Below are 55,037 nucleotides of genomic sequence, written 5' to 3'. Positions count from 1 at the left end.
ACCTGCTCACCGAGAGCGAGACCCTCGGGCTCAACCTGGACCTGCCCCGCTACGTGAAGTCGGTCGCCGACCGTGGCGCGGCGGACGGCAAGGGCCAGCAGGGGTACGCCGTACTGGTCGAGCAGTTCGCAAACCCGGCCTAGCGCCGGCGCGGCGGGGCGGCCAGCCGTTCGACGCCGGCCAGCAGCAGGGACAGCCCGAACTCGTCGTAGGCCTCCGGGTCGTCGCAGCGGCTGAGCGGCCCGGCGGCCTCGACGATCCGCGGGAATCGGTCCGGCGGCAGCGCGGCGAGCCTGGCCTGCACCCGCCGCTGCTCCTCGGCCGAGGCGACGCCGGCGCGGGTCCGGCCGGGCTCGGAGCGGACCATGCCGAGGATCGCCGTCAGCGCATGGCCGGACACGTTCGCCGCCTGCTCCGGGGTCAGCCCGGCCTGCCGGAGCACCTCGAGGGCGCACTCCTGCACCGCCAGTTGATGATCACCGAACCCACTCGACCCGGCCAGCAGCTCGGCCGCCGCCGGATGATCACGGACGACCGCCAGGACGGCCCGGAGCAGCCGCTCGAACCTGGTCCGCCAGCCGCCGCGGCCAAGATCACGATCGACGTCGGCGAAGATCCGGTCGGCGACGGCGTCGAGCAGGTCCTCCTTGGTCTTGAAGTGCCAGTAGAGCGCCATCGGGGTGACGTCCAGCTCGCGGGCCAGTCGCCGCATCCCGACCGCGCGAGCACCCTCGGCGTCGGCCAGCCGCAACGCGTGATCGACGATCAGGGCTGGGGTCAGCCGCGACTGCGGTGGGGTGGTCGGCACGCCGACAGCCTACGACTCGCCGAAGTTCCAGCGGACCGCGTCGGAGGGGAAGTGGTTCAGGGTCCAGGTGTGGGCCAGGCGCGGTGTCAGTCGATAGATCATCCGGTCCAGCTCGACCCCTTCGCTCGCCACCGCACCCTCGGCGGCGTACTTCGCCAGCCAGGCACCGAAGAAGTCGCCGACCGACTCGGCCGACAGCTCCACGACCGAGCCCTCCATGATCAACACCTGCTCGGCACTCTCCAGATGCACCGTGGCAAAGGGATTCTCGGCGAGATTCCGTGCCGTACGGGTCGATCGCAGCACCGTGAACACCAGTGCGCCGTCGACCCAGAGTCCCCACAGCGGCCGCGGGCACGGCCGGCCGTCGGCAGCCGCCGTCACCACCCAGTAGTTCTTGGCCGCGGCGAGCCGCGCCGCAACGTCGTCCCAGGCAGGGACGGCGGGAGCCGTGCTGCTCACGCCGTCCCGCCCCTGGTACCCGGCATCGATTCCGGCCCGGTCGGCCGTCGGTGTCTTCGCGATCATGCTCTACACCGTACATGTACAACGTAAAGGACCCAACCAGCCCGAGCGCGTCGAGTGTGGACTTAACGACCTGGATCGCGAGATTTCAGGTCCCTAACCTCACAGTCGATTCGATGAAGTGTGGTCGGGTACGCGGTGGTACGGGGAATGGTCGGGTACTCGGTGATCGTCGAGTTGGGCAGGAGTCCGGGGGCGGTGATCGGGTTGCGCGTAATCGTCACCGCCTCACCCACCCATGGGTCCCCGGTCCAGTCAGGCCGTTCCGGCGTGCGCCACCAGTCGTGCCGGGGTGTCGTCGTCGAAGCCGGCGAAGAAGCCGCACACCTCCTGGACCAGGCCCTCCATCGAGGGCGCGGCGAACAGGGTGTCCTGGTAGTGGGTGATGTCGTAGTCGATCGTGCCCATCGCGTGGAAGTCCAACGGCCGGATGGTCATGGAGCGGAACTCCTCGATCTCGCCGTAGCTGGACAGGATCCCGGCACCGTAGGCACGCAGCTCGTCGCCCTCGTACACGACGCCGAACTCGATCGTGAACCAGAAGACGTCGGCGACGAACTGCACGCCAGCGTCGGTCTCGGACCGCCGGGCCGCCTCACCGGCCAGTCGGTTGATCTCCGCGAACTGCGGGTCGGCCAGCAGATTGGCGTGGCCGATCACCTCGTGGATCAGATCCGGCTCCGGGGTGTACAGCGGCGCGGAAGCGTGCCGGATGTATTGCGTGGAATGGAATTCGCGATCGGCCAGCGCACCGTAGAACTCCTTCACCGGGACGATGCCGGCGGCCGGAACGTAGCGGAACCCGGTCAGCGGCTGCAGCGCCACGGTGACCTCGGACAACTGCGGGATCCGGTCCTTCGGCAGGTTCAGCCGATGGGCGGCGTCGCGGAACGCGCGACACGCGTACTTCTCGTGCTTGATCGCCAGTTCCCGCTGGACCGTACGCCAGACCTCCTGCTCCGACTCCAGGTAGTCGATGACCGGCGGATTCGTGCCGGCCGTCCACGTCAAGGCCTGGGCCGCGATCGCGTTGCGACGCTCCCGGTATGCGGGATCGTTGCGGCCAGGATGGTCAGCGGAAAGGTGGACCGTGACCGTACCGTCCTCCCCGGTGGTGACCGGGGAGTACAACTGTGCTTCCTCGAACATGTTGCCCTCCTTCGCCACCCACGTTGCCACCGGCGAAGGCGTCTCGCAATCCGAAACGTCCCCCGTCAGGCCGCGATTTTGGCCAGCACACGGTTTCCGGCGCGAAGTCCGGCCCGGGCCGGGTTCGTCGGCGGCTGCACGGTCCGCCACCAGGCCGCGGACAGCACCGGCAGGGTGGTCGACGGCTCCGCCAGGATCGCGGTACGGATCCGGTCACTCACCTGGTCCGGCAGTCGGCGACTGCGGCCCCACTCCGTGAGAAGTTGATCAAGCTCAGCCATGGGTACGCTCCAGTTCTGATTCCAAGATCATTCTGAGGGTACGTCGAGCCTCCGACAACCGGTAGCGGACGGTCCCGGCGGGGAGCTCCAGTGCCTCGGCGACGTCGACCGCGCGCAGACCGCCGACGGCGATCATGCTCAGCACCACTCGCTGGGTCTCCGGCAGCGTCGAGATCGCCCGGTCCACCGCGGCCAGGCGTTCCCGGTCGATCGCAACCTCGGCGACGTCGGTCGCGGCCTCGTCCCCGGCGGCTCTCGGCCGCAGGTCGTCGGCCACCTGGCGGACCGCCGTGCGCGCCGCGGCGGCGGTCCGGTAGGCATCGATGCTGAGGTTGCGGGCGACCCGGAAGATCCAGCCCCGTTGGGAATCCGGGCCGAGCGGCGCGACCGCGTCGATCCGCCGCCAGAGCCGCAGGAACGTCTCCTGGGTCAGCTCCTCGGCCACCGTCCGGTCGCCGTGCCGGCCCAGAAACAGCGCCCAGACGCCCTGCCGATGATCATCGTAGAGCCGCTCGAACGCCTGCCGGGTCTCGGCCGGAACGATCACCCCGGTGCGTCCCCGGTGATCACGATGGTGCCACCGCCGTCCCGGTTCAGCAGCCGGACCGCGGCCTGCCCGGCCGGTGGCACGGTGATCGTCCCGATCAGCACGATGTCGGCCACGGCCTTCTTGATCAACTCGTTGGTCACGTCGTCGGCGAAGGTGAGCTTGCCCGTCACGATCAGACTCAACGGTTCGTCGACCAGGGACAGGAAGTCGGCGTCGTAGGTCTCGTCGCCGCCGACGACGCGTGGATTCGCACCGCGATACCAGAAGCCCTGCCCAGCCAGCTCAAGCTTCGAGCCGAACCGGTCCCGACTCTCCCGCGGCGCGATCAGTTGGCCGGAGACGATGACCTGTTGATAACCGACCGTCTCGACCGGCTCGTCGATCAGCACTTCGCCCGAGGCGAGCAGGACGTCCTTCGGGTTCCCGTCCTCGTTGGCGATCATCGCCGCCGACAGCGTCGCATCGCCGGCCACCGACCGCACCTGCGTCCCCTCCTCGTACTCGTAGGTCCGGGCGCCGCCGATCAGGTGGGTCAGGCGCCCGCCGAGCGACTCGGAGCCCCTCGGGATCAGGATCATCCCGACCACGGAGATCTGCCGATAGGTCACCTGGCGGACCGGCTCGGTGACGATCAGCCCGCCGACCACCACCAACGCGGTGTTCGGCCCTTCCTCCGGGGCGAACGCGTCGCCGCCCAGCGTCGCCATGCCGGCCTGGATCCGTACCGCGACGTCGTCCGGCACGGTGATGGTGGCGCCGACATTGGCCGGGATCTCGGCGGCCGCGACGGCCAGCGACTCGCGGACCACGATGCACCCCGCGTTGATCTGGCTGATGTGCGCGAGCTCCTCGGCGGTGCGATAGGCGGTCAGGTCCGCGACCGGCCCGGAGATCTCCCGCCCCGGCGTCTCGGTCTGTTGTGCGGTCATCGGTTGCCTCCTGGTTGCGATGTCACCAAGGAAGACGGACCGGCATCGCAAACGTTGGGTCGGCGCCGGTGCCCCGTGGCAGACCAAGGTTGCCAGGTGATGTCGCGATTTCTCTTGGCATCGACCGAGACCGGCCGGTACAACGTTGCACTGTCTGATGCGAAGGGGAATCGCGACATGCCCCGACCTCCGCATCCGCGACTCGGCCCAGCTGTTCAGTTCGGGGTGTCCGGCTCAGGAAACGTGTCCGGCGCCGGAGCCGGAACCCTCGGGTCGGCGGCGGAGTTCGGGGAGCCAGCCGACTAAAGCGAGCAGGAGTAGGGCGATCACCCAGATGGTGCGCGAGGCCGGACCGACCGCCGACTCAACTTCCGGGACCGGGTCGGCGACGAGCGGGCGGACGCCCTTGGCCCAGGCGACGAAGGTGTCGCCGATCGGCAGCAGGCCGGCCGCGTACCGTTTGCCGCCGGGCAGGTCCAGCGGCAGCCCGATCAGCTCGCCGGCCGTGCCGATCTCGGCCGCCAGGGCCCGATCGCCGTTGTTCTGCGCCGCACCCAGGGCGACCACGGTCGCGGACAGGCTGACGCCGCCGATCAGCGGTCCGGAGTCGACGTCGCCCGCCCCCGAGGTTCCACGCGGGAACTCACGGACCGCCGGGATGCCGAGCGGGGTGATCAAGAACGTGTCCCGGAACCGTCGATACGCCTCGGCCGCGAAGCCGGGATCGACGTCGGGCAGGAAGACCAGCGCCACCGTCAGCGAGGTCGCCCGGGCACCCTCCAGCGGTCGGCCGGTCTCGGGGTCGGCCCGGTGCGGCAGCAGTCCGGTGGCGGGGTCGAGGTGGTCCCGGGAAGCGGCGAGCCAGCGGTCGACGACGGCGGTCACGGACACCTCGCCGGTGAGTTCGCGGTAGAGCGCGAGCGAGGCGACACCGACCACCGAGTCGCACGGCCAGGCCTGCCCCGGATAGGAGGTCAGGTACGGCGACGGCGCCGCGACGAAAGCGGCAGCGATGGCCCGCGCCTGCTCGGTGAACTCGGCCAGCAACTCCGGGTCGCGCGGCTCCTGCTGCTGCAACAGGGCGCCGCGCAGCCAGTTGGTCCAGCCCGCGTAGAAGATCCCGTACGGCAGCGGCTGATCGGCCCCGAACCGCTCCCGTACCGCGGGCGCCGTGGCCAGGTCCAACGCCCGCCGCGCCTCCGCGAGGCCGGCCGGATCGCCGCCGCGGGCGACCTCGTCGACGCGGGCGAGCCCGTACAGGATGAAGGTGAAGAACTCGCCCTCCGGGAACAGGGCCTGCGCCTCGCGCGCCGAGCCGTCGGTGAGCCGGGTCTTGAGGTGATCGAGCTGGCTCGCGACACCCGGAGCCCGGGCGTCAGGGGTATCCAGCACGGACGGAAGGATCAACCGGAGCAGCCCGGCGATGGCCAGCAGCGACAGCAGCGTCGCGAACCCGCGCCGCAGCACGGGCGGCCGGCGGTCAGCCGGCGACGTCGTAGGAGCGACGCAGATAGGCGTCGACGTCGGCCTCGGAGACCCGGAAACTGCGGCCGAAGCGGGCCGCCTCGAGCTGCCCGTTGTGGATCAACCGGTAGACCGACATCTTCGACACCCGCATGATGGCGGCCACCTCGGCGACGGTCATGAACTTGACCCCCGACAGATCGGACGGCGCCGACCTGCCTTTCCCCGGATGCGCGGCTTCAGCCATCGTTCCTCAACCCCAATCTGGTAGGGCTCCGCTGAGACACGGGCCCGCGCCGGCTTCCCCTCCGGCGCACGACTAGTTCTTCCTGTGAGAGTAGTGGCAACTGAGGCAGTTGGGAAAGTAGTCAGCGCAAATTCAGCGGCGACACGCCGACGATATCGTTGACGAGTCGCCCTTCGAAGCTCAGAATTCGGGGTCCAGTCCGAGGTCCGGGAAAACGGCCCGGCGAGTCGCCAGGATCGCCCGGTCCAGCGCGCTGGCCGGATCGTAGCCGTGCTCGAACCGGGAGAACGACACCTCGGCGCCGTCACTCATCGACTTCGGCCCCACCTGGTCGGCCTCGTCCAGCCAGGCCTGCGGCAGCGGAGTGTCCGGCGGCACCGGCTCACCGGACACGATCGCCAGCAGATGGGTCCAGGCCCGCGGCACCACCGAGGCACTCGCATAGCCGCCGCCGCCGGTGGAGATCCAGCGCCCGTCGCACAGTTCCGCGGCCAGCTCGGCCAGCGCCAGGTAGGACGCCCGCTGCCCGTCGACGCTCAGGTCGAGGTCGGCCAGCGGATCGCTGCGGTGGGTGTCGCAGCCGTGCTGGGTGAGCAGCACCTGCGGCTCGAACGCGCGCAGCACGTCCGGCGCCACGGCGTGGAACGCGCGCAGCCAGTCCCGGTCGTCGGTGCCCGGCGGCAACGCCACGTTGACCGCCGAGCCGGGAGCGTCCGGGCCACCGGTCTCGGTCGGGAAGCCGGTGCCAGGAAACAGGCAGGTCGGGCTCTGGTGCAGGCTGATCGTGGTCACCCGCGGGTCGTCGTAGAAGATCGTCTGGACGCCGTCGCCGTGGTGGACGTCGACGTCGACGTACCCGACCCGTTCGCAGCCCTGGTCGAGCAGCCAGTGGATCGCGGCGGCGACGTCGTTGTAGACGCAGAAGCCGCTGGCGCTGGCCGGCATCGCATGGTGCAGGCCGCCACTGATGTTGCAGGCTCGGCGGGCGGCCCCGGTCCAGACCGCCTCGGCCGCCGTGACGCTCGCGGTCAGCACCAGGCCGGCGATGTCGTGCATCTGCGGGAAGATCGGGTTGTCCGTGGTACCGAGCCCGTACTGGGCGTCCGGGCGGCCGGACTTCACCGCCTCGACGTAGTCAGGGGTGTGGACGGTCGTGATCAGCGACTCGTCCAGGGGAGGCGGCGGGACCACCTCCAGCCGATCGAGGACTCCGAGCTGACGGGCCAGTGAGATGGCTCCGCGGACCCGGCCGGGCCCCATCGGATGGTGCGGCCCGAAATCGTACCGGGTCAGCTCTTCGCCGTAGATCAGCCGTGCACTCACCCAGTACCCCCATGATCATTCCCGCTCTGATGATCTTGTACGGCAGCGGCCCGGGCTGCGGCAGCAAGATCACGACTGCGATCCCGGGCGGCCTCCATCGCGCCCATGAACGCGGCCCGCACCCGGTGTTGTTCCAGCTCGCGGATCGCCGCGGCCGTGGTCCCGCCCGGCGAGGTGACCCGTTCCCGGAGCACCGTCGGGTGCTCGCCGGTCTCCCGAAGCAGCTTCGCCGAGCCGAGCATCGTCTGCACCACCAGCTCGGTCGCGGTGTCCCGCGGCAACCCGAGGTGGACGCCGGCCTCGATCATCGCCTCGACCACGAAGAACAGGTAGGCCGGGCCGGTGCCGGAGATCGCGGTGACGGCGTCCTGATACTTCTCCGGTACGACGAGCACCCGGCCCGTCGCCGCCAGGATCGCGCTGACCCGCTGCACATGATCATCACCGGCGTGCCGGCCGGCGGAGATCGTCGCCATCCCCTCGTCCACCTGGGCCGGCGTGTTCGGCATCACCCGGACCACCGGCACCCCGGCCGGCAGCAGGTCCTCGATCAAGATCGTTTCGACGCCGGCGGCGAGCGAGACGATCAAGGTGTCCGGGCGGACCGACGGGCCGATCTCGGTCAGCAGGTCCCGCATGTCCTGCGGCTTCACCACCATCAGCACGGTGTCCGCCTCGGCGACCGCGTCGAGGTTGGTCAGCATCCGTACCCCGTACCGATCCTTCAGCTCGGCCTCCCGGGCCGGCCGCCGGTCGGTGGCCACGATCCGGCCCACATCCCAGCCGGCGCGGAGCAGCCCGGAGAGTACGGTCTCCCCCATCACCCCCGCGCCGAGAATGGCGAGCCGATCATGATCAGCCATGGACCAGTTGTTTCTGGACGAGTTCGGCGATCTGGACCGCGTTCAGCGCGGCGCCCTTGCGCAGGTTGTCGTTGCTGACGAAGAAGATCAGGCCCTTGCCGGCCGGGGCGGACTGGTCGGCGCGGATCCGGCCGACGTAGCTCGGGTCCTGCCCGGCCGCATCCAGCGGAGTCGGTACGTCGAGCAGCGAGACGCCGGGCGCCTCCGCGAGCAGCGCCGTGGCCTGCTCCGGCGACAGGTCTTGCGAGAACTCGGCGTGGATGGCCAACGAGTGACCGGTGAACACCGGCACGCGGACGCAGGTGCCGGCCACGAGCAGGTCCGGCAGGTGCAGGATCTTCCGCGACTCGTTGCGCAGCTTCTGTTCCTCGTCGGTCTCGCCCGAGCCGTCGTCGACCAGCGAGCCGGCCAGCGGCAGCACGTTGAACGCGATCGGCTTGGCGTACACCTCGGGCGCGGGCAGTTCGACCGCGCGGCCGTCGAAGGCGAGCGCCGCGGCCCGGTCGGCCACCGCCCGGACCTGCCGGTCGAGCTCGGCCACCCCGGCGCCGCCGGAACCCGACGTCGCCTGGTAGGTGGTGACCTGCAGCCGGACCAATCCGGCCGCGCGGTTCAGCGGCGCCAGTACCGGCATCGCGGCCATCGTGGTGCAGTTCGGGTTGGCGATGATGCCCAACGGAGGCTTCCGCGCGTCCTCCGGGTTGACCTCGGCGACGACCAGCGGCACCTCGGGATCCATCCGCCAGGCCGACGAATTGTCGATCACGATCGCGCCGGCCGCGGCGACCTTCGGCGCGACGGCCTTGGAGGCGTGCTTGCCGGCGGAGAACAGCGCCAGGTCGAGCCCGGCGAAGTCGGCGGTCTCGGTGTCCTCGACCACCACCTCACCGTCACCCCAGGGCAGCTTGGTCCCGGCCGAACGGGCCGAGGCGAAGAACCGGATCTCCGAGACGTCGAACCGGCGCTCGGCGAGCAGCGTGCGCATCACGCCGCCCACCTGTCCGGTCGCTCCGAATACACCAACACGCATGCCGACAGCCTACGGGCGGGCGCCCCGGTCGAGAAAAGTCTGTCCGCATCGAGGAAGGGCCGGTCGGGCAAGATGGACCCCGTGACCGTGCCCACCTCCGAGCCCGCCCTGGCCGGACTGGTTCCGACGCGCCGGTACGGCCTCGAGATCATCCTGCTGCTGGCGCTGTCGCTGGGCCGCTCGGCGATCTATTCGATCTTGGCCATCGCGGACCGGCTGACCCGGCCGGAGGCGCTGAACCAGCAGACCTCGACGCTGAACCCGTCGATCGTGCCGGACCGGCCCTGGCTGGACCTGACCTACCAGCTGGCCGCGGTCGGATTCGGCGTGGTGCCGGCCCTGCTGGCGCTGTACCTGCTGAACCGCGACCCGGGTGACGGCCCGCGCACGATCGGTTTCGATCATCGGCGGCCGGGCTTCGACGCCTGGTTCGGCACCGTGATCGCCGCCGGGATCGGCATCCCCGGCCTCGGCCTGTATCTCGCCGCCCGGGCGCTCGGGATCAACACCCAGGTGCAGGCGTCCGCGTTGACCGACCAGTGGTGGACGATCCCGATCTTGATCCTGTCCGCGGCCGAGAACTCGATCGTGGAGGAGGTGATCATGATCGGCTACCTGTTCACCCGGTTCCGCCAGCTCAACTGGCCGGTGGTCGCGATCTTGTTCACCAGTGCCGTCATGCGCGGCTCGTACCATCTCTATCAGGGGTTCGGCGGCTTCATCGGCAACCTGATCATGGGCTTGGTGTTCGGGTTGATCTATCTGAAATGGAAGCGGGTCGCCCCGCTCGTCGTCGCCCATCTGCTGCTCGACATCGTGGCGTTCGTCGGTTATTCCCTGGTGGCGCCGCACGTCGACTGGTTGTGATCATGGTCGGCGATCGATTGATCAACAAGCAGCTGGGGATCCGTGGTGTAGGCTGGTGGTAACCGCGGTGACGATTCCTCGTGCTCCGACAGCCGATGACTCCCCGTCGCCGCTCACCGCTGGCAGCCGCCTGCAGGACCGCCGCTTGGACGCGGACCCGACGCGACCCAGTCCGACGCCTCTGGCGAGACGCGGCGAAGCTCGTAAGGCCCTCCGACCCCCTCCGGGGAAACAGCGGCCGAGCTACCCGTCCGCCGGCCAGGGGTTCCGGCTTCTCGAGGCGGAGTCGGGAATTTTGGGGCTCGGCGCCTAGGCTGGGGGCAACACCGGTTCGGCGCCACCGCCGAACGTAGCCGTTGAAGGGCATCCCGGGACGCCTGGTCTCGCCTTGATCACGCGGGTGCAGTTTCCGACCTCGAGCAAGGACCGATGACCACAACCACACACACCGTCACCGATCGCCCGGAGAGCTCCCATCACTCGCTGATTCAGGCGGTCCAGGAGGCGGGTCTGCTGAAACGGACCCCAGGTTTCTACATCACGCTGCTCGCTGTCCTGGTCGGCTGCACCGCGGTCGCCGTGACGGGTGGCGCACTGCTCGGTTCGTCCTGGTTCCAGCTGCTGATCGCGGCCGGGCTCGGCGTGATCTTCACCCAGTTCGCGTTCTTCGCCCACGAGGCCGCTCACAAGCAGGTGTTCGCCTCCGCCCGTAAGAATGATCTTGCGGGTCTGTTGATCGGCTCCGGCGTGGTCGGCCTCAGCTATTCCTGGTGGCAGTCGAAGCACAGCCGGCACCATGCCAATCCGAACAAGATCGGTCGCGACCCCGACATCGACATCGACATCCTCTCCTTCGACGAGGAGCACGCCCGGGCCAAGCGCGGCATCTGGGCCGCGATCACCCGCAAGCAGGGCTACCTGTTCTTCCCGCTGCTGCTGCTCACCGGCCTCGGCCTGCATGTCGACTCCGTGAAGAGCGTGTTCAGCCGCTCCGGACGCGCGACGACACTCGAGCGGGTCCTGCTCGTCCTTCGGCTGACACTCTTCCCGACCGTCGTGATCCTGTTGCTCGGGCCCGGCATGGGTGCCGCGTTCCTGGGCGTCCAGGTGGCGGTGTTCGGGTTCTACATGGGCATGTCGTTCGCCCCGAACCACAAGGGGATGCCGATCATCTCGGCCAAGAGCAAGCTGGACTTCGTCCGCAAGCAGGTGCTCACCTCGCGCAACATCCGCGGCTTCGGGACCACGACGCTGATGGGCGGGCTCAACTACCAGATCGAGCACCACCTCTTCCCGAGCATGCCGCGGCCGCACCTGCGTCGCGCGGCGGCCATCGTCCGGGAACACTGCCAGCGGGTCAAGATCCCCTACATCGAGACGAGCCTGCCCGCGTCGTACGCGCGGATCGTGAGCTATCTCAACCGGGTCGGCCTGCACGCCCGCGATCCGTTCGACTGCCCGGCCGCCCGCAACCTCGCCTGACCGCGGGGCCTAGAATCCGGGCCATGGCCCAAGTCGTCGTGTACGGACATCGGGAGCCACTCACCCGGCGCCGTGCCGCGCTGTCGGACGCGATCCACGGTGCCGTCATGGTGGCGCTGGACTATCCGGCCGAGAAACGGTTCCACCGCTTCGTCGGATTGGCCGCCGAGGACTTCGTCCATCCCGCCGATCGCGGCGAGGACTACACGATCATCGAGATCTCCCTGTTCTCCGGCCGCTCCGACGACGCCAAGCGGCGGCTGATCGCCGAGTTGTTCGCGCGGATCGAGCGCGACGCCGGCATCGCCCCGCACAGTGTCGAGATCACACTGACCGAGACGCCGAAGGTCAACTGGGGCATCCGCGGCCGGAACGCCGCCGACCTCGACCTCGGCTACCGGGTCGAGGTCTGAGCCGGGTCGCCCGAGGACTGGAGCTGGAGCGAAAGGTGGGCCGCGACCGCCTCCAGAGTGCGCTCCAGGACGCCGAGCGAGGCGCGCCAGTCGGTGCCATGGTGCAGGGCGTGGTCGGCGCCCTCGAGTTCCAGCACGGTGCCGCGCAGGTCGCGGACGGCGGCCGCGTCCCAGAGCTTGTCGGCCGTCCCGCCGACCGCGAGCGAGGGCGGGCCGGGGATCGTCAGGCTTCGGCGTACCGCCGGATCGGTGAGCAGCGGGGTCAGCCAGACGCCGGCATAACCCTTCCGCGTCGCCCAGGGCGCGGCGAGAGTGCCCAGCGACTTGGCGATCACCATGGTCCGCGGTGCCAGCGGTGCGGTCGCGTCGAGCAGGTCCGCGCCCTGCTCGACGAAGCCGACCCGCTCCGCCGCGGTCACGCCCTCGGTCTGCCAGCGCATCGTGGTCACCTGCCAGCCGGCGGAGGCCGCGACCTGGCAGGCCCCAGTACAGGATCGGCGCGTCCGCGGTGTAGTTGCCGCCGGGCAGCACCAGGGCGCGGCCGATCGGCTCGGTCTCGGTGTCCCAGACGGTGACCTGGTACGGGTCCACGGCGACCTCCTCAGTTCTTGCTGACCAGACTCCGGGCGAAGAAGCTCACGTTGGCCGGGCGTTCGGCGAGGCGGCGGACCAGGTAGCCGTACCAGTCGTTGCCGTACGGGAGGTAGACCCGGACCTGGTGGCCCAGATTGACCAGCCGCTGCTGCTCGGTCGGCCGGATCCCGTACAGCATCTGCAACTCGTAGCTGTCCACCGGCCGTACGTTGTCCCGGGCCAGCTTCAGCGCGATCTCGATCAGCCGCGGGTCGTGCGTCGCGAGCATCGGGTAGCCGGGCCCGGCGAGCAGGATCTTCAGGCACCGGACGTAGGCCCGGTCCACCTCATGCTGATCGGTGAACGCGACGCTCTCCGGCTCGTTATAGGCGCCCTTGCAGAGCCGGACCCGGGAACCCTCGACGGCGAGGTCGCGACAGTCGCCCTCGGTCCGGTACAGATACGCCTGCAGCACCGCCCCCGTACGCGGAAAGTCCCGGCGCAGTTCGCGCAGCACCGACAACGTGGAGTCGGTGGTCGTGTGGTCCTCGGCGTCCAGCGTGACGGTCGTGCCCGCCGTCTCGGCCGCGGCGCAGATGGTGTGCGCGTGCTCGAGCGCGATCTTCTCCCCGTCCGGCAGCTGCTGCCCGAGGGCGGACAGTTTCACCGACACCTCGGCGGCGCCGGTCAGCTCGGCCTCGCGGAGCCGGCCCAGCAGGTCGACGTACGCCAGCGCGACGGCATCGGCCTGGGCCCGCGAGGTGGTGTCCTCACCGAGATGGTCGATCGTGATCTTGAGCCCCGCGCCGGCCAGTTGACGGGTCGCGGCGACGGCCTGGTCGACCGTCTCCCCGGCCACGAACCTGGCCACCACGTCGGAGGTCACCGGAAGCCGGGTGAGGAGATTCTTGATCCCCTGGCTGCGAGACATTCCGAGCAGGGCGCGACGCAGCATCCCGACCTCCATCCATGATCACGTACCCCGCCGGACTGACGAACCGGCGCGCTCGGCAGCCTAATGCCGCAGCCCCGCGCCCGTGAAAATTCCGCCGACCAGTCACAAACGCAGCCGTTTTTGCGGCGTGTCGCTGCAGAAGTGACCGGTCGATGCGGAGGCGCGCTCAGCCGACGTTCGCGATGCCGCCGCTGTTGACCACGAAGTCGGCCGGACGGGTCAGGTGACTGCGGGCGAACGCCAGGGACTCGGCCAGGTCGATCTCCCGCTTGGCCCGGGTCTCGCTCTTCCGGGAGTTGATCTCCAGCACGACGTGGCCGTCGAAGCCCCGGCGGGCCAGGTGGTTCAGCACCTCGGCGGCGCGCTGGTCGCCGCGGCCCGGGACCAGGTGCTCGTCCTTCATCGACCCGTTGCCGTCGGTCAGGTGGACGTGCCGGAGCCGGTCGCCCCAGGCCTCGACCAGGTCCACCGACTGCTGGCCCGCGGTCGACGCGTGGGACAGGTCGAGGGTGAGGTGCTCGTAGTCGAAGTTCGTCGGGTCCCAGCCCGGCAGGTACGCCTTCAGTTCACCGCCAGGCGTCCGCCAGGGATACATGTTCTCGACGCAGAACTTGATCCCGGTCGCGTCGTTCAGCCGCTGGATGCCCTCGGCGAAGTTCCGCCCGTACTCCCGCTGCCAGCGAAACGGCGGATGCACCACGACCACGTCGGCGTCCAGCCGGTGCGCGGCCTCGGCGGACCGCTCCAGCTTGGCCCAGGGATCGGTGCCCCAGACCCGTTGGGTGATCAACAGGCACGGTGCGTGGATCGCCAGCACCGGCACCCCGTGGTAGTCGCGCAGCTTCTCCACGGCGTCGATGTCGGCGGCGACCGGGTCGATGCCGACCATCACCTCGACGCCGTCGTACCCCAGCCGGTGGGCCAGTTCGAAGGCGCTCGAGGTGGTCTCGGGATAGACCGAAGCGGTCGACAAGGCGACCTTCGCGGTCGTGGCCCGGGCCGCAGTCCCCGGGGCGCTCTCGATATCCGGCACGACTCTCAGCGTACGCGATCTTGACCTCACTGCGCGCCTGCTCGTTCGAGCCCTGGTCAGCCGGGCGTAGGCTGCCGCCGTGCCGGAAGTTCTGCTCCCCTTTCCTCGTGCATTCGCCGAGTTCACCAACCCCGACGACGCCGACGAGGTGTTCCGCTGCGACCTGACCTGGTTGACGTCGCGCTACACCTGCATCTTCGGGCGCGGCTGCAAGGGGATCTACGCCGACCGGCCGAACGACGGCTGCTGCACGCTGGGCGCTCATTTCGCCGATGCCGACGACGAGAAGCGGGTACGGAAAGCGGTCAAGCAACTGACTCCGGAGCTCTGGCAGAACCACAAGGAGGGCCGCAAACGCGGCTGGGTCGAACTGGAGGACGAGGACACGGTCGCCCCGGGCGAGAAGCCGGGACGCAAGACCCGCGTCTTCAACGGCGGCTGCATCTTCCTCAACGAGCCCGGCTTCCCGGGCGGCGAGGGCTGCGCGCTGCACCACCTCGCGGTCGGCCAGGGCCGGGACTTCCTGGAGACCAAGCCCGACGTCTGCTGGCAGCTGCCGATCCGGCGCCAGTTCCGTACCGTGCAGCGGGCCGACGACACCAGCTATACCGAGATCTCGATCGGCGAATACAGCCGCGACGGCTGGGGGCCGGGCGGGCATGACCTGGACTGGTACTGCACCGCCAACACCGAGGCGCACGTCGGCAAGGAGCCGGTCTACCGGTCCAACCGGCCGGAACTGGTCGCGCTGATGGGCCAGGCCGCCTACGACGTGCTGGTCGAGCTGTGTGCGGACTTCGAGGACCGGCCGGGGCGGGCGCTGCGGCACGCTGCGGACCCTGCCGCGAAGGCTCCGCGCTCCCGGTCCTGACCCCGGTCCCCGGCCGGCCGGACGGCATGGCCAGAATGGCCCCTATGCGTCTGGATCATCTCTCGTTCGCCGCCGGGCCCGACGGACTCATGGGAACGACGGAGCAGTTGAGCCGGCAACTCGGTGCCGACTTCCACGACGGTGGTTTCCACCCCCGGTTCGGCACCCGCAACCAGATCCTGCCGCTGGCCGGCGGGCTCTACCTCGAGGTGGTCGAGGCCCTGGAGCACCCGGCGGCCGAGAAGGCGCCGTTCGGCCAGGCCGTCCGGGCCCGGTCCGAGATGGGCGGCGGCTGGCTCGGCTGGGTGGTCGCGGTCGAGGACCTGGCGCCGATCGAGGCCCGCCTCGGACGGAAGGCGGTGCCCGGCAACCGGCGCCTGCCCGAGGGCGAGGAACTGCAGTGGCAGCAGATCGGGATCAAGGGCCTGCAGGCCGACCCGCAGCTGCCGTTCTTCATCAAGTGGCTGAGCGACGCCGAGTCGCACCCGTCGGTCGGCGGCGGCGACATCCGGTTGGCCAAGCTGGAGATCGCCGGCGACCCGCACCGGGTGGACGAGTGGCTCGGCGGCAAGGCCGACCACGTCGTCGACGGACTGGAGATCGCCTGGAACGCGCCCAACGGGCAGCCGGGGATCGACGCGGTCACGTTCCACACCCCGGCCGGACCGGTCCGGATCTGATCATGGTCGGTTCCCGGTGCTGAGCCGGTTCCTCCGGCCGGAGCTGGCGGCGCTGCCGGCGTACGTGCCCGGCCGGCCGGCGCCGGTCGGGCCCGGCGGCGTCTCGTACAAGCTGTCCAGCAACGAGAATCCCTATCCGCCGCTGCCGGGCGTGCTGGCCGCGGTCGAGCACGCGTGTGCCGGGATGAACCGGTATCCGGACATGGGCAACACCGCGGTGATCGCGGCGACCGCGGCCCGGCTCGGCGTCGACCATGATCAACTCGCGTTCGGGACCGGCTCGTCCGGCGTGCTGTACCACCTGCTGCAGGCGACCTGTACGGCCGGCGACGAGGTGATCATCGCCTGGCGCAGCTTCGAGGCGTACCCGATCGCGATCAAGCTGGCCGGCGCCGTTCCGATCATGGTCCCGCTCGGCCCGGGTGCGGTTCATGATCTTGACGCGATGCTCGCCGCGATCACGCCGCGGACGAAGATGATCATCCTCTGTACGCCGAACAACCCGACCGGTCCGGCGATCTCCCACGACGACCTGGTCGCCTTCGTCGAGACGGTCGACGGGCGAGCCCTCGTGGTGGTGGACGAGGCGTACGTCGAGTTCGCCGACGCTCCGCCCCGCACGATCGAGTTGATCAAGAACGGGACGCCGGTCGTCTCACTGCGCACCTTCTCCAAGGCGTACGGCCTGGCCGGGTTCCGAGTCGGCTACGGCATCGCCGACCCCGAGATCGCCGTCGCCGTCCGCAAGACCGCGATCCCGTTCGGCGTCTCGCTACCCGCCCAGGCCGCCGTGATCGCCTCGCTGGAGGCGGAGAAGGAACTGCTGGACCGGGTCCGCCTGATCGTCGAACGTCGCGACGTCCTGCTGGCCCGCCTCCGCGAGGTCGGCCACCAGGTCCCGGACAGCCAGGCCAACTTCGCCTGGCTCCCCCTCGGCGCCCGCACCGGAACTGCCGTCGAGACCTTCAGCGCCGCGGGCCTGATGGTCCGAGGCTACGGCGACGACGGCCTGCGGATCACCGTCGGCGAACCAGAGGCCTGCGAGCTGGCCGTCGAGGTCGCCGCCACCCTGCTCTGACCAGGCGGCCCGCCGCGTGTCACAAATCTGCAATGCAACGGCCCGGATTTCGCCGGTATTGGCTTGGCGGAGGCGTTGCGTTGCAGATTTGTGACAGGGCCAGCATGATCAGCGGATGCCGGTACGGAATCCATTCGATGCCCTGCTCAGCCAGGATGGCGGCGTCATCGCTCTGCGCCGATATCCCGACCACCGGCGCGCCCTGCACCGACTCGTCGAACGCGGCCAGCTGGCCACTGTGCTGCCCGGCGTGTTCGCCCCACCCGAAGCGGTCGACCGGCTCGACGTCCGGCTCCGCGCCCTGGCCTGTTGGGACGACGACCTCGTCCTGACCCGCTGGGCCGCCGCCCGACTGACGTTCTGGCCCGACCTCCCCGTCCCGATGATCACGGCCGCCCTCCCGCGGAAACGCACCGCACCGCCAGGCTTCGAGCTCGTGCAGGAGACGATCCCGCGCCCGCTGATCCGCTCGGTCGACGGGATCCGGGTCACCGCACCGGAACTGACCGCCCTCGACCTTGCCCTCACCGACCACGGCGCGGCGATCGAACGGGTCCTGCGTACCCGCCTCCTCACCGTCGACAGCCTTGACGACGCGCTCGCCCAGACAGCGCGCCGCCGCAACAACGAGCTACGCCGCCGCTGGCTCGACAGGTCCCGCCGTCGGCCTTGGTCGACAGCGGAACGCACCCTGCACGAGTTGTTGCGGGGTGCTCGGATCGATGGCTGGGTTGGGAACGCCACGATCCGGGCCGGCGAGGTGCGCTACGTGGTCGACCTTGTGTTCCGTGAGGCGCGGGTCGTGATCGAGGTCGACGGGTATGAGTTCCATCGGTCCGAGGAACAGTTCCATCGCGACCGGCGCAAGTGGACCGATCTCGCGGCCGCCGGCTGGACCGTGCTGCACTTCACCTGGCCGCAGCTCACCGAGGACCCCGACTGGGTCCTCCGATCGATCCGCCGCATTCTCACCAGACACCGCCGCAGTGCTTGACCACACCTGTCACAAATCTGCAATGCAACGCCTCGCCAACGCCGATCTCGGCAAAATCCAGACCGTTGCATTGCAGATTTGTGACACTTCCTACCCGAGAACGCGGGCGCAGTGGTCGGCGACCTCGGCGAGCGGGGGGTCCAGCGGGTCGGCGTCGGGCTCGGCGGCGCTGGTCAGGCAGCTGATCAGGACCGGGTCGCCGGAGGGGGTCCAGGCGACGCCGACGTCGTTGCGGGTGCCGTGGTCGCCGGTGCCGGTCTTGGAGGCGAGGCGCCAGCCGGGCGGCAGGCCCTTGCGGAGCGTGTTGTCGCCGGTCCGGTTGCCCAGCATCCAGTCGACCAGCCGACGCCGCTCGGTGGTACGGAGTCCGTCGCCGACCAGCAGCTTCGCGTAGGTTCGGCCGATCGACCACGGGGTCGTGGTGTCGATCAGCTGGCCGGGCTGCCAGGCGTTCAGGTCCGGCTCCCACCGGGTCAGGTTGCTCGTCTCGTCGCCGAGGCAACGGGCCAGCCGCGTGATCGCGGTGGGGCCGCCGATCAGCTGGAGCAGCCAGTTGGCGCCCGCGTTGTCGCTGTCACGGAGGGTCACCTCGCAGATCTCGGCCTGGGTCGGCGCGTAGCCCTGGTCCTGCCACTCCTGCAGCCGGGGCGCGTACCCGGCTCCGGCGACCAGCGACGGCGGATAGTGGGCCCGCCGATCCAGCACCTTCCGGTCCGGAGTGACCAGATCGCCGCGGAGTACGGCGGCGACCGCAAGGGTCTTGAACGTCGAGCACATCACGAACCGCTCCCCCGCTCGATGGGCCAGCCGGCGCCCGGTGCGCAGATTCGTTGCATACAAGCCGATCCGGCGGTCATGGGCGGCTTCGATCCGGGCCAGCGGACCGGAGTCGGCGTGGGCGGTGCCGGCGACCGCGCCGAACGCCAGCGCCGCTCCGCCGGCCAGCGCGACGCGTCGGGTCAGTCGGGTGTTCTCCATGATCACTCCTCAGCCGAGTCGCTCGATGCAGTGGACGAAGGCCTCGGTCAGCGGCTCGTCCTTCCGGGTCGCTTCCGGGTCGTCGGCCCGGGTCAGGCAGCTGACCAGGATCGGGTCCTGGCGTTCGTTCCAGGCGATCCCGACGTCGTTGCGGGTCGCGTAGCTGCCCGACCCGGTCTTGTCGGCGAGCGTCCAACCGGCCGGCAAGCCCTTGCGGAACGGCGGATTCGCACGGTTGCCGAGCAGCCAGCCGGTGATCGTCTCGCGCTCCCGGTGCTGCAGCGCACGACCGAGAATGATCTTGGTGTAGCTGGTGCCGAGCGCTCGCGGGGTGGAGGTGTCCACGACCTGTCCCGGCACGTATTCGCTCAGGTCCGGCTCCCAGCGGTTCAGCCAGGTCACTCGGTCACCAAGATCACGAACGAAGTCGGTCACCGCCGCCGGGCCGCCGATCGCCTGGACGACGAGGTTGGCGGCGCCGTTGTCGCTGTCCCGGACGGCCACTTCGCAGACCTCGGCGAACGTCGGTACGTAGCCCTCGGCGAACCACTTCCGGGTGTACGGAGCCCAGACGTCGCCCGCGACCAGCGACGGCGGATAGTGCACCGGGCGCTGCTGCGCCTGCCGGTCCGGGGTGACCAGCCGGCCGTCCAGCGCGGCCGCGACCGCGAGGGTCTTGAACGTCGAGCAGAGCGCGAACCGTTCGTCCGGCCGGTGGGTAAGTTCCTGGCCGGTGCGCAGGTTCTTGGCGTAGAGGCCGATCCGCCGGTCGTGCTTGGCCTCGAGCGCCTCGATCGCCCCGGCTGCCTCGCCGGGCTGGTCCGCGCGAGCGGTCCGGGGCAGCGCGACGGTGGCGGCGAGAGCGGCGGCACCGGCCAGGACGGTCCGGCGGGCGATCGGCTTGCTGGGTGCTGATGCGTTCAGGTCCATGGCGGCCAGGGTTCCCGCGAGCCGGCCGGGACACCAAGACACCACGAGGCCGATCGATACGGAATGCGTATGGTTGCCCGCATGGATCTGCTGGAGGGGCTGCGCTGCTTCGCGGCCGTCGCCGCCGAACGCAGCTTTACCCGCGGCGCGGCGCGCTGCGGCCAGCCGCAGCCGGTGGCGAGCCGGCGGATCTCCGCGCTCGAGCAGCGGCTGGGCGCGACGCTGCTGCTGCGCACCTCGCGCCGGGTCGAGCTGAGCCCGGAGGGCGAGCGGCTGCTGCCGCTGGCCGGCGAACTGCTGGCCCGGGCCGACCGGATCGACAGCCTGTTCACCGCGCCGGAGCGGAGCCTGCTGATCGCGGTCCCGACCGGCCTGACCGCGGCGGCGCGGGCCGCGATCCGGCGCGGGCTGCCGGACCGGACCGTCGGGTTCGTCGACGAGGAACCGCCGGACCGGGAGGAGTTGCTGCGGGCCGGGCTGGCGCAGCTGGCCGTCCTGCCGACCTCGCCGCAGCAGGCCGAGTTCACCGTCCCGCTCGGCATCGCGCACCATGATCACGCCCCGGCGGCGCGGTTCCACCTTGATCAACTCCGGCGCCCGGTCCGGGAGCGGGACCTGCCGCCGCGCGCGGTCCACCTGCTGGCCGAGGACGACGTGCCGACCGTCCGGGACCCGGTCACCGAAGCCTGCTACGGATTCGGGCTGCGGGCCGATCAGCTGGTCGTCGGCACCCCGGAGACCGAGGCCTGGACCCGGGTGCACGAACGCGGCGATGTGCTGCTCGCCTCGGCGGAGCAGGCCCGCCGCGAGGACCTGGCCTGGTCCCCCTTGGCCCGTCCGGTGGTCCGCCGGAGTTATCGACTTGCCGGTTCGGCCGACCTCGATGATCATGACCAGGTGGATCTGATCACCCGACTGGCGACGGGACTGGGCGGCGGCCGAGGACGTACTCCATGATCACGAACCGGACCGCCTTGATCGACGACGTGCAACGGGACTGGCGGGCCGCCGGCCTGCAGGGTTCCCTGTTGGCCCGCAATCTGATCACCGGCGCCGAATTCGGGTTCGACACCGGGCTGGTCTGGCCGCTGGCCTCGGTGATCAAGCTGCCGATCGCGCTGGTGATCTTCGACGCCTTCGAGCGCGGCGAACTCGACGCTGCGGAACCGTTCGAAATCGCGCCGCAGCACGCCACCAGCGGGCCGACCGGGGTGTCGCTGTTCCGGCACCCGAGCCGGGTCGCCGCCGAGGACCTGCTCCAGCTCAGCCTGGCGGTCAGCGACAACGCCGCGACCGACCTGCTGCTGGACCGGTTCGGCCTCGAGCAGGCGAACGCGCGGCTGACCGAGCTGGGTTGTCCGGAGTTGATCATCCGGCACTCGATGGCGGCGATCTACGGTACGGCAGCCGCCGTCACCAAGATCGGCGCCGGCCTGGCGCGGGCCGGCCAGACCCGGGACGGCCATCTGATCGAGGAACTCGACCCGAACCGGGCCAATGCCGGCACCGCCCGCGCCCTGGTCGATCTGCTGGACCGGGTCTGGACGGACCGGATCGCGAGCCCGGCCGCCTGTGCCCGGCTGCGCGGCGCCCTCGGCCGGCAGCTGGTGCTGCACCGGCTGGCCGTCGAGCTGGCCGCCGACGACGTGGGGATCTTCACCAAGACCGGCACCTTCCTCGACCTGCGGCACGAGGTCGGCGTGGTGCAGCTCGGCGACGACCGGATCGCCGTCGCCGCCCTGACCCGGTCCGACGTCGCCGCGTTCGTCCAGCTGGAAGCGGATTTCGCGATCGGCCACGCGGCCCGGCTGGCCGTCGACGCGGTCCGGAGTTGATCATGAGTCGGGGCATCGTCCTGCTCTGCGGCCGTGCGTTCTCCGGCAAGAGCACTGTCGCCGGGCAGCTCGCCAATGGGTTGCCGGGCATGATCATCAGCCTGGACGCGATCAATGCCGAGCGCGGGCTGTGGGGCGGCGACGGCATCCCGATCGCGGAGTGGGCCCGCACGCTGGATCTCGCGCACGACCGGGTGACCGAGGCCGTCGGCGACGGGACGACGGTGATCATCGACGACACCAGTTCCCCGGCCTTCCTGCGGGACCGCTGGCGGGAGCGGGCCGCGGCGCTCGCCGTACCGCTGGTGCTGGTGTACGTCGAGGTCGACGAGGCGACCCTGCGCGAGCGCGTACAGCGAAACCGGGCCGACCGACGCCGCGGCGACGTGACCGACGCCGTGCTGGCCGAGCATCTGGCGTCCTTCGAGCCGCCGACCGAGGCGGAGGCAGCCCTGGTCGTCGACGGGGCGACGCCCGCCGCCAAGGTGGTCGCCGCCGTACGGAAGGTCCTGACGGCGCCTCGCTGACGGTCAGGGCACCAGGACGTCGAGATCGGCCAGCCGGCCGAAGTGGCGCAGCTTGTCGTGGTTGATCACCGAACGGAACGCGACGATCCGGCCGTCGTCGGCGATGTCCAGCGCGATCACGTTCACCAGGGCGCCGTCCTCGGTCCGGACCAGGACGCCCGGCGAGCCGTTGATCTCCGCCGGCTCGAGGTGGCCCTGCAGCCGGACCAGCTGGCGCAGCAGCCCGCCGAGGAACCGGGTCACCTGCAGCCTGCCGACCACCGGGTGCTTGATGCCCCAGCCGTTGCCGCCGCCGTCGCCGTGGAACACCACGTCGTCGGCGAGCAGCTGGACCAGCCCCGCGGTCTCGCCGCTCTCGAAGACCCGGAAGAACTCCGCGGCGACCTCGGCCCGGCGCTGCGGCGAAACCTCGAACCGCGGTCGGTTGGCCTGGACGTGCTTGCGCGCACGGGACAGCAGCTGCCGGCAGGTCGCCTCGGACTTGTCGATGATCTTGGAAATCTCCGGGTACGGGAAGTCCAGCACCTCGCGCAGCACGAAGACCGCGCGTTCGGCCTCGGACAGCTGCTCCAGCAGGGTCAGTACGGCCAGCGACAGCGCGTCCTTGGTCTCGGCGTGCCAGGCGCCGTCCTCGGTCAGCAACGGCTCGGGGATCCACTCGCCGAAGTACCGTTCCCGCCGCACCCGGGCCGACTTCAGCTGGTCGATCGCGATCCGGGTGGCGACCGTGGTCAGGAACGCCTTCGGATGCCGTACGTCCTCGGCCTGCAGTGCGCGCAGGAACGTCTCCTGGACCACGTCCTCGGCATCCGCGGCGCTGCCGAGCATGTGGTAGGCGATCGAGAAGACCAAGGGCCGGTACTCGGAGTAGAGATCCTGATCCATGTTTCTTCTCCTGACCTGTCACAGCCAAACCTGGTCCCTCGTCTCAGAGGGCGATCCAGAGTCTAGGGAGGAACGAACATGAAGGTTCTCGTGGCAGGGGCGACGGGTGTGGTCGGGCGGCGGTTGGTGCCGATGCTGCTCGAGCAGGGACATCAGGTGGTGGGCATGATCCGGAGCAGCAGGGCCGACGATCTTGCCGCCCTCGGTGCCGAGATCGTCAGCGTCGACGCGTTGGACGCCTCGGCCGTGCTGGAGGCCGTACGCAAGGCCGAGCCGGAGGCGATCGTCCATCAGTTGACCGCGCTCAGCGGGGCCTCGATGCGCAACTTCGACCGCGGGTTCGCCCGGACCAACGAACTCCGGACCACGGGCACCGACAACCTGCTCGCCGCGGCGAAGGCGGTCGGCGTCGGCCGGTTCGTCGCGCAGTCGTACACCAACTGGACCAACGACCCGAACGGGCCGGCGGTGCAGGACGAGACGGCCGGGCTCGACCCGAACCCGATCCCGACCCAGCGGCAGACGCTGGCCGGGATCGCGTACCTGGAACGGGTGGTCCCCGAGGCCGGCGGGGTGGTGCTGCGGTACGGCAACTTCTACGGGCCGGGCACGCATTTCAGCCCCGGGGCCGAGTACGAGAAGCTGATCCGCTCCGGCGGGTTCCCGATTATCGGCGGCGGCACCGGTATCTGGTCCTTCATCCACGTCGACGACGCCGCCACTGCTGCGATCGCCGCGCTCGACCACCGGGCGCCCGGGATCTACAACGTCGTCGACGACGAGCCCGCACCGGTCGCCGAGTGGCTGCCCGAGCTGGCCCGCGAGCTCGGCGCGAAGCCGCCGCGCCGGGTGCCGACCTGGCTGGGCCGGCTGCTGGCCGGGCCGGCCGTGGCGCATCTGTCGACGCGGGTCCGCGGATCGTCGAACGCGAAGGCGAAGGCCGAGCTGGGCTGGACGCCGCGGTACGCCAGCTGGCGGGACGGGTTCCGGCACGGCCGCGGCTGATCCGGCTTCTTGTCAGTGCGGGGATCTAGGTTGTCGGTCATGGCGAAGTCAACCTCCCGTCCGGCGTACCGCTGCACCGAGTGCGGCTGGACCACGGTGCGTTGGGTCGGCCGCTGCGGCGAGTGCCAGGTCTGGGGCAGTGTCGTCGAGGACGGTGCGCCGAAGGTGACCAAGGTCGCCACCTCGCGGCCGACCGCGAAGGCGATCCCGATCTCGGAGGTCAACGCCGACGCGGCGACCCGGATGCTGACCGGCGTCGGCGAACTGGACCGGGTGCTCGGCGACGGGCTGGTGCCCGGCGCCGTGGTGCTGCTGGCCGGCGAGCCCGGCGTCGGCAAGTCGACGCTGCTGCTCGAGGTCGCCGCCCGCTGGGCGAAGGCCGGGCGGCGCACCTTGTACGTCACCGGCGAGGAGTCGGCCGCCCAGGTCCGGCTGCGGGCCGGCCGGACCGACGCGCTCGCCGACGAACTATTCCTGGCCGCGGAGAACGACCTCGGCACCGTGCTCGGCCACATCGAGGAGGTCGGGCCGTCGCTGCTGGTGCTGGACTCGGTGCAGACCATCGGCATGGCCGAGGCCGACGGCTCCCCCGGCGGCGTCAGCCAGGTGCGCGAGGTGACCGGCGCCCTGGTCCGGGTCGCGAAGCGGCGCGACATGGCGGTGATCATCGTCGGGCACGTGACCAAGGACGGCGCCATCGCCGGGCCGCGGCTGCTGGAGCACCTGGTCGACGTCGTGCTGGCGTTCGACGGCGACCGGCACTCCGGCTTCCGGATGGTCCGGGCCACCAAGAACCGGTTCGGCCCGGCCGACGAGGTCGGCTGCTTCGAGATGAGCGAGAGCGGGATCGTCGAGGTGTCGGACCCGTCCGGGCTGTTCACGTCCCGGCACGACGAGCCGGTGCCCGGCACCTGCATCACCGTCACGATGGAGGGCCGCCGGCCGCTGCTCGCCGAGTTGCAGGCCCTGGTCGCCCCGTCCTCGCTGCAGGTGCCCAGGCGCACCATGCACGGTGTCGACTCCGGTCGGCTGGCGATGGTGCTGGCCGTGCTGGAGCGGCGGGCCGGGCTCAGCCTGGCCCAGCGGGACGTCTACGTGTCCACCGTCGGCGGCGCCCGGGTGACCGATCCGTCGGCCGATCTGGCCGCGGCCATCGCGGTCGCGTCGGCGGCGATCAACACCCAGGCGGCCGTCGGCACCGACACCGCCCCGCGCTACGTCGCGATCGGCGAGCTCGGGCTGGCCGGCGAGCTGCGCCGGGTGCCGGGTACGGATCGCCGGCTGGCCGAAGCGGCCCGGCTCGGGTTCTCCGACGCCATCGTCCCGGCGCAGAGCCGGCGCGCGGCGGACCGGATGCCGAAGCTCGTCTCGGGGCTGCGGGTGCACACCGCGTCGACGATCGGCCAGGCGTTGCAGGCCCTCGACCTGGTCCGGCGGCCCCGGTCCGTCGAGCCCGTACCGGATCGTCCGGGTCCCGTGCTGCTCAGATGAGTGTCCGGGCCCGAGGCCGTACGGGTTCGATCATCGGGGCAAGCCCGCCATTACTATGGGCGCCAGCCTTGGCCTGCCGGGATGCGGGTAACGGAAGACAAAGCAGACGGACGGGGATCGAAAAGTGTCGGATTCGCACGACCCGCAATGCCGCCTGTCGGCATACCAGGCGGAGTTGGCGCCGGGGACGCCGTTGCGGGAAGGGCTGGAGCGCATCCTGCGCGGGCGGACCGGTGCGCTGGTCGTGCTCGGCGTCGGCCGGGATGTCGACAGGATCTCCACCGGCGGATTCGACCTCGATGTCGCCTTCACGCCGACGGCGCTGCGTGAACTGGCCAAGATGGACGGCGCGATCATCTACGACCCGGACAGCAAGCGGATCGTCCGGGCCGGCGTCCACCTGATGCCCGATCCGGCCATCGAGACGGTCGAGACCGGCACCCGGCACCGGACCGCCGAGCGGGTGGCCCGGCAGACCGGCTGCGCTGTGCTCTCGGTGTCGGCATCGATGGCGACGATCACGCTGTATCTCGACTCGCACCGGCATCTGGTCGAGCGGTCCGAGCAGATCCTGTCCCGGGCCAACCAGGCGCTGCAGACCCTGGAGCGGTACAAGGCTCGGCTCTGGGAGGTGACCAGCAGGCTGTCCGCGCTCGAGGTGCAGGACCAGGTCACCGTGCGCGACTTCGCCCTGGTCGCGCAGCGGCTGGAGATGATCCGCCGGCTCAGACTGGAACTGGACCGGTACGCAATCGAGCTCGGCACCGACGGCCGCATGCTGACCCTGCAGCTGCACGAACTCGGCGGCGGGGTCGAGGACCTGCGGCTACTGCTGGAGCAGGACTACCGCCCGGCCGGCAGCGACGACTGGGCCGGCCTGGACGGGCTGACCGCGCTCGGCACCGCCGAACTGCTGGAGCCGCTGGCCGTCGCCCGCGCCGTCGGGTTCACGGCGCATGAGCACCTGGACACCAAGATCAGCCCGCGCGGCTACCGTCAGGTCGCCCAGATCCACCGGCTGCCGACCGCCTTCGGGCACCGGCTGATCGAACACTTCGGCAGCCTGCAGGCCCTGTTCGCCGCGAGCACGGCCGACCTGCAGGAGATCGACGGCGTCGGCGAAAGCCGGGCCCGGGTGATCCGGGACGGCCTGGTCCGGCTCGCCGAATCCGCTTACACGGAACGGATGGACTGACCTTCGTCCGGTCCGGTCGGGCTCGCACCGGCGACGACCAGGTCGAACAACCGGTCAGCCTCGCCCGCGGGATCCGGATGGTGCGCGGTGGCCAGCGCGATGCCGACGATCAGCGTGATCAGGTCTGCCAGGGTGACGCCGGGCGCCACGAAGCCGTCCGCTCGGGCCGACTCGAGCAACGGCGCGCCCGCCTCGAGCAGGACACCGGTGCAGGAGTTCTCGTACACGGGATCGTGGTCGAGCCCGCCGTACGACAGCGCCGCGGCCAAGCCGCGCGCGGTCACGCAGTAGGCCACGACCTCCCGGAGCCAGGTCAGCAGCACGGACCGGCTGTCCGCGGTGCCGGTCAGGTCACGGGCGCGGTCGGCGAGATCGTCGATCCGTTGCCGGGACACGGCCTCGAGCAACGCCTGCCGGGTCGGGAAGTGGCGCCGCACGGTGGCCGAGCCGACCCCCGCCGTACGGGCGATCTGCTCCAGTGACGCGTCGGCGCCGCGCGCCGAGACCTCCTCCTCCGCGACCGCCAGGATCAGGGCGTAGTTGCGCCGGGCATCGGCACGCCGATGGTCGGGCACCGCGATCACCTCCGAACTTTGCTAAATGGCGGACCCCGCCATATTGTAGCGAGACAGGAAACGGCGGGCCCCGCCGTTTTAAGTCGAAGCTCTCGGAGGAAACCCGTGTCCACACCTTCCGCACCCGTCCTGGTCACCGGCGCGACCGGTCGCCAGGGCGGCGCCACCGCCCGCGCCCTCCTCGCCGCCGGGGTCCCGGTCCGGGCCCTGGTCCGCGATCCCGCCCGCGCCGGGGCCATCGAGTCGCAGGGCGCCGAGCTGATCACAGGCGACCTGCACGACCGCGCTTCCCTGGACCGGGCCGTGCAGGGGGTCCGGGCCGTGTTCTCGGTCCAGATGCCGGCCATGAACGAGCAGGGCGTCGACTTCGCGGGCGAGGTGACCCAGGGCGTCAACCTGATCGAGGCCGCGCGGGCCGCGGAGGTGCCGCAGTTCGTCCACACCTCAGTGAGCGGCGCCGGGCAACACAGAACGACCCCGGGCTGGGCCGAGGACCGCTGGGGAATGCTGGGCCCGAGCCTGAACGCGAAGGCCGCGATCCAGACCAGGCTGCGCTCGGCCGACTTCGAGCAGTGGACGCTGCTGAAGCCGGGCTTCTTCATGGACAACTTCCTGCCCTCGATGCGGTACCTGTTCCCGCTCGGGGTCGAGGGTGGCTTGGTCAGCGTGATCAAACCTGACACTCGGCTGTCCCTGGTCGCGACCGCCGACATCGGCGCCGCCGCGGCCGCCGCGATCTTGAACCCGGGACGTTTCGATCGGGTCGAACTCGAGTTGGCGAGCGACTACCAGCCGATGTCCCGGATCGCCGAGATCCTGTCCGGCGTGCTCGGCCGCCCGCTCACCGCGCCGGACCTGACCGAGGCCGAGGCCGTCGCCGCCGGCATGCCGCCGATGGGCGCGTCGCTGGAGTGGATGAACGTGGCCGGTCAGCCGGCCCGGCCCGAGTTCGCTCGCGATCTCGGCATTCCGGTCACGTCCTTCGAGACCTGGGCCGGCACGGAGTTCGGCGCCGACCGCTGACGGTCAGCCGGTGACGGTCATCCGCCAGCGCACGGGCTCGACGCCCTCGACCGTCGCGGTGGCCCAGTAGATGCCCGGCCGCGGCGTCTCGGAACTGATCTTGCAGTCCTCGCGGGAGCGCTCGCCGTCCCAGGTCATCTTCCAGGGCAGGGATTCCTGGCTGTCCAGGGTCTTGCTGACCGGCTTCAGCGAACGCTCGCAATGATCACTCGACCAGATCGGATCCGTACCCGACGTGATCTTGAACTGGAACGAGTCCAGATCGATGGTGATCTTGCACGGCGCGGCTCCGCCGTTGATCACCGACAGGTCGTACGTCGAATCCTGCCGGGCCCGCACCGTGCGCTTCCCGATCAAGGTCACCCGGAGATCGTCCGGCTCGCAGGCCGCTACCTCGGCCGGCTTGGTCGGCGTCGGGGACGGGGCGCTCGGGTCGGCGCTGCTGCTGGGTGACGGCGCGGGGCTCGTCGGCGGCTTCGGCGTGGCTGATCCGGACGGGGTGGAGCTGGGTGTCGCGCTCGGCTTCGGTTCGGGGGTCGAACTCGGTTCCGGACCTGTCGAGGGGGTCGGACTGTCCGCCGGCGGTACGGCGCTCGTCGGCTCCGGCCGGGTCAGCGTCTGGACGGCCAGGATGACGATCAGGGCGAGCGCGACCACGGTCCCGATCACCAGTGCCCGCCGTATCCAGTACGTACGCGCCGGCTCGGGCCCTACCGGCCGCAGCACGCCGCTCATGTCATCGAGCGTAGGGATCACCGTCCCCGGCTGGGGCGAGGCACGCCGGACGGGGGTCCGAGTCTGCCTCCGCTGGGCACAGGAAAGACTGGTCCGGTGACTATTCGACTGATCCATGTTGGCCTCGGCGGCTTCGGCCAGGACTGGGAACGGCGCCGGTTGCCCCAGGTGCCCGAGGTGGAGCGGGTCGCCTGCGTCGACCCCGAACCGGCCATGCTGGCCCGGGCCCAGCAACGGCTCGGGGTGCCGGCCGAGGACTGCTTCGGCTCGCTGGCCGAGGCGCTCGAGGCCCGGGAGGCGGACGCGGTGTTGATCACGACGCCGGTCGACGGGCACGCGCCGCTGGCCATCGAGGCGATGCGGGCCGGCAAGCACGTGATCACCGAGAAGCCGTTCGCGGCCAGCCTGGACGACGCCCGGGAGGCGATCAAGGTCGCCGACGAGACCGGGCGGATCCTGCTGGTCAGCCAGAACTACCGCTACCAGCCGGCCGCGCGGACCGCCGCCAAGCTGATCGCCGAGGAGGCGCTCGGCCCGCTCGGCGGCGTCCGGGTCGACTTCCGGAAGTGGGCCAACGACAAGGAGCCGGGCACCAACAAGCACTACCGGCTGCACCATCCGCTGCTGTTCGACATGGCGATCCACCACTTCGACCTGATGCGGTTCATCCTCGGCCGCGAGGCGAAGTCGGTGTTCACCCAGGTCACCGACCCGCCGTGGAGCCGGTTCGTCGAGGAGGCGTCCGCGACCGTCACCGTGACGTTCGAGGACGACCTCGTGGTCAGCTACCGGGGCAGCTGGGTCAGCCCGGGCGAGCCGACCACCTGGAGCGGCGACTGGCACCTGGAGTGCGAGCAGGGCGAGATCTTCTGGACCGGCCGGTCGGGCGACGACGACGCCCCGCACGAAGTGGTACGGCTTCGCCACCGCGCCGAGCGGGGCACCGACGACGTCGAGTTGATCAAGCTGGACCGGCTGGGCCGGGCCGGTTCGCTGACCGCGCTGGTCGAGGCGATCGAGACCGGCGAGGAGCCGGAGACCTCGGGCCGGCGCAACCTCGGCACCCTCGCCCTGATGGAGGCCGCGGCCCGGTCGGCCGTGTCGGGCCAGGTCGAACAGGTCTGACCGCTGTGAACTCGGCGGTGGTGTCGGCGGTGCTGCGCTGGTACGGGTCCGAGGCCCGCGACCTGCCCTGGCGCCGGCCCGGCACCACCCCGTGGCAGATCATGATCAGCGAGTTCATGCTGCAGCAGACCCCGGTGGCCCGGGTGCTGGAGCCGTGGCAGCGCTGGGTCGACCGGTGGCCGGTGCCGGCCGCGCTGGCCGCCGAACCGTCCGGCGAGGCGGTCCGGGCCTGGGGCCGGCTGGGCTACCCGCGCCGGGCGCTGCGGCTGCACCGGGCCGCCGTCGCGATCGACCAAGATCACGACGGGGAGGTGCCGGCCGACCTGGCCGCGCTGCGCGCGCTACCCGGCGTCGGCGACTACACCGCAGCGGCCGTGGCCGGCTTCGGGTTCGGGCAGCGGCACCTGGTGCTGGACACCAACGTGCGCCGGGTGATCACCCGGATCGGCGCCGGTGTGCAGTATCCGGCCACCTCGCTGAGCGCCGCCGAACGGGCGCTGGCCGAGACGTTCCTGCCTCGGCAGGCACCGCGCGCCGCCCGCTGGGCCGCCGCCTCGATGGAACTCGGCGCCGTCGTCTGCACGGCCCGCTCGCCCCGCTGCGACGACTGCCCGGTCCGGTCCCGCTGCGCCTGGCGGGCCGCCGGCTATCCGGCCTGGGCCGGTCCGCCGCGCCTCGGCCAGACCTACACCGGCACCGACCGGCAGTGCCGCGGCGCCGTCCTCGCCGTACTCCGGGAGCGCGACGAGCCCGTACCCTCCGAAGAGCTCGCGACGGCCTGGCCCGACCATGATCAATTCGAGCGGGCCCTGGCCGGGCTGCTCGCCGACGGCCTGATCAGCGAGGGCCCGGCCGGCTACGCGCTGCCGATCTAGCGGGCGGACTCAGGCCATGATCATCGGCCGCTGTCGAGGTCGGTCCGCTGCCTGCCGAGCCGCAGCTCGGAGCCGACGAAGTCGATCTCGTAGATCTTCCCGCGCGCATTGGTGAACGGCCGGTGCAAGATCAACAGCGGGCGGCTGTCCGGGCCGAGGGTCGTGAAGATCATTCCGTGCCCGCTGTCCTGGCGCACCAAGGGCCGGTGTTGGAACCAGGGTCCGGCCAGTTCGCCCGAGTTCGCCACGGCATAGGTCTGCACATAACGGCCGCCGACCTGCTCACCGTTCGTGTTCTTCTCGTAGGTGGACCAGAGCATGATCAAGGCTCCGCTCGGCGCCCGGTAGAGCTGCGGCCCGTCGGTGACGTACGGAGCGAGCTGGCCCGTCGACGGCGCCGGCAGCTCCTCGCCGATCCAGGTCGCGTCGGATCCCTTGAAGAGGTGGATCGGGTCGCCGGCGGCCCGGCTGAGGTCTGCCTCGAGCGGTACCGCCTCGATCGTGCCGTCGATCTTCTGCAGCCATTCGTGCGCGTACACCATCCAGGGCCGGCCGCTCGGATCGACGTAGAGCGTCCCGTCCAGGTGCATGAAGTTCTCGGGTCCGGCCGGGCGGTCCTGGAGCGGCCGGAACGGTCCGAGCAGGCTGTCCGAGACGGCGATGATCGTGCCGCGTTGGTAGTTCTCCAGTTGGACCGGCATCCCGTACGGGCCCGGCGGCGGCACCGGGAGCGGCTTGTCCCGGTTGTGCAGCGTGGTGAAGAGGTAGTAGCGGCCGCCGTACTCGTGGACCTCCGGGGCCCACGCGCCGTCGGTCGCCCACATGCCCGGTTCGGTCCGGAACACGACGGCCGGCTCGGTCCAGTCCCGCAGGTTGCGGCTGCGATAGACCATCGTGCCGGTGCCGTCCTCGCCGGTCAGCGACGAGACGTTCGCGGTGTACAGGTGGTAATGCTCGGTCTTCTGGTCGACCACGACGCACGGATCGTGGAGCGGCATCTCGGGCAGCCGCAGCGGATAGCCGGGCTCGGCGGACGGTGACATGCGTGATCACGACTCCTCGGTGCGGTCATGCGATCCGGCGGGGAAGCGAGACGGTTGATCCTTACAGCTCTGAGCGTAGGTTCCGAGATCTTGATCGAACTTCGGGCGCCCGGCCGGCGATCTGCGCGACAGGCGCGTCTGGCCCCGAGCACGCGCGCCGAGGCCCAACGTCCGACCGGCGTTCCCGCGGGAACGCCCGGTCCAGCAGATCGGCACGGCGACTGCACCGGGACGCGGGGCCGCCTCAGCCCGGGCGGTCCGCCACTCACGTCGAGCGCTCCTGGTGCGAGTCCCGCAAGGTTCGTACCGGGGTAGGCGACTCCGGCGCCCGGCACGGGCACTGGGCAGGGGAGCGGATCGGCTTCAGGGTTGCGGTTACGTCAAGGGGAGGCGGACCCGGAACGTGGCGCCGCCGTCGGCGTTGTTCTCCGCGGTCACGGTGCCGCCGTGGGCCTGGGTGACCGCGGCGACGATCGAGAGGCCGAGCCCGGCCCCGCCGTGATGCCGTACCCGCGACTCCTCGGTCCGGTAGAACCGCTCGAAGATGTGCTGGCGCTCCTCCTCGGGCAGCCCCGGGCCGCTGTCCGACACCTCGATCACCGCGTCGCCGGCGTCGCGGCGGACCCGGACCACGGCCGGGGTGTCCGGCGGGGTGTGCTGGATGACGTTGGAGAGCAGGTTGCCGAGCACCTGGCGGAGCCGGTGCGGGTCGCCCTGGACGACGACCGGCTCCTGGCCGGCGCCGGTGTCCGGGGCGTCCAGCCGGATGCTCCGGCCCGGATCGGTGACGACGGCGTCGGCGACCGCGTCCGAGGCCAGGTCGGTCAGGTCGACCGGCTCCCGTTCCAGCGGCCGGCCCTGGTCCAGCCGGGCCAGCAACAGCAGCTCGTCGACCAGCAGGCCCATCCGGTGCGCCTCCGACTCGATCCGGCGGAGGATCTTCGCCAGGTCGTCCGGCCGGGCCGCGGCGCCGCGGCGGAACAGCTCGGCGTGGCCGCGGATCGTCGCGATCGGGGTCCGCAGCTCGTGCGAGGCGTCGGCCACGAACCGGCGCAGTTGCTGTTCCGAGGCGGCCCGTTCGGCGAAGGCCCGCTCGATCTGGCCGAGCATCGCGTTGAGCGCCGCGGACAGCCGGCCGATCTCGGTACTCGGCCGGGACGGCGGCACCCGGCGGGTCAGGTCGCCGGAGCCGATCTCGCGGGCCACCTCGGCGATGTCGTTCAGCGGCCGGAGGCCGCGCCGGACCACCGACAGCGACAGCAGCGCGACCGCGATCAGGGCGACCAGCCCGGACACGGTCGCGGCACTGGCCACCCGGCTCATCAGTTCGTCGGTCGCCTGGGTCCGCATCCCGACGATCAGCTGCTCGCCGCCGTCGCCGACCCGGCTGGACCGGATCAGCCAGCCCGGATCGTCGGCGCTGCCGTCGGACCGCATCGTCTCGGCTTCGCCGAACGCCTCGCCGTCCGGGTTCTCCGCCGTCGCCTCGACCGGCCAGTACGCCTTCGGCAGCGGCTCGGGCAGGTCCGGCGCCGACCCGTACACCACGGTCTGGAGCACCATCCCGTCCGCCGACCGTAGCTGGAAGAACGACGGCACCTCGCCGTCCTGGGAGGCCAGCGTCGACCAGGTCCGCCAGACGTCGTCCTCGGCGCCGGCGTCGCGCAGCCGCAGCCGGGGCTCCGGCCGGGCGGCGAGCTCGGTGCCGAGCTGCCGGCCGACCGAGGTCAGCACGTCGTCGTTGCGGTCGGTCTGCCAGTCCTGCAGCGCGCCGGCGGTGGCCCCGAGCGCCACCCCGCAGCCGAGGACGAGCAGGCTGAGGACGGTCAGCACCAGGCGGGTGCGCAGCGACATGTCAGTTCCCGGCGCCGCGCCTGCGGACCGAGCTGTCCCCCTCCGGGAGCCGGACGATGTAGCCGATCCACGGGATGGTGTGGATCAGCGGCGGGTCGTAGGCGTCGATCTTGCGGCGCAGGTACGAGATGTAGGTCTGCACCACGCCGTCGTTGCCGGCGAAGTCGTACTCCCAGACGTGGTCCAGAATTTGCCGTTTGGACAGCACCTTGCCGGCGTGTGCGACCAGGTAGCGGAGCAGCTTGAACTCGGTGGGAGTCAGCTCGATCGGCTCGCCGTGCCGCCGTACCTCGTGCGCGTCGTCGTTGATCTCCAGGTCCGCGAAGCCGATCCGGTTGCTGCCCGCGTCCGGCTTGGACCGGCGCAGCACCGCCTGGACCCGCAGCATCAGCTCGTCCAGGCTGAACGGTTTGGTGACGTAGTCGTCGCCGCCGACGGTGAGGCCGGCGATCTTGTCCTCGGTCGCGTCGCGCGCGGTGAGGAAGACGACGGGCGCGTTCTTGCCGTTGGCCCGCAGGGTCCGGCAGGTGTCCAGGCCGGAGCCGTCCGGCAGCATGACGTCGAGCACGATCAGGTCCGGATCGAACGTGGACACCTGTTCGATCGCCTCCCGGCCCGTCCCCGCGACGGACGTCTCGAACCCCTCGTACCGCAGCGCGGTCGCGATCAAGTCAGCCAGATACTGCTCGTCGTCGACCACGAGGACTCGTGTTGTTGATCCGCTCACGGGGTCCAGTCTGACGGGTCGGTGGCCGGAGAGTTCATAGAGAACTCTGTGACAGCGACCTCTCAGACCGATCGCACGCCGATCGAAGATCAATTTGATGGTCTGGTGCCGTGGAAACCTTGTCGCGCTTCGTCCTGGCCCGTGGTCGGCTGATCACGCTGCTCACCGTCATCGCCGTCGCCCTCGGCGGCGGCGCGCTCGCCGTCGTCATGGCGACTGTATCCGAGAAGAACGAGTATCCCGGTCTGCCCGGCTACGAGGCCAATCAGCAGATCCTGCAGACCTACGGCACCGGCGGGTACGAACGCCCGTACCTGCCCGTGATCACGCTGCCGGAGGGCATGACCGCCGACAGCCCGGAGGGCCGCGAGGTGCTGACGGCCGCGTTCGCCGCAGCCGACCGGGCGACCGGTGGCCGGGTCGTCTCCTACGTCGACACGGGTGACCCGAGGTTCCTCGGCGCCGACGGCCGGACGACGTTCGGCCTGATCTTCGGCGGGCCGGTCGAGCAGGGCGGGATCCCCGGCAGCGCCCTCGGCGAGGGCAGCACGCTGAACCTCACCATCGAGGAGGCGATGCGGCCGGTGCTGCCGCCGGGCACGACGCTGTTCGTCACCGGGCTCGATCCGCTGGCCACCGGGGCGGACGCCGGCGGGCTCAACGTACCGGTGAAGTTGTTGATCACGCTCGCCGCGGCGATGGTCGTGCTGGCCTGGGTGTTCCGCTCGGCGCTGGCCGTGGTACCGCTGCTGACCGCGCTGATCGCGCTGCCGGTCTCGTTCATCGGGCTGCTCGGAGCCGGTCTGATCATCGACGTGCACGAGACGACGATGACCATGATCCCGTTGCTCGGGCTGGGCATCGCGATCGACTACGCGTTGATCCTGGTCACCCGTTGGCGCGAGGAACGGGCCGCCGGGCGGGTCGGCGACGAGGCCGTCCACCGGGCGATGGCGACCGCCGGGCACGCGATCGTCTTCTCCAGCGTCGCGGTGGCGATCGGGCTGTTGGCCATGATCGTCCTGCCGATCCCGATCATGCGCAGCCTCGGCGTCGGCGGGACGCTGGTCACCGCCACCAGCGCCGTGGTGTCGCTCACCGTCCTGCCGTTGATCTTGTCCTGGACCGGCCGCCGGCTGGACCGGCGGGCTGCGGCAGGGAAGCCGGTGCGACCGACCGGGTACGAGCGGGCCGGTCGGTTCTGGACGGCGTGGGCCCGGACCGTGGTCCGGCGCCGCTGGATCGTGGCGATCGGCTCGGTCGCCGCCCTCGGCGCACTGACCGTGGTCGCGCTCGGGATCAACCTGAACGTGCCGGTCAGCGGCGGCCTGTCCCGGTCCGGCCCCGGCCACGACGGGCTGGTCGCCCTGCAGCGCGCCGGCGTCCCCTCGGGCCCGCTGACCTCCTTCGACGTGTACCTGCCGCCGGGCACCGACCGAGCCGCGGTCGCCGACGGAATCCGTTCCCTGGAAGGGATCTACACGGTCGTCGCGCCGGACGGGCCGGACTGGCGGGCGGCCGACGGCTCGGCTCTGCTGACCGTGCTGCCGGTCGACGAGGGCGGCTCGCCGGCCGGGCGGGAGACCGTCCAGCGGGTGATCGACGCTGTGCCGGACGGTGTCCTGGTCGGCGGCAACGTGACCCAGCAGATCGACTACATCGACGCGACCTACGCCGCGTTCCCGTGGATGCTGGCGCTGATCGCGTTGATCACGTTCGTGATGCTGGCCCGAGCGTTCCGCTCGGTGCTGCTGCCGCTGAAGGCGATTGCGCTGAACCTGCTCTCGCTGGGTGCGGTGATGGGTGCGATGGTGATCTTCTGGCAGTGGGGCTGGGGCACCGAGGCGCTGCTGGGGATTCAGCCGAACGGCACCGTCGGCACCTTCATCCCGGTGACGATCTTCGCCTTCCTGTACGGCCTCTCGATGGACTACGAGGTCTTCATCATCGCCCGGATGCGGGAGGAGTACGACCGCACCGGCTCGACCGAGGAGGCCATCGTGCAAGGCATCGGCCGGACCGGCCGGCTGGTCACCTGCGCGGCGCTGATCTTGTTCTTCTCGTTCGCCTCGATGGCCGGTGGCGGTGAACTGGATGTCGCCGTCTTCGCCTCCGGCGTCGCGCTCGGCATCATTCTGGACGCGACCTTGATCAGATCCCTGCTGGTGCCGGCCACCGTCGCCATGATGGGCCGCTGGAACTGGTGGCTGCCGGCCTGGCTCGCTCGCATCCTGCGGGTCGAGCCGTCGCCGGTCCGGAACGAAAGAACGGCCCCGATTCCGGAGCCGCGGGTGCCGGTGAGCACCGGCGTCTGATCTTCTGTTAGGTCAAGCTTATCGCAGTCCCACCCCGCTCCGCCTCCGGTTTATCGGCCCGTGAAATCGGGCTTCCGGGGCGGCTCGGAAGCTGCGCACAATGACCCGGCTCGGCCAGGAGACTCCTGGCTGACCAGGAGGTTCGTTGTGGCAGCGGGCGACACGGCGACGGCCGGCGGCGAGGTTCGCCGCCGGCTCGCCGACAGTCCGGGTCGCTATCTCCGGCACGCGCAGGTGCTCTGGCGAGCCTCCCGCCGGTGGACCGCGCTGACCACCCTGCTGGTCCTGCTGGACGCCGCCGTCCGAACCCTGTTGATGATCATGATCGGCTGGTTCGCCGGCTCGGTCGCGGCGGCCGTCCGGGCCGGCGCCCCGGCGTCGGACGCGGAGCAGGTCTGGACCTCCCTGGTCGCGGTGGCGGCCGTGCTGCTGCTCGGCCCGGTGCTGCAGTCGCTGAAGGCGGTGACGGCGGCCCGCTGCTCGGCGGCCTACCTCGCCTACGTCCTCGACCTGCTGGCCGAGGCCGGCGTCGGGCCGCGCGGGATCGGGCACCTGGACAGCCCGGGCCCCGCGGGCCGCCTCCGCGCCGTCGCCGACGCCACGAAGGACTGGTCGTTCCTGATGGGGATCGACTCGACCTGGTCGGTGCTGACCTCGCGCCTGGCCGCGCTCGGCGCCCTCGTGCTGCTACTGCCCTGGCGCTGGTGGGTGCCGCTCCTGGTCGCCGCCACGTTCGTCGTGCTGTCGTACGTCTTCCTGGGCTGGATCAGCCTGGCGTTCGACCGGCTGCTGCAGACGACCGGTGACCAGCGTCGGCGGGCCGGCTATCTGCGCGGCCTGATGCTCGGGACCGAGACGGCCAAGGAGGTCCGGCTGTTCGGCCTGGCGGACTGGCTCGGCGAGACCTACCGGTCGACCTGGACCGAGGCGATGACGGGACTGTGGCGGGCCCGGCAGCACGGCCTCGGGCCGGTCCTCGGCGCCTGCCTGGCCGTGGCCGCGGCGACCGGCGGAGCATTGATCATGATCGGGACCGATGTCGTCGCCGGGGCGGTGACGCTGGGCGGCGCGGTGATGCTGGCCCAAGCCGTGCTGCGGCTGCAGCAGTTCGGTCAGCTCGGGAACTTGAGTTCCGCCCTGACCCGGACCACCTCGACGCTCAACGCCCTCGCCGAACTGCGCCGTGACCTGGGTCTGCCGGCGGTCCGCACGCTGCCCGGTTCGGCCCGCCCGGCCGGTTCTGATCGCGGCCCGGCAGCGGTCCGGCTGGACGGCGTCAGCTTCGGCTATCCGAGTCGGGGCACCCTCGCCCTGGACGGGGTCAGCCTGGACATCCCGGCCGGGCAGTCGGTCGCCGTCGTCGGCAGCAACGGCGCCGGCAAGTCGACCATGATCAAACTGCTCTGCGGGCTCTACCGGCCGGATCGGGGCGCCGTCCGGGTGGACGGCGCGGACCCGGCGGCCGACGAGAGCGCCCGGAGCCGGGTGGCGGTGATCTTCCAGGACTTCGTCCGCTATCACCTTCCGCTGCGGGACAACGTCCGGCTCGACGCCGACGATCATGATCGCGAGGTGCTGCAGCGGGCCCTCGCCGATGCCGGCGGCGCAGGCCTGCTGAACCGGCTCGATCATGGCTGGGACACCGTGCTGTCACACGCCTACGACGGCGGCACTGACCTGTCCGGCGGCCAGTGGCAGCGGGTCGCCCTGGCCCGGGCGCTGGCTGCGGTGGCCGACGGTGCCGGCGTGTTGATCTTGGACGAGCCGACCGCCGCGTTGGACGTGCGGGCTGAGGCGGAACTGTTCGACCGATTCCTCGAGGTGACCCGCGGCGTCACCACGATCCTGGTCAGCCACCGGCTGTCCAGCGTCCGGCACGCCGACCGGATCGTCGTACTGGCCGACGCCGCGGACGATGATCGTGGAATCGTCGAGGACGGGACGCATCAGGAGCTGCTGGCCCGCGGCGGCCGGTACGCGGCCATGTTCCGGCTGCAGGCGCGGCGCTTCGCCCGCGACGATTCCGGCGAGGACCCCCGATGAGCCCGGCCCTGCGCGGGATCGGCATCGTGCTGCGGACGGCCGTCCGGGTCAGCCCGTGGCAGTCGCTGCTGTGCCTGGTCGAGACGGTCGGCAAGGTGCTGGCCGCGCTGGCGCCGCTGTTCGTCGGGATCTTCGCCGCCGGGGCCGTCGACCGCGACCTCGGCCGGATGGCCGGCGCGGCCCTCGCCCTGGTCGGTTCGACCGCCGTCACGAACGCCTTCTCGGCCGTCGGCGTGAACGCCCAGGTGAAGCAGCACGAACTCGTCGGGCACACCCTGGACGCCGAGATCGCCCACCGCACCGCGAGCCTGCCGACCCTGGATCACCTGGAGTCGGCTCGCTTCCAAGATCGACTGCAGCTCCTGAAGGACGGCGAGGGCGTGCTCGGCGGAGCCTTCAGCCTGCTGGTCCACACGATCAACGTCGTGGCGTTCTCGGTCGCGGTACTGGTCGTGGCGGCCACGGCGGACTGGCGGCTGTTGATCTTGATCGCGATCGGCGGGATCCGGATGATCAGCGCCCGCTGGTCCGTCCGCTGGGAGCGGGACGCCGAGGAGGCCGGCGCCGCCGCGAGCCGGCTGTCCCGCCATCTGCTCGACCTGACCGGTTCGCCCGCGGCGGGCGCGGAGACCCGGGTCTTCGGCCAGCAGCAGGCGCTGCGCCGCCGGCTCCGGGCGGCGGTTCGCGGCTGGCGTACCCCACTGGTCCGGGCCGGTGACCGGACCGCGGTGCTGGACGCCGTACACCTGCTCGTCTTCTACGCCGTGGCCGCGCTGATCCTGGGCTGGATGACCCGGGATGCCTTGGCCGGAACGGTCCCCGTGCAGGCTCTGGTGGTCGCCGTGGGGGTGCTCGGGTCGCTGCACGGAGTGAGCTCGTCCTTCGTCGAGGCGATCCGCAACTTCACCCGGATCGGCCGGAACTGTGCCCGGCTGGTGTGGCTGATCGACTACTCCGACCGGGTCACGGCGAACCAGCCGGCCCGGACCGTACCGCCGACCCGCCTCGAGCACGGCCTCCGGATCGAGAACCTGAGCTTCGGCTACGGCGACGCCGACCGGCCGGTCCTGACCGGCATCGATCTCGATCTGCCGGCCGGAACGGTGATCGCCCTGGTCGGCGAGAACGGCGCCGGCAAGTCCAGCCTGGTGAAGTTGATCACCGGTCTGCACCGGCCGACCGGCGGGCGGATCATGATCGACAACGTCGACCTCGCCGACCTCGACCCGAGCGCCTGGCGGCCCCGGCTGTCCGGAGCGTTCCAGGACCACGCCCGCTTCGAGTTCACCGCGCAGCGTTCCATCGGCGTCGGTGACCTCCCGGCGCTGGACCGGGAGGACCGGGTCCGCCGGGCCCTGCACGACGCGGCCGCCGAGGACGTCATCGCAGCCCTGCCGCACGGGCTCGCCACCCAGCTCGGCACCGCCTGGGCGGACGGCGTCGACCTCTCCGGCGGCCAGTGGCAGCGGATCGCCATCGCCCGCGGCATGATCCGCCCGGCCCCGCTGCTGCTGGTCCTCGACGAACCGACCTCGGCCCTCGACGCCGCCACCGAACACGCCCTGTTCGAGCGCTATGCCGCCGCCGCCCGCACCGCCGCCGGCCACGGCGCGATCACCCTGCTGGTCACCCACCGCTTCTCCACCGTCGCCGCCGCCGATCTGGTCGTCGTCCTCGACCAGGGCCGGGTCGTCGAGACCGGCACCCACGAGGAGCTGGTCGCCGCCCAGGGCCGCTACGCGGAGCTGTACGAACTCCAGGCCCGCGGCTACCGGTGAGGAGTCACCGATCCGAGCCCAACGACGATGACGCCGTGATCAACTCACCGACGAGAGCCGCGAAGGCCGGCGGAACGGTGGGGTCACCCTGCGCGGCCGATCCGGCGATGCGAGGTATCCGACTTTCCGGAGCTGTGGCCTGCCCTCGCAGGATGTTGAGCGCTTCGGTGGTCGCGGCCGAGGCGTGCTCGTCCTCCTGGTGCCGGCGGAATCCGAGGACGAACTCGCTGACGTCGACTGCCTGGAGCAGCCTGAACACGTCCAGCGCATCCTTCTCCTTCACCCGATCGGGCTGATTTGCTGCTTGCTCGAGGCGCTCGCCGATCTTGATCACCTTCGCCGTCAGCAGCGCAGCCGGGCCGGCCACCCGCAGGTCGCTCGCCCTGGCGTCGCTCGGATCAAGCGAGACAAGGGTGACGATCTCGTTGTCGATCAAGGCCGGCTCGAGACCGTGAGCGATCCGTGCGGTGGCCTTCTCGTGAGGCGCGATCCGTGCCGCACGCGCGGAGCGCCTGTCAGTACCCGCCTGGTGCGGCACGACCATGAGATCAATCGCGACGTCACTCAGAGCCACCCAGTGGCCGGGATTGGTGCCTGGCCTGAATCCGGCTGCCCGCAACTGCGATCCGATCTCCGGCGAATCGGCAAGCCTACGCGTGTCGACGGCAAGATCAGCATCCGTCGTCATGAGCGGAACGTTCAGGTCCGTCGCTCCGGTGTGGTGGTAGATCGCCTGGGCACCCACGAGAACGAGGCTGCTCAGGTGGCTGTCCAGAGCCGCGAGTGCCTGGAGCAGGACGCTGCGAGCAGCCACGTACTCCGGTGCAGGTTCGTCCATGATCATGCCTTCCACAGTGGGTCCGATGCCGCGAGCGCGTCCATCAATTGCTCCGCCTCCGCATCGGACCGGCCGGGCAACGTGAGCAGGTCCGCGAAGACGAGCGGCAGCGGCGCTGTCACGAGTACGCCGGGATCACCGACTGGTGTGAGGATGTCGGGGTCTTGCGGTCGCGCGATGATCACATTGGCCGTCGCCGGTTCAGCATCGATCAGGCCGAGGTCGGCGGCGACCTGCGCCGGTTCCAGCGTGTAGAGGGCAAGCAGGCGGAGCGGAACAACCGAAGTCGCGGACTCGGGAAGCAGCCGGCGGGCTGCGGCCGAGCCGGTGAGCGCAACCCCGGCCAGCTCACCGACACGCGTTAACGCCCGGTCCAGCCCCCTCGCCGCGATGAGGTACCGGACCGGATGGTTGGTCTTCGCGAATGCGTAGTCCGCCACCCACCGACGCAGCAGCCTGCGGCGCCGAACGGCGACGACGCCGCCATCGTCACTCCGGTCGACGATGCCCTCCGAGGCCAGGGTGGCCAGGAGCTTGGACACCGAGCCTGGCGACACACCGGCGATGCCGGCGAGGCGTCGGACCCGGACGGGCAACTCAGTCGTCGCCAGACTGCGAATGATTCGACTTGCTGCGAGCCCGTTGAACCGAGTCACCGCCGACCCGGCTGGCACCCGCGGCGATCGCGCGGCGCCTTGTCCGGTGAGAAGCACGAGAGGCTCGGCCGACACGACCCGAATCCAGCCGGTCGAGTCGGCGAAACTGAGCTCCTCGGCGGCCAGGGCGTCCCGCAGTGCGGGGCCGATGTAGTCGGATACGAACAGGACCGGAACACCGCCGGTCGTGCGCTGAAGATCTCGGAGCGCGCGAATCAGCAGTGAGGCCGAGATCGAGCCGGATCGCTTCGCTTCGACCAGGAACGAGAGCCGTTCGGACCCCGGCCCCACCAGTTCGACGAGGCCGTCCGCTCGCGAGTCCCCCGCCCCGGGTCTGTAGTCGAGGCGCCAGGAGGCGGGCAGCTGCGCCGCAAGGCGATCGAGCGCCTCATCGATCAGTGTTTCCCTAGAGGGTGTGTTTCCCATGACTAGAAACAGGCTAGTTCAGGAAACACAACCTGCCAAGCCGCGATCGACAGGGAACGAGTGTCCGATCCACCGGGGTCCGTTCGTGGGGAGGGCAAGGAGACGCTTCGTACGAACTGAGGAGATTGATCATGAACGTCTTCGCCAACAAGCCCGGTACGAAAATCGCGGTGTGGATCGTGTCCGCGCTGCTCGCGGCGTTCTTCGTGTTCGTCGGCAGCAGCAAGGCCCTGATGGCCTGGGAGGTGCTGGAGGCGGCCTCGATGGGGATCCCGGTGATCCTGCTCAAGATCGCCGGGTTCGCGGAGCTGTTCGGGGCGGTCGGGTTAATCGTGCCGGCGCTCACCCGGATCGCTCCGGTGCTGACCCCGATCGCGGCGGCCGGGCTGGCCGTGACCATGATCGGCGCGACCGGGGTGGAGATCGCGCTGGGCCGTCCGGTCACGGCCGTCGAGGCCGCGGTCGCCGGGGTGCTGGCCGCCTTCGTCGCGATCGTCCGGTTCGCCGGGCTGCGCGCGACGACGCCGCGACGAGTTCCGGAGATCGGCACTCGTCACGGCGTGTCTGCTGGTGCGGCCTGAGACCGTAGGCGATGATCTTCGGACTCAGGCGGCCTGTTCGTCGCGATCGGCGACGAGCAGGCCGTCGACGAATCTGGTGGTGTGCCGGGCGGCGGCGAAGTCCGGGTGGGTGATCAGCCGGCGCAACAGCGGGATCGTGGTCCGGACTCCCGGGCCCTCGACGACATACTCCGCCAGGGCTCGATCCGCGCGGGCGATCGCCTGCTCCCGGGTCGGCGCCCAGACGATCAGCTTCGCGATCAAGGAATCGTAGTGCGGCGAGACGGTGTCGCCCTGGACGAAGCCCGAGTCGATCCGCACCCCCGGGCCGCCCGGCTGCCGCAGTTCGGTCAGCCGGCCCGGCGTCGGCGCGAAGCCTCGGTCCGGGTCCTCGGCGTTGATCCGGCACTCGATCGCCGCCCCGCGCGGCCGGACGTCCTGCTGGCCGTAGCCCAGCGGCTCGCCGCTCGCGACCCGGAGCTGCTCGGCGATCAGGTCGAGGCCGGTCAGCATCTCGGTGACCGGGTGCTCGACCTGGATCCGGCCGTTGATCTCCATGAACGTCGCCCGGCCGTCCGGGTCGACCAGGAACTCCATCGTGCCGGCGCCGACGTACCCGATCGCCTTCGCGCCGGCCACGGCATAACGCCCCAAGTCGGCCCGCAGCTCCTCGGACAAACCGGGCGACGGGGCCTCCTCGACCAGCTTCTGGTGCCGCCGCTGCAGGCTGCAGTCCCGCTCCCCCAGCGACACCGCGGTGCCGTGGCCGTCGGCCAGCAGTTGCACCTCGACGTGCCGGGCGGCGGGCAGGAACCGTTCCAGATAGACGTCGCCGTTGCCGAAGATCTGCCGGGCCAGGGCGACCGTCCGGCGGTACGACTCCGGCAGTTCGGCCGCCGTCGGCACGACCTGGATGCCGCGTCCGCCGCCACCGGCCGCCGCCTTCAGCACCACCGGAAAGCCGATTTCCTCGGCGATCCGGACCGCGTCGGTGACCGTCGGCACCGCCCCGTCGCTGCCCGGCAGCACCGGCAGCCCGGCCTCCCGCATCGCGACCCGGGTCCGGGCCTTGTCGCCGAGCTCCTCCATCACCGCCGGCGGCGGGCCGACGAACACGATGCCGTTCTCGGCGCAGATCTGGGCGAAGTCCGGATCCTCGGACAGGAAGCCGTAACCGGGATGGATCGCGTCGACGCCGTACCGCAGCGCGGTCTCGATCAGGCTCGGCAGGTAGAGATAGCTGCGCTTCGCGGCCGGCGGCCCGATGTGCGCCGTCTCGTCGGCGTAGCGGGCCACCGCGCTGTCCAGGTCGGCGCTGGAACAGACGGCGACGGTACGGATGCCGAGCTCGCGACAGGTCCGGGCGATCCGCAGCGCGATCTCGCCGCGGTTCGCGATCAGCACCGACCGGATCGGTTTCGTGATCATGCTGGTGTCGATCATGAAGCCGCCTCCCGGACCCGGACCAGCGGCTGGCCGAACTCGACCGGCGCGGCGTCGGCGACCAGCACCTCGACCACCTCGCCGGGCCGGTCGGCGGCGACCGGGTTCATCAGCTTCATCGCCTCGATGATGCCGATCGTCTGGCCGGCCTCGACCCGGTCGCCCGGCCGGACGAACGGGCTCGCGCCCGGCTCCGGCGCCACGTAGAACGTGCCGACCAGCGGCGCCGGAATGACCTCGCCGTCCGGCTCCGGCTCGTCCTCGACCGGCACCGCCGCCACCGGTCGCGCTGCCGGCGCGGGGGCCGGCCCGCCGTCCGGCAGGACCGGCGCGGGGTCGGCCCAGGTCACCTCGAGCGAACACTCGCCGGCCCGGACCGACACCCGCGACACCGGGCCCGGCACGGTCTTGACCAGGCTGCTCACTTCTTCCCGGAGCAGCCGCAGCGTGCTCTCGTCGGGCTCCGTGGTCACGCGATCACCCCCAGCGCGCGGAACCGGTCGTAGCGCTGCTGCCGGCACTTCTCGCCGGACCAGCCGGCCACCGCGTCCAGCTCCGCCATGATCATCGAGCGAACGGCCGTCGTGGTCTCGTCCGGCGCCGTGTGCGCGCCGCCGTCCGGCTCCGGCACGATCGCGTCGATCACGCCGAGCTTGATCAACTCCGGCGCGGTGATCTTCATCGTCTCGGCCAGCCGGGCCGCCTCGCCGGCGTGCCCGTACAGGATGGTCGAGCAGCTCTCCGGGCTGATCACCGAGTAGCAGGCGTTCTCCAGCATCAGCACCCGGTTGCCGACGGCCAGTGCCAGTGCGCCGCCGCTGCCGCCCTCACCGGTGATCACGCTGATCACCGGCACGGTCAGCTCCGCCATTCCCGCGATGCACTCCGCGATCGCCCAGGCCTGGCCGCGTTCCTCGGCGGCGACCCCGGGCGCGGCGCCCTGGGTGTCGACGAACGTGATCACCGGGATGTCCAGCCGCTCGGCCAGCCGGAGCAGCCGGAGCGCCTTGCGATAGCCCTCCGGCTGCGGCATCCCGAAGTTCCGCAGCACCAGTGTCGCGGTGTCGTGGCCCTTCTCGTGCCCGAGCACCATGACCGTGCGACCGCCGATCGAGGCCAGGCCGCCGACGACGGCCGGGTCGTCGCCGTGGGTACGGTCGCCGTGCAGCTCGACGAAGTCGTCGCAGATCGCCTCCAGGTAGTCGGACGTGACCGGCCGCTGGATCTGCCGGGCCAGCTTGAGCACCTCGGCCGCCGGGCGCTGCCGTACCTCCGCGGTGCCGAGTCGATCATGAAGCACGCCGCTGCGGTCGCCGCCGGCGGACCGGCCGGCGTCCAAGATCAACAACCGGGTCAGCGTCGAGCGCAGGCTCTTCCGCGGCTCGACCCGGTCGATCATCCCGGCCCCGTGCAGGTACTCGGCGGTCTGGAAGCCCTCCGGCAGGCGTTCCCGGGTGGCGTTCTCGATCACCCGTGGCCCGGCGAAGCCGATCATGGCGCCCGGTTCGGCGATCAGCACGTCGGCCAGCGTCGCGAAGGACGCGGTCACCCCGCCGTAGGTCGGGTCGGCCAGGACGCCGATGGTCAGGATGCCCCGCCGTCGCGCCTCGCCCATCGCCTGCGCCGTCTTCGCCAGCTGCATCAGCGACAGGCAACCCTCCTGCATCCGGGCACCGCCGGAGGAGACCAGGATCAGGTACGGCCAGCCGCGCTCGATCGCGTCCTCGGCCCCGCGGGTGATCACCTCGCCGACCGCCGAGCCCATGCTGCCGCCGAGGAACCGGAAGTCCATCGCCGCCAGGACGACGGGCCGGCCGTCGATCGTGGCCGTGCCGTGCACCGCCGCCTCGTCCAGCCCGGACCGACGACGCGCCCGCTGCACCCGCTCCGGGTACGGCAGCGTGTCGCTGAACCCGAGCGGGTCGGCGCTCCGCGGTTGATCAGCGGCCGGCACCCAGGAGCCCGGATCGACCAGCTGGTCGATCCGGGCACCGGCCCCGATCCGGTGGTGGTGGCCGCAGTCCGGGCAGACCTGCTGTTCCCGGCGCAGCCGCGGCTCGTACAGCGTCACCGAGCAGTTCGGGCAGCGCACCCATTCGCCGGCCGGCTGGCCCGTCGGCTGCGCGACCGGTGGCGACAGGGTCATCGTTGATCACCACTAGGAGTCCAGCTGTAGAAGCCGGACGCCATCGCGTCGGCCGGGCTGCGCCAGGTCGCCGGGTCGTACGGCGAGATGAACGCATCGAGGTCCGCGCTCAGCTCACGGAAGTCGTCCCGTCCGCGGGCCTCGGCCATCGCCGCGGCCGGGTCGCCGGCGAACTCGACCTGGTGGAAGTACAACCCCTGGTACTCGTAGAGGTCGCGCCGGACCACGCCGAGCGCACGCGGCAGCTCGGTCCGGTCCGAGGCGCCGAACAGCCGGGCGACGTCACCGGCGGCCCCCGGCCTGATCCGGGCCACGATCAGCATCCTTGTCGTCACTGGAATTCCTTTCCCTGTGAGGAATCGCGGTCGATGATCATGAGACTAGAAACCCGTCCGGCCGCTGTCGCCCGCCCGGAATGGGAACTTTGATCTCCCCCCGTGGTCGGTCCTCCACTCCCGCAGGCGGAGATGCGGACGGGATCCCGTTCTCGTAGGCGTAGATCACGACCTGCACCCGGTCCCGTACCCCGAGCTTCTGGTACAGGTGCTGCACATGCGACTTGATCGTGCTCTCGCCGAGCACCAGGTGCTGGGCGATCTCGGCGTTGTTGTAGCCCTGCACCAGCAGCAGGAACACGTCGTATTCGCGACCGGTCAGCGCGGCCAGGCCGGTGCCGTCGGTGGCCGGCCCGAGAGCGGGCCGGCGGACGAACTCCCTGATCAACATCCGGGTCACCGTCGGCGACAACAGCGCGTCGCCGGACGCGACCGCCCGGACCGCCTCGACCAGCTGGGTGCCCGTCGATTCCTTGAGCAGGAAGCCGCTGGCGCCGGCCCGCAACGCCTCGAACACGTGCTCGTCCTGGTCGTACATGGTCAGGATGATCACCTTCGGGCCGGGCCGACCGTCGGCACAGAGCTGCCGAGTCGCTTCCAGGCCGTCCATCCGCGGCATGTTGATGTCCATCAGGACGACGTCCGGATGGTGCCGGCGAACGTCGCGGATGGCCTCGATCCCGTTCCCGGCCTCGCCCACCATGATCATGCCCGGCTCGTCGGCGATCACCGACCCGACTCCGTGCCGGACCAGCGGCTGATCGTCGACGATCAGGATCTTGATCTCGTCCACGACCTCTCCCCCCGCAGTGCCGAAAGCGCCCCCGGGCAAGCCGGCAGGATCGCCTCGATGAAGAAGCGACGATCCGACATGCTGCCGTAGCCGAACGAGCCGCCGTGCTCGGTGACTCGCTCCTTCAGGCCCAGCAGCCCGCCGTCCTCCCGGGCGCCGGCGCCGAGGTAGCTGTTGCTCGCCGCCACCTCGTTGATCATGGTGATCCGGACCTGGTGTCCGAACGACACCGTCACGTCCACCGAGCCGGTGCCGTACTTGAGGGCGTTGGTCAACCCCTCCTGGACCACCCGGACCGTCGTATGCCGGACGCCCGCCGGCAGGGTCCGTTCCAGTTCCGCGTTCTCGAAGTGCAGGCCGCCACCCGGGTTCACCCGGGCGAACAGCTCCACGATCTCGGCCACCGCGTCGCTGGTGCCGGTGTCGATCTCCTGATCCCTGACGGCCGTCGTGCGCCGGAGCAGTCCCAGGATCCGGCGGAGCTCTCCCATCGCGTCCCGCGACGTCTCCTCGATCGAGCGGGCGTGGACCGCCGCTTCGTCCCCGTCGAGTCCCAGTCGACGGGCCGTCATCATGATCACCACCAGACGATGGCCGATCACGTCGTGCAGTTCGCGCGCGATGCGCCTCCGTTCCCGACCGACGGCGTCGCCGATCTGCTCTGCCCCGTTGACAATCCCCGCATCCGGTTGGATGACGTTCCCCGCTGAACTTCGGACTCCCTCATAGTTGCCGAACTTCAAGCCGATCACCTCCCTTGCGAAGACCATAATCTTCGCAGTGAGGAGTCACAAGGTTTCCCAAAGATATCGTTCGTTACAGTCGTACGAATTCTTCCCCACACGCGGAAAGATGCATATTCGGAATAACTGTTGAAGGTCGAAGCATTGCGGGATTGCTTACAAACAAGGGATTTGCCAGAGCCCAGCCAGATAGTGGACACCAAAATTCGAGCGCAGGAATTCGCAAAGATTCCTCGAATTAGGTCGCTCGGATCACGACCTCGACGTCGCCGCAGAATTCGAATTCATCCGACCAGGACCCGGGGAGATGAGCGCACCACGAACCCCCGGAATCGGCGCTGGCAGGACTACACCGTAACCGACCCCGGTGCCGACCGGCCAGATCAGTTTCTGTGAGCTTTGTGTGAAGTCGCCCAGGAGTCGTGGTGTGCGGCGTGTCACCCGCGACTCAGGTGCCGGGACGACGCAACACCGCGGCCGCGTTGAAGCCGCCGACGCCCCGGGCCAGGACCACGACATGGCGCAGCTCCGGCGCCGGCCGGGACTCCGTCACCAGGTCCAGCGAGGTCGCCACGCCGTCCAGATTGACCGACGGCGGCAGCACCCCGTGGCGCAGCGCCAGGGCCGCCCAGGCGACGTCCAGGGCGGCGCCGCCGGAACAGAGCCGGCCGACCATCGTCTTCGGTACGCAGACGGCCACGCCGCCCGGCCCGAACACCTCGTCGATCGCCGCCTCCTCGAGGCGGTCCAGCCGGGGATCGCCGGCCCCGTCGGCGAACACCGCGCCCACCTCGTCCGGAGCACAACCGGCCCGGTCCAGTGCGGTCCGCAACGCCCGGGCCAGCTGCCGGTGGTCGGGCGCCGGGTCGGTCGGGTGGTGCGCGTCGTGGGTGGCGGCGGTGCCGGCCACCTCGGCGTACGCCGTCGCGCCCCGCTCGGCCGCGAACCCCGGCGATTCCATGATCAACATCGCGCCACCCTCGCCCGGCACGTGGCCGGTCGCGTCGGCCGCGAACGGCCGGTAGGCGGTGGCCGGATCCTTGCCGGTACTCAGGCCCGGCTGGCTGGACTGGCAGACGATCGCGTACGGGGACAGCGGCGCCTCGGTCCCACCGACGACGACGGCTCCGACCCCGCGCCGGATCGACCGGCCCGCCGCGGCCAGGGCGTCGAGCCCGCCGGCCGCATCGGAGACGATCACACCGCAGGATCCCTTGAGCTGTTCCTTGATCGAGATCTGGCCGCTGCTGGCGGCGTAGAACCAACCGATCGACTGATAGGCGCTGACGGCCCGCGGGCCCTGGCCCCAGAGCGCGTGGATCTCCCGCTGGCCGAACTCGTTGCCGCCGGACGCGCTCGCGGTCACCACCGCGAGCCGGTACGGGTCGTGGTCGGCCGGGTCCAGCGCCGCGTCCGCCAGGGCCAGCCGGGTCGCCTCGAGGGCGTACCAGGTCCAGCGGTCGGTCTGCACCCGGAGCTTGCTGTCGGTCCGCTCGGCCGGGTCGAAGCCGGGCACCTGGCCGACCACCCCGATCGGCAGCCCGCTCGCGTCGTAGCCCTCGACCGGGCCGAGCCGGCAGGTCCTGGTCAGGGTCTGCTGCCAATGCTCGGCAACCCCGATCCCGGTCGGCGCGACGACGCCGATGCCGGTGATCACCGGATTCATCATGCTGCTGCGACCTCTTCCACTCGTGAGAACACCATCGCCGACTGGAAGCCGCCGAAGCCGCTGCCGGCCGACAGTGCATGATCAACTCGGACCTCGCGGGCTACCTGCGGCGTGTAGTCGAGGTCGCACTCCGGGTCCGGCGTCTCCAGGTTCGCCGTCGGCGGCACGACGCCGCGCTGGATCGCCAGCGCACAGGCGGCCATCTCGATCGAGCCGATCGCGCCGAGCGAGTGCCCGACCACGGATTTGATCGAACTGATCGGCACCCGATGAGCATGATCACCGAGCGACCGCTTGTAGGCGGCCGTCTCGTGCCGGTCGTTCTGCTTGGTACCGGAGCCGTGCGCGCTGATGCAGGAGATCTGGTCCGGGTTCAGCCGGGCCTGGTCCAGCGCGTCGACGATCGCGTCGCCGAGCTCGATCCCGTCCGGGCGCAGCCCGGTCATGTGGAACCCGTTGGCCCGCGCCGCGTAGCCGCCGATCTCGCAGTAGATCTCGGCGCCCCGGGCCAGCGCGTGGCCCAGTTCCTCGACCACCAGCACGGCAGCGCCCTCGCCGAGCACGAAGCCCTGCCGGTCCGCGTCGAACGGGCGGGAGGCCCGTTCCGGGTCGGCGTTGCGCGGCGTGGTGGCCCGGATCGCGTCGAAACAGGCCACCGTGATCGGCGTGATCGGCGCGTCCGCCGCGCCGGCGATCATGACGTCGGCCTCGTCGTCCTGGATCAGCCGCAGCGCGTGGCCGATCGCGTCGATCCCGGACGTGCAGCCGGTCGACACCACGGTCGCCGCGGCCCGGGCGCCGAACCGCACCGCGAGCTCGGTCGCGGCACTGGACGGCACCAGCGACTGGTAGAGGAACGGCATCGCGTGCCGGTGATCGACCAGCCAGTCCCGACCATGATCACTGGCGACGACGTACTCGTCCTCCAGGGTGATCGACGAGCCGACCGCCGAACCGAGGGACACCCCGCGCCGGTCTCCGCTATTCTCGTCGGGCAGCTCGGCCAGCCCGGAGTCGGCGACCGCCTCGCCGGTCGCGGCCAGGGCCAGCTGGACGAACCGGTCGGTCCGCCGGACGACCCGCGGCGTGAGACCGTACCGGGACGGCTCGAAGTCCACCTCCGCGGCGATCTGGGACCGGAACGCGGTCGGGTCGAAGGCGGTCACCCGGCGGATCGCCGGCTTCCCGTCGACGATCCGCTGCCAGAAGTCCTCCCGAGTCGGGCCGCCCGGCGCGACCACGCCGACGCCGGTGACGACGACTCGTCTCATCGCGCCGCTCCCGCTCGGCTCGCCCCGCCGTCGCCGACCAGGACGGCCTGCTCCTCCTCCGGGCCGGGTTCGGTGTCGACGTGGCCGAGCTGCGGCGCCGGTGCCAGCGGGCTGAGCTGGAACACCGCCAGCGCCTCGTCGTCGCCGATGTTGATCAAGCGATGCCGTACGTTGCGCGGCACCAGCAGCGCGTGCTCGGCCGGCACCGTCACCGGCTCGCCGTCCAAGTCCACCTGCAGCGTCCCGGAGGCGACGAACAGATATTCCTCCGAGTACGGGTGGTAGTGCTCCGAGACCCGTTCGCCCGGGGCCAGCCGGACCGCGCCGCAGAAGCCGGACGAGGAGCCGACGTTCGGCGGCGCGATCATGGTCCGCAGGTCGCCGCCGCGCCGCCGGTTGGCCGGCACGTCGCCGAACCCGACCACCAGCCGGCGCCGCTGCTCCACCCGGTCCTTGATCAACTTCAGCTGGACGGTGCTGTTGCGGTTGATGTTGTCGGTCATCCAGGCCGTGTCGACCGGTGCGTCCGGCCGCATCTCGAAGTCCTGGACCCAGCGCAGCTCGGTCCGGTCCGGCCCGAGTTCGCGGTAGGTCCAGGTGATGTTCATGAACTCGAACGGGCCCTTCTCGATCCGCCGGGCCCGGACCACGCCCTGCTCGGTGTCCCAGTGCCGCTCCGAGACCCAGGACCAGACCCGGCCCTGGTCATCGGGGTGCATGGTGAGCCGGAACGTCGCGGAGTTCTCGGTCTCTTCGAGGATCTCGATCTCCGCGTACTCGGAGAACAGGTTGGGCCAGTCGCGCAGGTTGTTCGTCTGGGTCCAGACGAACGAGCTCGGGGCGTCGATCTCGATGGCGTTGTCGGTGTGTCCGATCATGGTGCGCGCTCCTCTCAGGCCCGGCCGGCCAGCCGGTCGTTGACCAGGTCCCGGATCCCGGCCGGGGTGGCCTCCGCGGTCAGGTCCGGCTCGATCTCGACGCCGAACTGATCTTGGATCCGGCTGGCGATCTCCACCCGCGCCAGTGAGTCGAGATCCAGGTCGGTGAAGCTCCGCTGGTACGACTCGGGCACGGCCGTGGCGGCGTCCAGCCCGACCGCGAGCAGCAGCTGGCGAAGATCATCGTCGGTCAACCCGGTGGTGGTCACTACGGTCTCGTTGGTCATGATCAAGTTCCCTTCAGGAGGTCGTGGTCGCCGGCTCGGGTGCCGGCTGGGCGGAGGTCTCGGCGCAGATCTCGAAACGGAGCGAGCGCGCCTCGGTGAAGCATCGACGCAGCGGTGCGGCGAGTTCGCGGTGTTCCTCGGTGGCCTCCCAGGCCACGAAGGAGTCCAGGTCGCGCCACTCGCTGGTGATCATCCACTGCTCGGGATCGGTGGCCGACCGGCAGACCTGATCACGCAGGTGGCCGGGCACGCCGCGGGCCACCTCGTAGCGGATCTGCTCGTAGGCGTCCAGGAAGTCGTACTCGTACTCCAGCGGGACCTTGAGCAGGAAGACGATCCGGGCCCGGAAACCCTCCGTGCCGGTCATCGGGCACCTGCTTGGGCCGGCGCCGCCGCGGCGGGCCGCGCTGCAGCGGTGTGGGCTCCCGGCGGCGGGCCGCCCACCCCGGGCGGCGGCCCGCCGGCCAGGACCGAGCTGTAGGAGAACTTGCCCAGCACCGGGACGACGCTGCCGTACAGGCCGTCCGACTCCGGGCTGGTCAGGAAGCCGACCGCCCGGGCCACCAGCGCCGGGTCCACGGTGTGATCAAGATCGAGACCGGGCCGCTCGGCCCGCATCTTCGGGGTGTCCGCGATCGTCATCGACACCACGTTGGCGTGGATGCCGCGCCGCTTCACCTCGTGCGCCATCGACCGGACCCAGGTGGTCAGCGCGGCCTTCGCGGCCGAGTAGGCCGACAGTGCAGCCAGCGGTTCGACCGCCAGCGGCGTACTGAAGTAGACCAGCCGGCCGCCCTCGGTCAGGTGCGGCAGCACCGCCTGGGTGGCCACCACCGCGGACCGGAAGTTGGACATGATCAACTCGTCGTAGACCGCGATGTCGGTGAGCATCACCGGGCCGAAGCCGAACCGGCCGATCAGGTGCACCAGGCCACCCAGCCCGTCGAACCGTTCCGCGGCCCGGGCGGCCGCCTGCTGGGCGCCGTCCGGCTGGGCGGCGTCGACCTGGAACGTCTCGATCACGCCCGGCGAGCCGTACCGCTGGTCCAGTTCGGCGAGCTTCTCGGCGTTGCGGCCGGTCAGCAGCAGCCGGTGGCCGCGGTCGGCGAGCACCCGGACGACCGGCTCGGCCAGCGGTCCGGTGGCGCCGGTGATCAACAGCGCGGGGGCGTTCACTTCGATTCCTCGAGTGCCGCGACCCGGGTGGTGACGTGCTCCATCATGGCCCGGCCGAAGAAGGCCCGAGCGCCGTCCGGCGTGCTCAGGTCCCGCGGCTCGGCCAGGAAGGGATCGAGATCCCGCTCCAGCTGCTGGATGCTCGGCTGCCGGGCCAGGTGCGCCATGATGCTCGGCAGCGGCCCGTCCACCTCCATCATCCGGACCACCAGGCCGTCCTTGATGAAGATCGAGGTGCCGAGCAGGCGGGCCCCGTCCGGGGTCACCCACTCAGGCGGCTCGTAGTTGGCCAAGAGTTCCTTGACCTGGTCCTCGGTTCCGGGCCGAACCCGGAACATGATCGCGTGTCGCTGCATGGTTCCTCCCGCGTCGTCGTCTGCTCCCAGCCTGGGCTGCGCGCGCCGTCGCTGTCTTCCACCGCCTGGAGGAGATCCGGGCTCCCCTGCCTGGTGGACCGGGAGTTCATTCCGCCGACGGAAGACGATCACGGTCTCGCTTGCGTACCGTCGTGATCATGATCTTGAACGAGCGGAACGCACCGTGAACCCGCCGGCCACCGCCGTGATCATCGGCGGCGGGATCGGCGGCCTGGCGACGGCCCGGGCGCTGCACCGGCAGGGCATCGAAACCACCGTGTACGAACGCCGCGCCGAGGCGACCGACGCCGGCGCCGGCAACGGCCTGGTGGTCTGGCACAACGCGACCATCGCGCTCCGCGGCCTCGACCTGGAGCCGGACCTCGCCGACATCGGACTTCCCTTG

The 55,037-nt window shown here is 70.7% G+C and carries 59 protein-coding genes (2 of these 59 running past the window's edge); 22 read left to right on the top strand and 37 right to left on the bottom strand.

The genetic code is table 11. The annotated features are described in order from the left end of the window. Positions 1-143 carry the 3' end of an NAD(P)-dependent oxidoreductase gene (locus BKA15_RS22250; RefSeq protein ID WP_179754454.1) on the top strand. The gene continues 733 nt to the left of window position 1, outside the view, so only the last 143 of its 876 coding nucleotides appear in the window; its start codon lies beyond the left edge, outside the window; the stop codon is at positions 141-143. Here BKA15_RS22250 and BKA15_RS36515 read toward each other — a convergent pair. The 11 genes from BKA15_RS36515 to BKA15_RS22195 form a co-directional block, all read right to left on the bottom strand. Continuing rightward, positions 140-808: a TetR/AcrR family transcriptional regulator gene (locus BKA15_RS36515; RefSeq protein WP_179754452.1), complete on the bottom strand. Its 669-nt coding sequence runs from the start codon at positions 806-808 to the stop codon at positions 140-142. The two genes, BKA15_RS22250 and BKA15_RS36515, sit on opposite strands and share 4 nt — an antisense overlap. 9 nt (positions 809-817) lie before the next feature. Then, a complete protein-coding gene (locus BKA15_RS22240; RefSeq protein WP_179754450.1) occupies positions 818-1,336 on the bottom strand; it encodes a pyridoxamine 5'-phosphate oxidase family protein in 519 nt (172 codons plus the stop codon). A gap of 252 nt (positions 1,337-1,588) precedes the next feature. Further along, entirely contained in the window at positions 1,589-2,482 is an 894-nt protein-coding gene (locus tag BKA15_RS22235) for a phenylalanine 4-monooxygenase (protein ID WP_179754448.1), read from the bottom strand. Between the two features lie 65 nt (positions 2,483-2,547). After that, positions 2,548-2,763 carry a hypothetical protein gene (locus BKA15_RS22230; RefSeq protein ID WP_179754446.1) on the bottom strand — a complete coding sequence of 72 codons (216 nt, stop codon included), beginning with the start codon at positions 2,761-2,763 and terminating at the stop codon, positions 2,548-2,550. Further along, positions 2,756-3,310 (bottom strand): RNA polymerase sigma factor, encoded by a 555-nt coding sequence (locus BKA15_RS22225; protein ID WP_179754444.1) that lies wholly within the window; start codon positions 3,308-3,310, stop codon positions 2,756-2,758. The genes BKA15_RS22230 and BKA15_RS22225 overlap by 8 nt, the downstream gene beginning before the upstream one ends. Continuing rightward, complete coding sequence (locus BKA15_RS22220) at positions 3,307-4,242, bottom strand: hypothetical protein (protein WP_179754442.1); 936 nt, start codon at positions 4,240-4,242, stop codon at positions 3,307-3,309. Before BKA15_RS22220 ends, BKA15_RS22225 begins: the two co-directional genes overlap by 4 nt. A gap of 234 nt (positions 4,243-4,476) precedes the next feature. After that, entirely contained in the window at positions 4,477-5,709 is a 1,233-nt protein-coding gene (locus tag BKA15_RS22215; RefSeq protein WP_179754440.1) for a hypothetical protein, read from the bottom strand. A gap of 13 nt (positions 5,710-5,722) precedes the next feature. After that, positions 5,723-5,887, bottom strand: coding sequence for a helix-turn-helix domain-containing protein (locus BKA15_RS22210; protein ID WP_281385301.1), 165 nt, complete (start codon positions 5,885-5,887; stop codon positions 5,723-5,725). Between the two features lie 246 nt (positions 5,888-6,133). Continuing rightward, positions 6,134-7,276: an acetoin utilization protein AcuC gene (locus tag BKA15_RS22205; RefSeq protein WP_312879196.1), complete on the bottom strand. Its 1,143-nt coding sequence runs from the start codon at positions 7,274-7,276 to the stop codon at positions 6,134-6,136. After that, complete coding sequence (proC, locus tag BKA15_RS22200; RefSeq protein WP_179754436.1) at positions 7,273-8,139, bottom strand: pyrroline-5-carboxylate reductase; 867 nt, start codon at positions 8,137-8,139, stop codon at positions 7,273-7,275. The genes BKA15_RS22205 and proC overlap by 4 nt, the downstream gene beginning before the upstream one ends. Next, on the bottom strand, positions 8,132-9,169 hold the full coding sequence (locus BKA15_RS22195) for an aspartate-semialdehyde dehydrogenase (protein ID WP_179754434.1): 1,038 nt from the start codon (positions 9,167-9,169) through the stop codon (positions 8,132-8,134). Before BKA15_RS22195 ends, proC begins: the two co-directional genes overlap by 8 nt. An 87-nt stretch (positions 9,170-9,256) precedes the next feature. Between BKA15_RS22195 and BKA15_RS22190 the strand changes: the two genes are divergently transcribed. From BKA15_RS22190 to BKA15_RS22180, 3 genes are all read left to right on the top strand, one after another. Next, positions 9,257-10,036, top strand: a complete 780-nt coding sequence (locus tag BKA15_RS22190) for a CPBP family intramembrane glutamic endopeptidase (protein WP_312879701.1) — start codon at positions 9,257-9,259, stop codon at positions 10,034-10,036. A 429-nt stretch (positions 10,037-10,465) separates the two neighbouring features. Next, positions 10,466-11,518: a fatty acid desaturase family protein gene (locus BKA15_RS22185; protein WP_179754430.1), complete on the top strand. Its 1,053-nt coding sequence runs from the start codon at positions 10,466-10,468 to the stop codon at positions 11,516-11,518. Positions 11,519-11,541: 23 nt separating this feature from the next. Beyond that, complete coding sequence (locus BKA15_RS22180) at positions 11,542-11,931, top strand: tautomerase family protein (RefSeq protein WP_179754428.1); 390 nt, start codon at positions 11,542-11,544, stop codon at positions 11,929-11,931. Here BKA15_RS22180 and BKA15_RS22175 read toward each other — a convergent pair. The 3 genes from BKA15_RS22175 to BKA15_RS22165 form a co-directional block, all read right to left on the bottom strand. Next, positions 11,913-12,371 (bottom strand): alpha/beta hydrolase, encoded by a 459-nt coding sequence (locus tag BKA15_RS22175; protein WP_179754426.1) that lies wholly within the window; start codon positions 12,369-12,371, stop codon positions 11,913-11,915. The two genes, BKA15_RS22180 and BKA15_RS22175, sit on opposite strands and share 19 nt — an antisense overlap. Before the next feature lie 161 nt (positions 12,372-12,532). Further along, positions 12,533-13,459, bottom strand: coding sequence for a proline dehydrogenase family protein (locus BKA15_RS22170; protein WP_179754424.1), 927 nt, complete (start codon positions 13,457-13,459; stop codon positions 12,533-12,535). Between the two features lie 166 nt (positions 13,460-13,625). Next, complete coding sequence (locus tag BKA15_RS22165; protein ID WP_312879195.1) at positions 13,626-14,492, bottom strand: sugar phosphate isomerase/epimerase family protein; 867 nt, start codon at positions 14,490-14,492, stop codon at positions 13,626-13,628. 79 nt (positions 14,493-14,571) lie between these two features. Between BKA15_RS22165 and BKA15_RS22160 the strand changes: the two genes are divergently transcribed. The 4 genes from BKA15_RS22160 to BKA15_RS22145 all read left to right on the top strand — a co-directional run bounded on the left by BKA15_RS22160 (position 14,572) and on the right by BKA15_RS22145 (position 18,115). Next, positions 14,572-15,363, top strand: a complete 792-nt coding sequence (locus tag BKA15_RS22160) for a DUF3109 family protein (RefSeq protein WP_179754422.1) — start codon at positions 14,572-14,574, stop codon at positions 15,361-15,363. Positions 15,364-15,407: 44 nt separating this feature from the next. Then, positions 15,408-16,043, top strand: coding sequence for a VOC family protein (locus BKA15_RS22155; protein WP_179754420.1), 636 nt, complete (start codon positions 15,408-15,410; stop codon positions 16,041-16,043). Between the two features lie 16 nt (positions 16,044-16,059). Further along, on the top strand, positions 16,060-17,121 hold the full coding sequence (locus tag BKA15_RS22150; protein WP_312879194.1) for a histidinol-phosphate transaminase: 1,062 nt from the start codon (positions 16,060-16,062) through the stop codon (positions 17,119-17,121). Between the two features lie 115 nt (positions 17,122-17,236). Beyond that, a complete protein-coding gene (locus BKA15_RS22145; protein WP_179754419.1) occupies positions 17,237-18,115 on the top strand; it encodes a DUF559 domain-containing protein in 879 nt (292 codons plus the stop codon). A 90-nt stretch (positions 18,116-18,205) separates the two neighbouring features. Here BKA15_RS22145 and bla (BKA15_RS22140) read toward each other — a convergent pair whose 3' ends face one another. Both bla (BKA15_RS22140) and bla (BKA15_RS22135) read right to left on the bottom strand, forming a co-directional pair. Continuing rightward, positions 18,206-19,093: a class A beta-lactamase gene (bla, locus tag BKA15_RS22140; protein WP_179754418.1), complete on the bottom strand. Its 888-nt coding sequence runs from the start codon at positions 19,091-19,093 to the stop codon at positions 18,206-18,208. 9 nt (positions 19,094-19,102) lie between these two features. Then, positions 19,103-20,023: a class A beta-lactamase gene (bla, locus tag BKA15_RS22135; protein ID WP_179754417.1), complete on the bottom strand. Its 921-nt coding sequence runs from the start codon at positions 20,021-20,023 to the stop codon at positions 19,103-19,105. Positions 20,024-20,104: 81 nt separating this feature from the next. Here bla (BKA15_RS22135) and BKA15_RS22130 point away from each other — a divergent pair, with 81 nt between their 5' ends. From BKA15_RS22130 to BKA15_RS22120, 3 genes are read left to right on the top strand one after another with little or no spacing between them, the layout of a single operon-like run. After that, positions 20,105-20,980, top strand: coding sequence for a LysR family transcriptional regulator (locus tag BKA15_RS22130; protein WP_179754416.1), 876 nt, complete (start codon positions 20,105-20,107; stop codon positions 20,978-20,980). After that, positions 20,977-21,858 carry a serine hydrolase gene (locus BKA15_RS22125; RefSeq protein ID WP_179754415.1) on the top strand — a complete coding sequence of 294 codons (882 nt, stop codon included), beginning with the start codon at positions 20,977-20,979 and terminating at the stop codon, positions 21,856-21,858. The genes BKA15_RS22130 and BKA15_RS22125 overlap by 4 nt, the downstream gene beginning before the upstream one ends. Positions 21,859-21,860: 2 nt before the next feature. Next, positions 21,861-22,385, top strand: coding sequence for a P-loop nucleotide/nucleoside kinase family protein (locus BKA15_RS22120; protein WP_179758631.1), 525 nt, complete (start codon positions 21,861-21,863; stop codon positions 22,383-22,385). Between the two features lie 3 nt (positions 22,386-22,388). On the opposite strand, the gene sigJ is transcribed toward BKA15_RS22120, so the two are convergent. Next, positions 22,389-23,270: an RNA polymerase sigma factor SigJ gene (sigJ, locus tag BKA15_RS22115; RefSeq protein WP_179754414.1), complete on the bottom strand. Its 882-nt coding sequence runs from the start codon at positions 23,268-23,270 to the stop codon at positions 22,389-22,391. A 78-nt stretch (positions 23,271-23,348) separates the two neighbouring features. Here sigJ and BKA15_RS22110 point away from each other — a divergent pair, with 78 nt between their 5' ends. From BKA15_RS22110 to disA, 3 genes are all read left to right on the top strand, one after another. Continuing rightward, positions 23,349-24,275 (top strand): NAD-dependent epimerase/dehydratase family protein, encoded by a 927-nt coding sequence (locus BKA15_RS22110; RefSeq protein ID WP_179754413.1) that lies wholly within the window; start codon positions 23,349-23,351, stop codon positions 24,273-24,275. Between the two features lie 39 nt (positions 24,276-24,314). Beyond that, positions 24,315-25,766 (top strand): DNA repair protein RadA, encoded by a 1,452-nt coding sequence (gene radA, locus BKA15_RS22105; RefSeq protein WP_179754411.1) that lies wholly within the window; start codon positions 24,315-24,317, stop codon positions 25,764-25,766. A 124-nt stretch (positions 25,767-25,890) separates the two neighbouring features. Then, entirely contained in the window at positions 25,891-26,961 is a 1,071-nt protein-coding gene (disA, locus tag BKA15_RS22100; RefSeq protein WP_179754409.1) for a DNA integrity scanning diadenylate cyclase DisA, read from the top strand. On the opposite strand, the gene BKA15_RS22095 is transcribed toward disA, so the two are convergent. Next, a complete protein-coding gene (locus BKA15_RS22095) occupies positions 26,940-27,536 on the bottom strand; it encodes a TetR/AcrR family transcriptional regulator (RefSeq protein WP_179754407.1) in 597 nt (198 codons plus the stop codon). The genes disA and BKA15_RS22095 overlap by 22 nt on opposite strands. A gap of 105 nt (positions 27,537-27,641) precedes the next feature. On the opposite strand from BKA15_RS22095, the gene BKA15_RS22090 reads away from it, so the two are divergent. Further along, positions 27,642-28,559, top strand: coding sequence for an NmrA family NAD(P)-binding protein (locus tag BKA15_RS22090; RefSeq protein WP_179754405.1), 918 nt, complete (start codon positions 27,642-27,644; stop codon positions 28,557-28,559). 3 nt (positions 28,560-28,562) lie between these two features. Here the strand turns inward: BKA15_RS22090 and BKA15_RS22085 are convergent, their stop codons facing one another. Next, positions 28,563-29,294 (bottom strand): hypothetical protein, encoded by a 732-nt coding sequence (locus tag BKA15_RS22085; RefSeq protein WP_179754403.1) that lies wholly within the window; start codon positions 29,292-29,294, stop codon positions 28,563-28,565. A 96-nt stretch (positions 29,295-29,390) separates the two neighbouring features. Between BKA15_RS22085 and BKA15_RS22080 the strand changes: the two genes are divergently transcribed. Both BKA15_RS22080 and BKA15_RS22075 read left to right on the top strand, forming a co-directional pair. After that, positions 29,391-30,419 (top strand): Gfo/Idh/MocA family protein, encoded by a 1,029-nt coding sequence (locus BKA15_RS22080; RefSeq protein WP_179754401.1) that lies wholly within the window; start codon positions 29,391-29,393, stop codon positions 30,417-30,419. Between the two features lie 5 nt (positions 30,420-30,424). Further along, on the top strand, positions 30,425-31,294 hold the full coding sequence (locus BKA15_RS22075; RefSeq protein WP_312879192.1) for an iron-sulfur binding domain-containing protein: 870 nt from the start codon (positions 30,425-30,427) through the stop codon (positions 31,292-31,294). A 20-nt stretch (positions 31,295-31,314) separates the two neighbouring features. On the opposite strand, the gene BKA15_RS22070 is transcribed toward BKA15_RS22075, so the two are convergent. The 3 genes from BKA15_RS22070 to BKA15_RS22060 all read right to left on the bottom strand — a co-directional run bounded on the left by BKA15_RS22070 (position 31,315) and on the right by BKA15_RS22060 (position 34,918). Continuing rightward, complete coding sequence (locus BKA15_RS22070; protein WP_179754399.1) at positions 31,315-32,337, bottom strand: glycoside hydrolase family 43 protein; 1,023 nt, start codon at positions 32,335-32,337, stop codon at positions 31,315-31,317. 375 nt (positions 32,338-32,712) lie between these two features. Further along, positions 32,713-34,191 carry a sensor histidine kinase gene (locus BKA15_RS22065; protein ID WP_179754397.1) on the bottom strand — a complete coding sequence of 493 codons (1,479 nt, stop codon included), beginning with the start codon at positions 34,189-34,191 and terminating at the stop codon, positions 32,713-32,715. Between the two features lies 1 nt (position 34,192). After that, positions 34,193-34,918: a response regulator transcription factor gene (locus tag BKA15_RS22060; RefSeq protein ID WP_179754396.1), complete on the bottom strand. Its 726-nt coding sequence runs from the start codon at positions 34,916-34,918 to the stop codon at positions 34,193-34,195. 110 nt (positions 34,919-35,028) lie between these two features. Here BKA15_RS22060 and BKA15_RS22055 point away from each other — a divergent pair, with 110 nt between their 5' ends. The 3 genes from BKA15_RS22055 (at position 35,029) to BKA15_RS36510 (ending at position 41,054) form a co-directional block, all read left to right on the top strand. Beyond that, the gene (locus BKA15_RS22055; RefSeq protein ID WP_179754393.1) at positions 35,029-37,233 is read left to right on the top strand and encodes an MMPL family transporter; all 2,205 of its coding nucleotides are present in this window, start codon (positions 35,029-35,031) and stop codon (positions 37,231-37,233) included. A gap of 147 nt (positions 37,234-37,380) precedes the next feature. Continuing rightward, on the top strand, positions 37,381-39,276 hold the full coding sequence (locus BKA15_RS36975; protein ID WP_179754391.1) for an ABC transporter ATP-binding protein: 1,896 nt from the start codon (positions 37,381-37,383) through the stop codon (positions 39,274-39,276). Continuing rightward, entirely contained in the window at positions 39,273-41,054 is a 1,782-nt protein-coding gene (locus BKA15_RS36510; protein ID WP_179754389.1) for an ABC transporter ATP-binding protein, read from the top strand. Before BKA15_RS36975 ends, BKA15_RS36510 begins: the two co-directional genes overlap by 4 nt. A 4-nt stretch (positions 41,055-41,058) precedes the next feature. Here BKA15_RS36510 and BKA15_RS22040 read toward each other — a convergent pair whose 3' ends face one another. Continuing rightward, positions 41,059-41,898: a hypothetical protein gene (locus BKA15_RS22040; protein WP_218871529.1), complete on the bottom strand. Its 840-nt coding sequence runs from the start codon at positions 41,896-41,898 to the stop codon at positions 41,059-41,061. After that, entirely contained in the window at positions 41,895-42,974 is a 1,080-nt protein-coding gene (locus BKA15_RS22035; RefSeq protein ID WP_179754387.1) for a helix-turn-helix domain-containing protein, read from the bottom strand. The genes BKA15_RS22040 and BKA15_RS22035 overlap by 4 nt, the downstream gene beginning before the upstream one ends. 131 nt (positions 42,975-43,105) lie before the next feature. Between BKA15_RS22035 and BKA15_RS22030 the strand changes: the two genes are divergently transcribed. Then, positions 43,106-43,555 carry a DoxX family protein gene (locus BKA15_RS22030; RefSeq protein ID WP_179754385.1) on the top strand — a complete coding sequence of 150 codons (450 nt, stop codon included), beginning with the start codon at positions 43,106-43,108 and terminating at the stop codon, positions 43,553-43,555. A 24-nt stretch (positions 43,556-43,579) separates the two neighbouring features. Here BKA15_RS22030 and BKA15_RS22025 read toward each other — a convergent pair whose 3' ends face one another. The 13 genes from BKA15_RS22025 to BKA15_RS21965 all read right to left on the bottom strand — a co-directional run bounded on the left by BKA15_RS22025 (position 43,580) and on the right by BKA15_RS21965 (position 54,631). Beyond that, positions 43,580-44,977 (bottom strand): acetyl-CoA carboxylase biotin carboxylase subunit, encoded by a 1,398-nt coding sequence (locus tag BKA15_RS22025; RefSeq protein WP_218871528.1) that lies wholly within the window; start codon positions 44,975-44,977, stop codon positions 43,580-43,582. Next, the gene (locus BKA15_RS35745; RefSeq protein WP_179754383.1) at positions 44,974-45,450 is read right to left on the bottom strand and encodes an acetyl-CoA carboxylase biotin carboxyl carrier protein; all 477 of its coding nucleotides are present in this window, start codon (positions 45,448-45,450) and stop codon (positions 44,974-44,976) included. The genes BKA15_RS22025 and BKA15_RS35745 overlap by 4 nt, the downstream gene beginning before the upstream one ends. Then, positions 45,447-47,123: an acetyl-CoA carboxylase carboxyltransferase subunit alpha gene (locus tag BKA15_RS22015; RefSeq protein ID WP_179754381.1), complete on the bottom strand. Its 1,677-nt coding sequence runs from the start codon at positions 47,121-47,123 to the stop codon at positions 45,447-45,449. The genes BKA15_RS35745 and BKA15_RS22015 overlap by 4 nt, the downstream gene beginning before the upstream one ends. Then, on the bottom strand, positions 47,120-47,458 hold the full coding sequence (locus BKA15_RS22010; protein WP_218871527.1) for a TcmI family type II polyketide cyclase: 339 nt from the start codon (positions 47,456-47,458) through the stop codon (positions 47,120-47,122). Before BKA15_RS22010 ends, BKA15_RS22015 begins: the two co-directional genes overlap by 4 nt. A 37-nt stretch (positions 47,459-47,495) precedes the next feature. After that, the gene (locus BKA15_RS22005; RefSeq protein ID WP_179754379.1) at positions 47,496-48,251 is read right to left on the bottom strand and encodes a response regulator; all 756 of its coding nucleotides are present in this window, start codon (positions 48,249-48,251) and stop codon (positions 47,496-47,498) included. After that, complete coding sequence (locus BKA15_RS22000; protein ID WP_246323092.1) at positions 48,230-48,826, bottom strand: sensor histidine kinase; 597 nt, start codon at positions 48,824-48,826, stop codon at positions 48,230-48,232. The genes BKA15_RS22005 and BKA15_RS22000 overlap by 22 nt, the downstream gene beginning before the upstream one ends. Before the next feature lie 616 nt (positions 48,827-49,442). Further along, positions 49,443-50,663 carry a beta-ketoacyl synthase N-terminal-like domain-containing protein gene (locus BKA15_RS21995; protein ID WP_218871526.1) on the bottom strand — a complete coding sequence of 407 codons (1,221 nt, stop codon included), beginning with the start codon at positions 50,661-50,663 and terminating at the stop codon, positions 49,443-49,445. Further along, complete coding sequence (locus BKA15_RS21990; protein ID WP_179754376.1) at positions 50,660-51,934, bottom strand: beta-ketoacyl-[acyl-carrier-protein] synthase family protein; 1,275 nt, start codon at positions 51,932-51,934, stop codon at positions 50,660-50,662. The genes BKA15_RS21995 and BKA15_RS21990 overlap by 4 nt, the downstream gene beginning before the upstream one ends. Then, complete coding sequence (locus BKA15_RS21985) at positions 51,931-52,812, bottom strand: cupin domain-containing protein (RefSeq protein ID WP_179754374.1); 882 nt, start codon at positions 52,810-52,812, stop codon at positions 51,931-51,933. Before BKA15_RS21985 ends, BKA15_RS21990 begins: the two co-directional genes overlap by 4 nt. Positions 52,813-52,826: 14 nt before the next feature. Then, a complete protein-coding gene (locus BKA15_RS21980) occupies positions 52,827-53,099 on the bottom strand; it encodes an acyl carrier protein (protein ID WP_179754372.1) in 273 nt (90 codons plus the stop codon). 13 nt (positions 53,100-53,112) lie between these two features. Next, positions 53,113-53,466 carry an antibiotic biosynthesis monooxygenase family protein gene (locus BKA15_RS21975; RefSeq protein WP_179754370.1) on the bottom strand — a complete coding sequence of 118 codons (354 nt, stop codon included), beginning with the start codon at positions 53,464-53,466 and terminating at the stop codon, positions 53,113-53,115. After that, positions 53,463-54,275: an SDR family oxidoreductase gene (locus BKA15_RS21970; RefSeq protein WP_179754368.1), complete on the bottom strand. Its 813-nt coding sequence runs from the start codon at positions 54,273-54,275 to the stop codon at positions 53,463-53,465. Before BKA15_RS21970 ends, BKA15_RS21975 begins: the two co-directional genes overlap by 4 nt. Next, positions 54,272-54,631 (bottom strand): SchA/CurD-like domain-containing protein, encoded by a 360-nt coding sequence (locus BKA15_RS21965; RefSeq protein ID WP_179754366.1) that lies wholly within the window; start codon positions 54,629-54,631, stop codon positions 54,272-54,274. Before BKA15_RS21965 ends, BKA15_RS21970 begins: the two co-directional genes overlap by 4 nt. Before the next feature lie 184 nt (positions 54,632-54,815). On the opposite strand from BKA15_RS21965, the gene BKA15_RS21960 reads away from it, so the two are divergent. Further along, positions 54,816-55,037, top strand: the start of a protein-coding gene (locus BKA15_RS21960; RefSeq protein ID WP_218871525.1) for an FAD-dependent monooxygenase. It continues 984 nt past the right edge of the window; 222 of the gene's 1,206 nt are visible here — the first part of the coding sequence; the start codon lies at positions 54,816-54,818; its stop codon lies off the right edge, out of view.

Origin of the sequence: Microlunatus parietis (genome assembly GCF_013407955.1) — a bacterium.
GTDB classification, from domain to species: Bacteria; Actinomycetota; Actinomycetes; order Propionibacteriales; family Propionibacteriaceae; genus Microlunatus; species Microlunatus parietis.
Note: the sequence above shows the minus strand (reverse complement) of the source record. Positions and strands in the feature narration are given on the sequence as shown.

Excerpts from the sequence above, each read along its gene's own strand:
- BKA15_RS22040 (WP_218871529.1), bottom strand. The coding sequence starts at position 41,898 with ATGATCATGGACGAACCTGCACCGGAGTACGTGGCTGCTCGCAGCGTC.
- BKA15_RS22125 (WP_179754415.1), top strand. The coding sequence starts at position 20,977 with ATGATCACGAACCGGACCGCCTTGATCGACGACGTGCAACGGGACTGG.
- BKA15_RS22180 (WP_179754428.1), top strand. The coding sequence starts at position 11,542 with ATGGCCCAAGTCGTCGTGTACGGACATCGGGAGCCACTCACCCGGCGC.
- BKA15_RS21995 (WP_218871526.1), bottom strand. The coding sequence starts at position 50,663 with ATGATGAATCCGGTGATCACCGGCATCGGCGTCGTCGCGCCGACCGGG.
- BKA15_RS22230 (WP_179754446.1), bottom strand. The coding sequence starts at position 2,763 with ATGGCTGAGCTTGATCAACTTCTCACGGAGTGGGGCCGCAGTCGCCGA.
- BKA15_RS21975 (WP_179754370.1), bottom strand. The coding sequence starts at position 53,466 with ATGACCGGCACGGAGGGTTTCCGGGCCCGGATCGTCTTCCTGCTCAAG.
- BKA15_RS22130 (WP_179754416.1), top strand. The coding sequence starts at position 20,105 with ATGGATCTGCTGGAGGGGCTGCGCTGCTTCGCGGCCGTCGCCGCCGAA.
- BKA15_RS21990 (WP_179754376.1), bottom strand. The coding sequence starts at position 51,934 with ATGAGACGAGTCGTCGTCACCGGCGTCGGCGTGGTCGCGCCGGGCGGC.
- BKA15_RS22000 (WP_246323092.1), bottom strand. The coding sequence starts at position 48,826 with ATGATGACGGCCCGTCGACTGGGACTCGACGGGGACGAAGCGGCGGTC.
- BKA15_RS22015 (WP_179754381.1), bottom strand. The coding sequence starts at position 47,123 with ATGACCCTGTCGCCACCGGTCGCGCAGCCGACGGGCCAGCCGGCCGGC.
- BKA15_RS22070 (WP_179754399.1), bottom strand. The coding sequence starts at position 32,337 with ATGTCACCGTCCGCCGAGCCCGGCTATCCGCTGCGGCTGCCCGAGATG.
- proC (WP_179754436.1), bottom strand. The coding sequence starts at position 8,139 with ATGGCTGATCATGATCGGCTCGCCATTCTCGGCGCGGGGGTGATGGGG.
- BKA15_RS22185 (WP_179754430.1), top strand. The coding sequence starts at position 10,466 with ATGACCACAACCACACACACCGTCACCGATCGCCCGGAGAGCTCCCAT.
- bla (WP_179754418.1), bottom strand. The coding sequence starts at position 19,093 with ATGGAGAACACCCGACTGACCCGACGCGTCGCGCTGGCCGGCGGAGCG.
- BKA15_RS22210 (WP_281385301.1), bottom strand. The coding sequence starts at position 5,887 with ATGACCGTCGCCGAGGTGGCCGCCATCATGCGGGTGTCGAAGATGTCG.
- BKA15_RS22065 (WP_179754397.1), bottom strand. The coding sequence starts at position 34,191 with ATGTCGCTGCGCACCCGCCTGGTGCTGACCGTCCTCAGCCTGCTCGTC.
- BKA15_RS22145 (WP_179754419.1), top strand. The coding sequence starts at position 17,237 with ATGCCGGTACGGAATCCATTCGATGCCCTGCTCAGCCAGGATGGCGGC.
- BKA15_RS22175 (WP_179754426.1), bottom strand. The coding sequence starts at position 12,371 with ATGCGCTGGCAGACCGAGGGCGTGACCGCGGCGGAGCGGGTCGGCTTC.
- BKA15_RS22195 (WP_179754434.1), bottom strand. The coding sequence starts at position 9,169 with ATGCGTGTTGGTGTATTCGGAGCGACCGGACAGGTGGGCGGCGTGATG.
- BKA15_RS22030 (WP_179754385.1), top strand. The coding sequence starts at position 43,106 with ATGAACGTCTTCGCCAACAAGCCCGGTACGAAAATCGCGGTGTGGATC.
- BKA15_RS22235 (WP_179754448.1), bottom strand. The coding sequence starts at position 2,482 with ATGTTCGAGGAAGCACAGTTGTACTCCCCGGTCACCACCGGGGAGGAC.
- radA (WP_179754411.1), top strand. The coding sequence starts at position 24,315 with ATGGCGAAGTCAACCTCCCGTCCGGCGTACCGCTGCACCGAGTGCGGC.
- BKA15_RS22035 (WP_179754387.1), bottom strand. The coding sequence starts at position 42,974 with ATGGGAAACACACCCTCTAGGGAAACACTGATCGATGAGGCGCTCGAT.
- bla (WP_179754417.1), bottom strand. The coding sequence starts at position 20,023 with ATGGACCTGAACGCATCAGCACCCAGCAAGCCGATCGCCCGCCGGACC.
- BKA15_RS22110 (WP_179754413.1), top strand. The coding sequence starts at position 23,349 with ATGAAGGTTCTCGTGGCAGGGGCGACGGGTGTGGTCGGGCGGCGGTTG.
- BKA15_RS22170 (WP_179754424.1), bottom strand. The coding sequence starts at position 13,459 with ATGCTGCGTCGCGCCCTGCTCGGAATGTCTCGCAGCCAGGGGATCAAG.
- BKA15_RS22085 (WP_179754403.1), bottom strand. The coding sequence starts at position 29,294 with ATGAGCGGCGTGCTGCGGCCGGTAGGGCCCGAGCCGGCGCGTACGTAC.
- BKA15_RS22025 (WP_218871528.1), bottom strand. The coding sequence starts at position 44,977 with ATGATCGACACCAGCATGATCACGAAACCGATCCGGTCGGTGCTGATC.
- BKA15_RS22120 (WP_179758631.1), top strand. The coding sequence starts at position 21,861 with ATGAGTCGGGGCATCGTCCTGCTCTGCGGCCGTGCGTTCTCCGGCAAG.
- sigJ (WP_179754414.1), bottom strand. The coding sequence starts at position 23,270 with ATGGATCAGGATCTCTACTCCGAGTACCGGCCCTTGGTCTTCTCGATC.
- BKA15_RS22220 (WP_179754442.1), bottom strand. The coding sequence starts at position 4,242 with ATGACCGCACAACAGACCGAGACGCCGGGGCGGGAGATCTCCGGGCCG.
- BKA15_RS21985 (WP_179754374.1), bottom strand. The coding sequence starts at position 52,812 with ATGATCGGACACACCGACAACGCCATCGAGATCGACGCCCCGAGCTCG.
- BKA15_RS22155 (WP_179754420.1), top strand. The coding sequence starts at position 15,408 with ATGCGTCTGGATCATCTCTCGTTCGCCGCCGGGCCCGACGGACTCATG.
- BKA15_RS21965 (WP_179754366.1), bottom strand. The coding sequence starts at position 54,631 with ATGCAGCGACACGCGATCATGTTCCGGGTTCGGCCCGGAACCGAGGAC.
- BKA15_RS21980 (WP_179754372.1), bottom strand. The coding sequence starts at position 53,099 with ATGACCAACGAGACCGTAGTGACCACCACCGGGTTGACCGACGATGAT.
- BKA15_RS22240 (WP_179754450.1), bottom strand. The coding sequence starts at position 1,336 with ATGATCGCGAAGACACCGACGGCCGACCGGGCCGGAATCGATGCCGGG.
- BKA15_RS36510 (WP_179754389.1), top strand. The coding sequence starts at position 39,273 with ATGAGCCCGGCCCTGCGCGGGATCGGCATCGTGCTGCGGACGGCCGTC.